The organism is Flavobacterium ajazii, from assembly GCF_010614725.1.
GTDB lineage: Bacteria > Bacteroidota > Bacteroidia > Flavobacteriales > Flavobacteriaceae > Flavobacterium > Flavobacterium ajazii.
In genome coordinates this window covers 1-57,671 of the sequence record NZ_JAAEHL010000011.1, presented here as the reverse complement: position 1 = coordinate 57,671, position 57,671 = coordinate 1, and the positions used below count along the sequence as shown (strand labels likewise).

The window sequence follows — 57,671 nt, the reverse complement described above, 5'->3', positions numbered from 1 at the left end:
TTATTGCTACATCAAAATCAAAAGTTCCTTCCTGAATACCATAATCCCCTGTAAGGTTCACATCGTTGCCTTCGTCGCTAAGCTGTACATTTGCGGCTAAAACATTAGCTGTTTTATTGTCTACTTTTATTTCTAAATCACCTACTTTTTCCCCTTTAAAAGTAAAATCATCAATTTTTAAATCCGAAGTAAAAACTGGATTTGCCATTACGTTTTCAACTACTGCGTTTCCGTTAATCAAACCTTGCATCAATAATTTGTCTTTTTTGACAATATTCATGATAGTTTCGATTTTGAAATTCACAAAATCAACCTGAATCGGAGCATCATTTTGAGTTCCCTGCGATTGAATCTTTAATTCATTTCCTGCATTTTTCAGAAAAAATTTGTTAACATACAGTTGATTTTTTCCAAATTCAACTGCATTTTCAGAATCGATATTCCACTTATCATAATTCAAAACAAAGTTTTCTGCATCGATTTTTAAGATATTTTTAGAATCTTCGGCCTTAAACTCTCCTCCAACAAAATACTGCTGTTTGTCTTTTGCATCTTTTACTTCAAGTGCATAATTCAGAACATTATTCTCTACTTTCCCGGATAAACTTGTAAACGGAATTTTTAAAGAACCGCTTTCGATTGTGGCTACAGAAATCAAATATTCTAAAGCATTTTCTTTGGCTTCGATATTTATTTTACCATCAGCAATTGTATTATCTGCATAAACGATTCTCGGAATTGTACCTTTTATTTCTAAAGAATCGGTTACATTATTGTACTTTCCGGTAATTTTAAGAGGTTCCAATCCTGTAAGCTTCGGAATCAGTTTAAACAAAATCGGATCATTATCAACTGAAATTGTGAAAGCCAGTCTTTGTTCATCAGACTCTCCATTGACTTTCGGGTTTTTCAAATCAATGTATTTGGACAATGATTTTTTTATTGTCGATGTCAAAGTTGTCAATTTATATTTTCCGTTAACTTCAGCTTTTAAAAACTGAGAAGATATTTTAATATTGTTTCGCGTATCATCTGAAAAAGCAATCACCCGAACCGAATCCAAAACAATTGGTTCTTTGTCCTGCAGGATCTGAATGTTGGACAGAAATACTTTTCCGTTCAAAAAATCGGGATTACTATTGGTTATATCTGCATCTACATTGCCCCGAAGTTTCATTGGACCAGCATGGAGATTCAGTTTTTCCAAATCGGCGATATCCAGATTCAGCTTCAATTGAATTGATGGATATTTGTCTTTTGTATTCCCGCTCGCAGTCAAATCAAAATTCAAATTTGGGTCTTTCATACCGGATTTTATAGCAAAAGATCCGTTCTCAATATTTCCTTTTAAAGCCAGATCTTTATAAGCATATCGGTTAAAAACCGCTTTTTGAACTAATCCGTCAATCGCTGCATTTGCCGTTTTTGGGTCTAAGCCCCTTCCTTTTACTTTCGCTTTAAGCGTAATTTTTCCGATTGAATCATTTTTAATTAATCTGCCTAAATCGAAATCCAGTAAATAAACTGTCGCGTCGTATTTTTCTCTTTTTTTAATACGCTGATCAAATAAAGCATCAACTTTTGCATTTCCGAAGCTGCTGTTCAAAGCCAGATTTGCTTTGAAATTCTGCACAGAACCTTTGAATTTTCCTTGTAAATTTAACTGTGAAGGAATTTGAATAGTCGCTGGAATTGTACCTGCAGGCACAAAAGCATAAATATCTTTTGAAGTACTCGAAAGCTTTTTGATATTCAAATCGTAATAAGCTTTTTGAGCATCGGGAAGCCCTTTTATTTTTCCCGAAAGAGAAACCTTTGTTGTCCCGATTCCGCTCATTTCAAACTGCGAAATATCCAAATCTTTTACTTTTCCGCTCACACGAGTATTGATTGCTAAAACCGCTTTTGGATTACTCTTAAACGGATTTGTTTTTTGCAAATCAGGGACAAAAAGTAAAATATCTTTAAAGCCAATTTTTGAATCCTTCAAATTAGCTTCAAGCGAAAGGTTTGCAATATCTTTTTGAAGCACCTCAAGTGATTTATATTCAGCTTTAATTTTATTCTGAAGAAGCGTCTGTGGTGTTTTTAAATATAAATTGTTCAGGTAAGCAGTTTTTGGTCCATAGAAAAAATCAGTTTTTAATGCCTGAATCTGCAAACCGCTTTTTTCGTTTACCGTAAGTGATTTTATGCCTCCGGAAATTGTGTCATTTGCATAGTACAATTTCTCCGCTTTAAAATTGAATTTATTCAAATCCAAATGGCTGTAATCAATTCCTTTTGAAAGTGGTTTTGACTGCATATCATCAAATTTGAAAGCAACATTTTCTATATTGGTTTCTTTTAATTTGACTTTCCAGCCCGATTGTTTAATGGCAGTTGAATCTAGATTTGGCGTTTGAATTTGTTTGTCTTTGGATCCTAATCTTAAATTCCCGCTTAAATTTTTAAGCTCGAAAGTTTCGAAATCTAATAACTGTTCATTTAAATCGATTTTGTTGATTGATAAATTCAGATTGCCCAAACGAATTCCTGAATTCAGTTTTGAATCTTTATTATCGTATAAAATATCAATTTTCGAAAGACTGATTTTTCCGAGATCCAAATTAAAATCTTTTCGCTTCGAAATTGTATCTACGGTTTTCACTGAAACTTCAGCAATTTTCTCTACAACATCCTGATTCAAAATAACTTTTAACCCATTCAGTTTTATATTCGGAATATTAAAATCCATTTTATCCAAATCGAATTTCTTAAAATTCGTATCAAAATGTGTCAGGTTTACTCGAATATCATTCTTCGAAAAATCATCTTTAAAATTGAATTTGACATTATCCAGATTGACTTTTACAACCGATATTTTGAAAGGCTTACTGTCAGGATCTTCCACTTTTGGTTCTTTGGATTCAAACGCTTTTATAATGTAATCAAAATTGAAAACACCATCTTTATTTCTGGAAATATTCGCTTTTACATTTTCAAGGGAAATCGAATTGATTTCGAGCTCACTGCTAACCAGTTTAAAAAGATCGACATCGACTTCCAGACGTTTTCCCGCAAGCAGTGTATCTTTTTTTTGATCTTCAAAATAAAAACCTTCCAGCACTACATCTTTTGGGAATTTTATCGAAATATGATCTAAAGAAACTTTGGTTTTGATTTTTTTATGTAGATAGCTTACCGCTTTGTCCTTAACAAAATTCTGAACTGACGGAATCTGAATTAAAATAATAAGAAGTAATAAAAGTGCAACCAAAGAACCCACGCACCAAAGCAGAATACGCAGCGTTTTTTTTAAATAATGGATTGTTCTTTTATTCATACGCCAATAAAACACATTAAATCAATTGCATTTCTATAAAGCAGAATTATAGATTTTACAAAAATGTAAATTTTTACGCTTTAACAATTTACATAATTATAGGCAATTATTCTAAAATTTTACTGACAATTCGTTAATTTCTTACCTGCCGAATTGATATTAAAATATAATATGAGGCAGTTTTTGTTCTAAAATATTAATTTTTTGCTGAAGTTTAGCCAGGAATTTTTGGTGCTGTTCTGATTCAGGATTGAAACTGCGATGACGAAGACTCTTCTGGATTTCATCAACTTCTTTCATTATAGATAAGCTGCTTTCAGCAATATAATTTTCGCTAAAAAGTTTCCAGATATAATCAATGGCGATTTGGTTGGGATGAAGCATGTCTTCACTATAAAAACGATAGTCGCGAAGTTCGTCCATCATTATTTCATAAGAAGGAAAATAGCTGATGATTGATGGTTGATGGTTGATGGTTTTGTGCAGAGCTGTAAATAAATGTGATTTGCTTAGTTGATTTTCTGTAAAACCGTCTTTAATATGACGAACTGGTGAAATAGTAAAAACGAAGTTTATATTTGGATTTATAGTCTGGATCAATTCAATTGTATTTTGAATGCTTTTTTGAGTTACTTCAACCGATAATAATTCTTTTGAAAATTGCTTTTGAGGTACTTTATGGCAATTGGCTACAATTTGATCAGTTTTAATATTCCTGTAAGCCCAGGAAGTTCCGTATGTGATAATTAAGTGTGTCGCTTCCTGAAGCTTTTTATAAGTTTCTGCAATGGATTTATTTAATGTTTCAAGTAATTCTTCTCTGTCAGAATTACTCAAATCCGAATGCACTTCAAAACTATGCCAGCGCTCATTGTGAAAAAAAACATCTTTTTCTTCAAATAACTTCTGCTCACAAGCTCGTCGAAATAAATTCTCAATTGAAACTGGATTAAAAATTATCCCAAACGGATTTGTTACATTTTGAAATTTAAAATAATCAAATTTGTCCGCCATATTTTCTGCAAAACACGAACCCACAGAAAGCACCTTCGAATTATAATCAATAGGATTATTACTTTTTAAAACTGGAATTTGGGTTCTGAATTGCATGGTGTTATATTAAAACACGAATTTCACCAATTTTCACCAATAAAAAAACCAAATACAAAAAGTATTTGGTTTTTAAATTTAAGTTTCAAAAAAACTAATAAGAGTACTCTTCTGTATATTCTACTGATTCACCATCACTTGCGAAGGAAGTTCTCTTTGTAGGATAACCATTATCATCATAGATATAACTTTTTAAATAGACTACAGGATTTGGATATTCTGTTTCTGTTCGAATAGTTTTAGAAATATTATTAATTGAGAATATCGTTTCATTCAGCAACAAATTAAATCCTAAAATATTTTTAAGAGGATTTTTTTTAGTATCATATTCGTACTCACGAGTGTAAATTGATGAATCTTCTATTTCTTGCTCTTTAATTAAATTACCATCTTTATATGTCAAATTCCCTTCACTGCTTTTCCTTTCTGCATTTGTATTTGCATTTACAGTGTAATATATATATGAAATAAATGTATCTGAAATATGCGTATAAACAGATTTATATATGTATTGACCTTCAGGATATGCATTTTCAAACCCTTTTCTTAGTATTCTGGTTTTTAATTTTCCATTTTCATAAGTATAAGAAATACTTGTTTTTTTTATCTGATTTCCGCTAAGGTCTACATCAAAAACTTCTTGTTTTATAATGCGATTCCCATCATAAGTAAAAACCGTTTTTGATCCTAAGCTTGCTATACTCATAATTTTATTGCCATCATAAGTAATTGTAGAAACTTTATTATCCTGAGGAAACTCCGGATTAGTAGACGAAATTGTTTTAGGCAAAATCAAATTATCTTCTGAAGATGAGTTATCATCACTTGAACATGAAGCAAGCACTAAAACCAAAACACTAAAAAAACATATAATCTTTTTCATTTTATTAATTATTTTATAGAAATCATGCCTAGAGATTCTCAAAAAACGATTTCTATTATTACACTAGAAACACTAATTACTTTAAACAATATTAATGTTTCTCAAATATTCAGAAATTAATAAAACAACTGTATTGTTTCTTCTGTTTCCTCATCAGCTTTTTCTATACTTTTTACCGGATAGCCATTTGAATTATATTCATATGTATAAGTATACTTGGGCCCATCACCTTCTTCAGAAACTACGTTGTGAAGTCTTCCGTCTGCAACTCCATCAATAGAAGAAATTTTATCATATCCTAAAACATTTTTCATCGGATTGTTTTTATCATCATAAGTAAAAATATAATTTCCTCCATAATCTGAATCATATTTTGTTAATTCTCCATTAACATAAGTTAGTTTTGCTTGTCCATTATACATAGTTTGTGTTTTGTCATCTCCTATATAATTTTTTACAGAGACTGTACCATCTGCATTATAAGTAAAAATATCTTTACGCCCCAATTCATCTATTGGCTCAGACATCACATAACTAACCACCTTATTTTCAGTATTATATTCGTAAGTTTCAAGTTGCACCAAAGTTCCATCTGGATATTTATATTCTATTTTGGTAATCAAATCACCCTTATAAGTGAAATAAAGATTCAAATCTCCATCTACCATACTTACTATTTTATTACCATTATATTTATAAGTTGTGGTTACTTTTTCTCCTTCAGAATCAGTTAAAATTGTCTTTTTCAACAATACCAAATCAGAAGAACCTGAAGATGAATCATCATCACTTGAACAAGAAGTTAGTGCAAAAGTAAGAGCACCAAAAAAGCATAAAATTTTTTTCATTTTTATTGATTTAAATAATTAATATTTCCTACAAATGAAATAAAATAAGGATTAAAAACCTAAATTGTTTTAACAATAAAAAACCGAAAATAAATAATTGAAAAGATGTGTCATACACAATAAATCATAACTTTCTAAAAAACAAACCTGTAAGCTATTCATAGCTCAAAAACATATTTAATAAATTTAAATTGGCTTTAAAAATTAACTTTTAAATACAATAAGATCCGCTAAATGATGCCTGTCTATTTTGTACTTTTGTATTCCTTCTTTTTAATTACAACTCTCTTATGAAATTACTATACTCCTATATAATCAAACATAAAATGCTTTTGTTTTTTGCTTTGATTATGGCTACTATAAACATTTGTTTCAGTTTATCAGATTCTATTATTACCGGTAAATTAATGCAGGACTGCGGTGTTGGCCTACATAAATATGACGGAAATGTGAATGGTTTTATCAAATCATTATCTTTTTGGCTTGGGCTTTCGCTTGGTGCTGCAATGATTTCGAGAATCACCAAAAACTTTCAGGATTATTTTACCAATGTGGTAATTCAAAGAACCGGTGCTCAAATGTACACAGACGGAATTAAAAAATCTCTCGATTTGCCTTATGCCGAATTTGAAGATCAGCGAAGCGGCGAAACTTTAAGCAAACTGACCAAAGTACGCTCTGATTCTGAAAAACTGATTACACTTTCGATTTCATTGATTTTCCAGACTATAATCGGATTTATCTTTGTAATTGTATATGTCGCCCGAATTGATTTTCGTATTTCACTTATCTTTTTAATTACTGCACCCATTATTGCTTTGGTAAGTTCTTATCTGGGTAGAAAGATTAAAATAGTTTCTAAAAAAATTGTGAATCAGACCAATGCTTTGGCAGGTTCTACAACCGAAAGTTTAAGAAACATCGAATTGGTAAAAAGTCTTGGTTTGACGTATCAGGAAGAAAAACGTCTGAACTTAAATACCTTTAAAATCCTGCATCTTGAATTAGAAAAAGTTCGTTACATTCGAAGTTTGAGTTTTATTCAGGGAACAACCGTTCACTTTTTAAGAACCTGCGTGGTTTTTACTTTGTATTATTTTCTATTTGGCGGAAAAATCATTGTAGGTGATTTATTGACCATGGTATTTTTTACCTTCTTTATTTTTGGCCCTTTACAGGAATTAGGAAACTTTATTATTGTAGTCAACGAGACAAAAGTTTCTATGGAAAATTTCAAAACTTTATTGAGTGCTCCAAAAGAATTTCGCCCTAAAAACCCAAAACATGTTGGCGCCATTCAGTCGTTGTTATTTTCGAATGTTAGTTTCAAACATAAAACAGCAAAATTTAAAGCGGTTGAAAATATCAATTTCGAAATCAAACAAGGGCAGACTGTTGCCTTTGTTGGTCCGTCCGGTTCAGGCAAAACAACTTTGGTTAAATTACTTGTCGGATTATATATTCCCGCAGAAGGGCAGGTTTTATATAATGATATCGATTCAGCCGAAATTGATTTATTAGATCTAAGAAAACAATTAGGTTTTGTAACTCAGGATGCCCAATTATTCTCCGGAACAATTCGCGAAAATTTATTATTTGTGAAACCTAATGCAACCGATGAGGATTTATATGATGCACTAAAAAGAGCCAGCTGTGAAAAATTACTGAGACGTGCCGAAGACGGATTGAGCACCACAATTGGTGAAGGCGGAATAAAAGTTTCAGGTGGCGAAAAACAGCGTTTATCTATCGCGAGAGCTATTTTAAGAAATCCAAATTTATTGATTTTTGATGAAGCAACTTCTGCTTTGGATTCCATTACCGAAGAAGAAATCAATGCTACGATTAGAAGTATCTCGGATCAGAACAGAATTACGGTTTTAATTGCGCATCGTTTATCGACGGTAATGCATGCTGACAGAATTTTTGTTCTTGAACAAGGTAAAATAATCGAGCAGGGAAAACATGATGATTTAATTGCAGAGAAAGGGTTGTATTATGCTATGTGGCGCCAACAGATTGGTGAGCGAAAATAACTTTTAAAATTAGCAACTCTCTTAAGTTTACTTTTTGGAAGATAAAGAGAAACCCCTTTCATCACAAATGAAAGGGGTTTCTCTTTATACTTATTGAGTAATTAATAAGTATACTCAAATGTCTCGTCTCCACTTACTGATTTAGTCAAATAGTTATCACTATTGTATGTATTCACATACGTAGTTGTTCCTTCAATAACCTCACCTGATTTTTCAATTATTTTTGTTATATTATTAGGTGTATTAGCTTCTTTATCAAAAATCTCTGACTCTAAAAGTAGTGTATATCCTAAGATACCTTTAAAAGGATTATTTTTAGTATCATACTCAATAATATTCACAGAATCACCAAACTCAGCTTTAACTATATTCCCTTTCGAATCTAAAGTCAATACACTAGACCAATCTTGTTCTTCTTCCTGAGTTGAAAGATTTAATATAAAAGTAGCCACTGAAATTGTTCCATTTGAATTATAAGTATACGTCTTTCTTTTTGTTGAAGAATCTCCTGAATCAACTTTTAAAGAAGACTTTAATTTATTGTTTTCATAGGTAAAAGTTGTCGTCTGTGTATAAGTTTCACCTTCATAACTTTCAGTATAAACTGCCTTAGTTATTAAATCTCCTGTATAGGTAAAAATGATTTGATCTCCTCCATCATAAGTAAGGCTCACAATTTTGTTTCCATCATAAGAATAAGTAACTGTATTGTTCTCTTCCGGATGAGAAGCATAAGTATATTTCTCTGTTTTAGGCAAAAGTATTTTTTCATCTGTGGTATCATCACTTGAACAAGAAGAAAGCACTAGCATTAAACTGCTAAACAGGCATAAGATTTTTTTCATTTGGGCTATATTTATTGTATTAATTATCCTTCAAATAAACCGAATTTAAAATTAAAAACCTAACTTTTTTTCACAATAAAACCCGTATAATTACTAACAATTATACGGGTTTTATTATTATTGATTTTAAATTTTACTTTAAGAAATCCACAGCTTTAGCAAGCGCATCACCAATTCCATCAACGTTTTTACCTCCTGCAGTTGCGAAGAAAGGCTGACCTCCTCCACCTCCCTGAATATATTTACCTAACTCACGAACAACCTGTCCTGCGTTTAAGTTTTTGGCTGCTACAATTTCTTTTGAAATGTAACAGGTTAACATTGGTTTCCCTTCATGAGCTGTAGCAAAAACTACAAATAAATTGTTATATGAATTCCCCAATTCGTAAGCCAGATCTTTTGCCCCTTCCGGATTCAAATCTACTTGTTTAGCTAAAAACTGAACTCCATTGATTTCCTGTAATTCTTTAGCTAAATCAGCTTTCATATTTTTAGCTTTATCTTTCAATAAAACTTCCAATTGTTTTTTCAACTGAATATTCTCGTCTTGCAATGCCTGAATCGCTTTTACAGGATCCTGAGCATTTTTAAGCGCTTCTTTAATTTCGCTTAAAGAAACAGCTTGCGATTCAAAATATTCTTTTGCAGCTTCACTTGTGATTGCCTCAATCCTTCTGATTCCGGCTGCAACTGCTCCCTCAGAAACAATTTTAAAATGCCAGATATCAGATGTATTTGCAACGTGTGTTCCTCCGCATAACTCAACAGAATCTCCAAATTTAATCGTACGAACTAAATCACCGTATTTCTCACCAAACAAAGCAATTGCTCCATCTTCAAGAGCCTGCTCTTTTGGTATAGCTCTTTTTTCAATTAATGGCAAACTCTCACGAATCCTTGCATTTACGAAGTTCTCTACTTCTAACAACTCTTCATCAGTAACTTTAGAGAAATGTGAAAAGTCAAAACGTAAAGAAGCATTTCTTACCATCGAACCTTTTTGCTCAATATGAGTTCCTAAAATCTTACGTAACCCCTGGTGCAATAAGTGCGTAGCCGAGTGATTTGATGAAGTTTTAGCTCTTTGAATAGCATCTACAACCGCATTAAAAGTTCCGGTAATATTTTCCGGTAGTGATTGTGCTAAATGTATCGTTTGGTTATTTTCTTTTTTAGTATCAATAATATAAACGATATCCCCGTTTGGAGCTTCAAGATATCCTTTATCTCCCGTTTGTCCTCCGCTTTCTCCATAAAAAGGCGTTGCATTAAAAACCAATTGAAAAATCTCACCATCTTTCACGCTTTCAACTCTTCTGTATTTAGTGATTTTTACCTGATGTGATAATCTGTCATAACCAACAAATTCCTGAATATCATCTTCAACAATTACATTCCAGTCTCCAGCTGTAACTTTAGAAGCAGCACGTGATCTTTCTTTTTGTAATTGCAATTGCTCCTGAAATCCTGCTTCATCTAATTTTAATCCTTTTTCAGAAAGAATCAAAGCTGTCAAATCGATTGGAAATCCGTAAGTATCATACAATTCAAAAGCTTTTTTACCATCGATTGTATCTCCGTTATTATTCAAAATTACAGCATCCAACAGAATTAATCCCTGATCTAATGTTCTCAAAAAAGAACTTTCTTCCTCACGGATTACATTTGAACAAAGTGCTTTTTGAGATTTAATTTCAGGGAAAGAATCTCCCATCTGCTCACTTAACGTTTCTACCAATTTGTAAATGAACGGTTCTTTAATTCCTAAGAAAGTAAATCCGTAACGAATGGCACGACGTAAAATTCTACGAATTACATAACCAGCTCCTGTGTTAGAAGGTAACTGACCATCTGCAATAGCAAAAGCCACTGCACGAACGTGATCTGCCACAACACGGATAGCAATATTTATTTTTTCTTCAGCTTCGTTTGATGCTTTTACTGTATAATTTGCAGCTGTGATAGTTTCGATTTCTCTAATTAAAGGCATAAAAACATCTGTGTCATAATTAGATGTTTTTCCTTGTAATGCCATGCACAAACGCTCAAATCCCATTCCGGTATCTACGTGCTGTGCCGGAAGTTTTTCTAGAGAACCATCAGCTTTACGGTTGAATTCCATGAATACGTTGTTCCAGATTTCAACTACCTGAGGATGATCATTGTTTACTAAACTTTTTCCAGAAACCTGAGCTTTCTCTTCTTCGGAACGTAAATCAACGTGAATTTCAGAACAAGGTCCGCATGGTCCCTGATCTCCCATTTCCCAGAAATTGTCTTTTTTATTTCCAAGAATGATCCGGTCTTCATCTATTAAAGTTTTCCAGATATCCCAGGCTTCCTGATCAAACGGAACATTATCTTCTTTACTTCCTTCAAAAACAGAAACATAAAGATTTTCTTTAGGAATTTTATATACTTCTGTCAATAGTTCCCAAGCCCAATTGATTGCTTCTTTTTTGAAATAATCTCCAAAAGACCAGTTCCCTAACATTTCAAACATCGTGTGATGATACGTATCAATACCTACTTCTTCAAGGTCATTATGTTTTCCTGAAACACGAAGACATTTTTGCGTATCGGCTATTCTTGGACTTTTTGGAGTTCCGTTTCCTAAGAAAAATTCTTTAAACTGGGCCATCCCCGAGTTATTGAACATTAAGGTTGGGTCGTCTTTAAGAACAATAGGAGCCGAAGGAACAATTGTATGTCCTTTACTCTCAAAAAAATCTAAAAATTGTTTACGTACGTCTTGTGATTTCATATTTTTTTTAATGCGATAATTTGAAAATGTATCAATGAGATAATTAATCTGAAAATGTGACAATTAGATAATTTTAATTAGAAACTTAAAATTCAAAACAATAAATTTCAGTTTAAATACATTATCTAATTATCAAACTGACACATTATCTAATTGTTTTAATTCTTGAAAAAAAGCCCCGAACAACTGAAACATTTACTAATTTTGTTCGACTCACTCATTTTACAAGCTGCAAAAATAGGGTATTTTAAAATATGGCGAAAGTAAAATATTATTACGACTCAGAAAATCTGGCTTATACAAAAATTAAAACCAGAAAAAGAATAAAATTTGGTTATGCCATGCTGTTTTTGCTGGCTTCTGCACTATTTGGTTTTTTAATTTTTGTTCTCTTAATTAATACGCCTTATTTTGAAACCCCAAAAGATAGATTACAGGCACGTGAAATTGAAAATTTAAAACTGCAATATGCCATTTTGAATAAAAAACTGGACGAAATTGATGCTGTAGCAGATGCTTTGGAAGAGCGTGACAATAATATTTACCGAATTTATTTCAATAAAGCTGAAATTCCGGACTCTACAAGAAAAGCAGGTTTCAGAAATCCTGAAAGATATAAGATTTTAGAAGGTTATAATAATTCACAATTGGTTTTGAATACCACAAAAAGAGTGGACAAACTCTCAAAACAACTGTCTATTCAATCTAAATCGTTAGATGAAATATTAAAACTTGCCAGTGCAAAAGGAAAGCTATTATTGGCTATTCCTGCCATTCAGCCAGTCCGTAATGAAAACTTAAAACATGTCGCATCCGGTTTTGGATACAGAATCGATCCTTTCACGAAAGTGCGAAAAATGCATAATGGTATGGATTTCACTGCCAGTACAGGCACTCCCGTGTATGCTACGGGTGACGGTGTTATTGCAAGAGCTGACAATTCGGCGTCAGGCTTTGGTAACCATGTAGTCATCAGGCATGGTTTTGGATACGAGAGTTTATATGCCCATTTAAGCAAATACAACTGCAGACCCGGGCAACATGTTAAACGTGGAGATGTTATTGGTTATGTAGGAAGTACAGGAAGATCTGAGGGACCACACTGTCATTATGAAGTACATAAAGATGGAAAAGTGGTAAATCCTCTTAATTTCTATTACGGAAATATTTCTGCAGCAGAATATGTTGTAATTTCACAAATGGCAAACCAGGAAAACCAGTCATTAGATTAATACTGTAAAAAGTATTATTTTTGAAATAAATTAGATACAAAAAACATGCATATTGAGCTTTCAAAAGATAAAAGATATTACAGCATTGGCGAAGTAGCCAAGGCTTTTAATGTCAATGCGTCTTTGATACGATTTTGGGACAGTGAATTTGATATCCTGAAACCTAAAAAGAATGCCAAAGGCAACCGAATGTTTACTCCTGAAGATATTACCAACTTACAGTTGATTTATCATTTGGTCAAAGAAAGAGGTTTTACGCTCGAAGGTGCCAAAATACACTTAAAAGAGGGTCAGAAGAAAACATTAGATAAATTCGAAATAATACGTAAATTAGAGACCATCAAAACACAATTAATAGATATAAAAAACGAATTGTAATTAAAAATTGAAATAAACTTAAATTAAAAAAATATGAAAAAGTGGTTAATCCCCGTAGGAATTATTGTAGCTCTTATTGCAATTATTGCATTTTGGTCAATTGGAATTAAAAACACTGCTTTGCAGCACAGTCAGGCTGTAAATAAGGAATGGGGAAATGTTCAAACGGCTTACCAAAGACGTAATGACCTTATCGGGAATTTAGTAAACACTGTAAAAGGAGCTGCTGATTTTGAAAAATCAACATTAACAGCAGTAATTGAAGCTCGCGCAAAAGCTACTTCTGTAACAATTGACCCTTCGAATGTAACTCCTGAACAACTAGCACAATTCAATCAGGCTCAAAGCGGTGTAACTTCATCATTATCAAAATTATTGGTTTCTGTTGAACAATATCCAACTTTAAAAACAAACGAAAACTTCCTGAAATTACAAGACGAATTGGCAAGTACTGAAAATCAGATTTTAACTGCAAGAACTCGTTTTAACGAATCTGTACAAGTTTATAACGGATATGTTTTAAAAATTCCAAACAACTGGTTTTTGAGCGAATACAAAGAAAAACCATATTTTGAAGCTTCTACAGGTGCAGACAAACCAGTTGAAGTAAAATTCTAAATAAAAAATTATAACTCTAAAATAATTCAAATGTCAAAAGTAGAAGATTTTTTAACCAAAGAAGAAGAGCAGGAAATTGTTGAAGCTATTCGCGTGGCTGAAAAAAATACTTCTGGCGAAATTAGAGTTCATATAGAAAAAACAACTTCTAAAGCCCATTTTGACCGGGCTTTAGAAGTTTTTCATGAATTGCGTATGGATGAAACCCAGCTTCAAAATGGTGTTTTATTCTATTTTGCAGTTGATGATAAAAACTTTGTTGTTTGCGGTGACAAAGGCATAAATGATCTGGTTGCAGATGATTTTTGGGATTGCACCAAAGACAAAATGACAGAACAATTTAAAGCCGGTAAATTCAAACAAGGTATTGTTGACGGAATTTTAAATGCCGGTGAACAGTTAAAAAAATACTTCCCTTGGTCTGAAGGCGATACAAACGAATTATCTAACGAAATCTCAAAAGGATAAATGATGAAAATTTCCAAAAACAAAATATCTAATTCCAAAGGAGTTTTTCGATTTACCTTTTTACTAATTGCTTTTTTAATCTGTACTTCAGGATTTTCACAATTTACAATTCCTGAAAAACCAAGTTTTCAGACTTCTGTTTATGATTATGCTAATATCCTAAATGCTTCTGAAAAAACACAATTAGAAGAAAAATTAGTTCGTTATTCAGATTCGACTTCTACACAGATTGTCGTTATTACCATTGAAAGTTTAAAAGGAGAAGATATTGGAATTCTTACTCCAAAATGGGCGCATCAATGGGGTATCGGACAGGCAAAAGAAGACAATGGTGTTTTGATTCTGCTTGCTAAAACCGAAAGAAAGATCTGGATTTCGCCTGGTTACGGACTCGAAGACAGACTAACAGCCGGAATTGGCGGAGAAATCACACGAAATATAATCATTCCTGAATTTAAAGCAGGAAGTTATTACCGAGGACTTGATAAAGGTGCAGATGCTCTTTTTGATGTTTTTAAAGGAAAATATAAAGGAGAAAGAAAACAAAAAGCCAAAGGAAAAGACTTTCCGATACTGCCTTTTATTGTTATTGTCGTAATTATATTAATTTTACTGGCACGAAATAAAAAAGGAGGCGGAGGAAATTCTGGCAACAATAGTGGCGGAGGTCCAAGCCTGCTTGATGTAATCATCCTTAGCAACCTCGGAAGAAGCGGAGGAGGCGGATTTGGAGGCTTCGGCGGAGGATCATCGGGAGGTGGTTTTGGCGGAGGCGGAGGTTTCGGTGGAGGATTTGGCGGAGGCGGATTCTCTGGTGGAGGTTCAGGTGGAAGCTGGTAAATTAAATTTTGTTTCAGGTTTTAAGTTTTGTTTGAAATTTCAAGTTATCTTTGAAAATATTTTTAGCTTCAAAATTTAATTCATAATTTATAATTCACAATTCATAATTAAAAATAGATGTTATCACATAAAGCAAAATACGCCCTTAAAGCCCTACTTTATTTAGCAGAACAGGACGAAAATCACATTTCTAAAACTATAGAAATTGCTGAAGGTGCTAATATTCCTAAAAAGTTTTTAGAGCAGATTTTACTGGACCTAAAACGAGGCCGTTTTGTGAGCAGCAAGCAGGGAAAATTTGGCGGCTATTACCTTATAAAATCGAAAAATGACATTACTTTGGCAGAAATTCACCGATTATTTGACGGTGCAATTGCTCTTTTGCCATGTGCTTCTTTAAATTTTTACGAGCCTTGTTCTGATTGTAAAACTGAGGAGGAATGCAGTCTGCGCCACGGTTTGATGATTATTCGTAATGAAACTTTAAAGGCAATGCAGAACATCACAATCGCTTCATTAATAAAAAAATAAAAAAATTTTACTCAAAACCCTACCAAGTAGATAGATTTTATATATATTTGCAAAAAATAATTAACAAATCATTTACAAATTTTGACCAATGAAAGAAAAATTAAGTAAGTCTTATGTATCTAAAAGTCTTTTGCAAAAAAGTAATTATAAAAACTTCACTGCTGTGAAAAACAATTCTTCTATGATGTGTATGTGCTGGTAAAAAAATTTAATCCTAAATTCTACTAATCACATATACATAATATAAAAATGAAAAATTCTATCAAAAATATATTTACAATACTTTCAATTTTAACTTTCTCTGTTTCATTCGCACAAAACATTGAAGGAACAATTACAGATTCAGAAAAAAATCCTTTAGAAGCTGCCAATGTGGTCGTAAAAGGAACAACAATAAACACAACTACTGATGCTAGCGGACACTTTAGTCTGGATACAAAAGAAAAAAAACTTCCTTTAACCGTATTAGTTCAATACGTAGGTTATAAAACTGCCGAGGTAGAAATTACTGCTTTACCAGCACCTCTTTTACAAATTGCATTAAGAGAAGAAAATGAACTTATTGAAGTTGTGGTTTCATCAAGACGCAGAATAGAAAAAGTTCAGGATATTCCGATTGCAGTTTCTGTTGTAACCGGAAAACAAGCTGAGCAAGCCGGAGCTTTTAACGTAAATCGTATAAAAGAATTGGTTCCATCAGTACAATTATATTCGTCTAACCCAAGAAATACAGGAATTAATATTCGTGGTTTAGGTTCTCCATACGGACTTACTAATGATGGTATCGATCCGGGAGTAGGTTTCTATGTAGATGGAGTTTATTATGCACGTCCCGCTGCAACTACACTAGATTTTATTGATGTTGAGCAAATTGAGGTATTACGTGGCCCACAGGGTTCATTATTCGGAAAAAATACTACTTCAGGAGCCTTTAACATCACTACACGTAAACCAAGTTTTACTTCAGGAGCTGATTTTGAAGTAAGCTACGGAAACTATGCTTTCCTTCAGGCGAAAGCGTCTGTTACAGGAGCCTTGGGTAAAAAAGTAGCCGGTCGTTTGTCCTTTTCAGGCACTCAGCGTGATGGTCTAGTTGACAACATTGCAACAGGAAGAGCAACAAATACCTTAAACAATCAGGGAATCAGAGGTCAGTTACTTTATACTCCATCAGAAAATACAAATATTATATTTGCTGCCGATATTACAACACAACGCCCTGACGGATATGCTCAGGTAGTAGCTGGTGTTGCACCAACCAAAAGAGCAGCTTATCGTCAGTTTAATGCTATCATCGCTGATTTGAACTATCAATTACCTAGTTTAAATGCTTTTGACCGAAAAATCGACCAGGATACACCTTGGCGTTCGGGACAAGATATGGGTGGATTCTCTCTTAACGTTGACACAAAAATTGGAGGTGGAACTTTAACTTCAACAACAGCATGGCGTTTTTGGAATTGGGATCCATCAAATGACAGGGATTTTACAGGGTTACAGGTTTTAGCAAAGTCACAAAACCCTACAAGACAAACACAAGTAACTCAGGAAGTTCGTTATGCAGGTCAGCTTACATCTAAAATTAGTGGTGTGGCAGGAGTTTTCTTTATCGACCAGACATCACAAACTGATGGTACGGAAGAATCTGGTGATGCTCAATGGAGATTTTCTCAAAGCACTACCAGCCCATTATGGAAAACACCTGGTCTTTTTGAAGGATACGGAATCAAAACTGATGCAAGAATCAGAGCTTCCAGTGCTGCCGTTTTTGGCCAAATCGATTGGGCAATTACAGATCGTTTCCATGTTTTACCAGGCTTAAGATATAACTTTGATAAAAAAGATGCACATTATGCCCGTAAAACTTATGGAGGTCTTCAAACTACAGATCCAGCCTTACTGGCTTTGAAAAAATCAGTTTACTCTGATCAGGCGTTTGACTCAGATACAGACAACACAGACTTTTCCGGAAATATAACACTTACCTTTAAAGCTTCAGATAAAATTAATTTTTATGGAACTTACGCTAAAAGTTACAAACCTGTCGGAGTTAACGTAGCTGGTCTTCCATCAAATTCTTCAGGACAACCAATGACTGAACTTGCAGTAATTAAGCCTGAAAAAGTAAATCATTTTGAGGTTGGAGTTAAAACATCTCCGTTTCAAAACTCAATCTTCAACTTAACGTTCTTTAACACTAATATCAAAGATTATCAAACCAACGTTCAGGCTGCTGAATTAGGTGTAAACCGTGGTTATCTGGCCAATGCTGATGAAGTACGTGTAAGAGGTGCTGAATTGGATGCCAGTTTTGTTTTCAGCAAGCATTTAACAATAAATGCAGCAGCCACTTATACAGAAGGTACATATGTTAAATTTACCAATGCACCGCTTCCATTAGAAGATACAGGACTTGTTGTTGATGGAGTTCAGGTAGCTTATAAAGATGTTTCCGGGACTGACTTGCCGGGTGTATCAAGATGGGCAGGATCTTTAGGAGGTGAGCTTTCAGATAATGCAAGATTTTTTGGAAACGCAGGAAAAATTTTCCTTGGAATAGATTCTTACGCACGTTCTGAATTCTCTTCAAGCCCTTCGGCTTCAAAATATTTAGTAGTTCCCGGATATGCTATTTTCAATGCACGTTTAGGTTTCCGTGCATCACAAGGATTATCAGTTCACTTTTGGGGACGTAATCTCTTAAACAAAGATTACTACGAGCAATTATTACCTGCCGGTGGAAACGCAGGACACTATGCAGCTGTATTGGGTGATCAAAGAACTTATGGAATTACTTTAAAATATTCGCTATAATAATATAAAGAAAGTTAGTTTGGTTAAACGGGATGTGCTTTTAAAAGGCACATCCCGTTTTTTTATAATTCATCTGAAATCACAAAATAGAATTTAAATCAAATTTAAAAAACGCATCACTCGTTATAAATCACCCTTCATTTGTATATATTCGCAGCCTGAATTTACGAGGACAAATGAAATTTTTAAAATTCATACTTTTTTTAGCGTTTTTTAGTCAGTTTTCTTTAGCGCAAAGCAAAAAAAACATTGAACACCAGACTCTGACATGGATTCGGTATTACAATATTTTCCCCCTATCTGAGAAATGGTCACTGCATTCTGAACTTGATAACAGAAGCTTTATAAATCCTGTTCATGAAAATGTATTTGTTTTCAGAACACAGGGAAGATATCGTGCGGGTCAGCATGTAGATTTAGGAGGTGGATTTGCTTATTTTAGCGTTAATACCCAGACACCGGTATCAGATCCTGAATTTTCAATACCCGAATATCGTATCCAGCAGGATATTACTTTTATAAATGATCTTGCAAAAATCACCTTCCATAACCGTTTTCAGCTCGAAGAACGATTTATACAAAAAGCAGATAAAACTTCATTATTAAATGAATTTTCTTTTGCTTTTCGATTCAGATATCGCCTGCAATCGACTTTTACACTTTGGGAAAAAGAAAAAAGAAGCCTAAAAGGAACTATCTCTGATGAAATTTTATTCAATCACGGTAAAGACAATAAGAAAAATACTTTTGACCAAAACCGTTTTTATGCTGCCCTGCGTTATCATTTTAATCCTAATATTGGTTTAGAATTAGGTTACCTGAAAAACTTTCAGAGACGGGCAAGCGGTGTTGATTTTTACGACAGGGATATTATCCGTTTTACCGTTTATCACAGAATCAACAGAAAAATAAAATCATAGAACTAAATTCCAATTATTGAAATTCCAAATTCCAATATTGTATCACTTATGAACACGCAATAAAAAACTCCAGCTTAGCCGGAGTTTATATTTTTGTTGAAGCTTTATCTTTAAGTTTAAAATTCAAAATTAATCTTCTCTTTCTCTTCCCCCACGGTCTTCTCTATAACCACCTTCACCTCGTTCTCCACGCTCTCCACCTCTTCTTTTTAAAGCTTTTTCACCAGCAAAATTTCCGATTTTATAGGCTACCGAAAACATTACATAACGTTTCAAAACGGTATTTTGTTCATCACGCACCGAAGTAGCAGAAATGCTTCTTGTAGCACTTTGGTTCTGATTGAGCACATCATACACTTTTATTTTAGCATATAATGTTTTGTTTAAAAAACCATATGATAAACTGGTATTCCACAAATAAAAATCCTTTTTAAAATCATCCGAAAGATTCGAATTATAGGTATATCCAAAATCATTTCCAAAAATTAAATTTGCTGGCCAGTATGTTGTCGTTTGCAAATTTGCCCTGTGCACAACTGTTGAAGTCGAAGTCGCAGAAGTATTTTCGTAATGTGTTTCATTAAATGACAATCCGTAAGATGGAGAAATAGTCAGCAATTCACCATATTCATAAGTGAAATATAATTTAGGTGAAATTGCTGTTGATTTAGCATTATATAAAACCGCATTTGTATATCCTTTATCAAAATTATAGCTCCCGTTTACGCCAATTCCATATCGTAAAACGTGCGCATCTCTTTTAATCGACTGATTCCAGTTTACTCCAGCAGAAAGAGAATAATTACCTGAAATATTTATATAGGTTGTTGTTCTTTTACCATTTACATCAAAGACAGAAGTCGAAACAATATCATTATTAAAATAATCTCCTTTTAGCGAAAAAGCATAACCGGAACGAGTACGGAAATCGAAATTCCTAAAATTAAAATTCATCGAATTTTTCTCAATAGGATCTAAATTTGGATTACCAACGATACTATTCAATGGATTATTCAAATTGGCGATAGGCATTAAATAATTTGCTGAAGGTATTGCATTAGAGTAATCGTATTTTAATGTCAAATTCTTAGACTTACTAAATTTATATCGCAATTGAGCCGATGCAAAAGGTAAGGCGTACTTTTTATTCAACTGTGTTTCATTGCCCATATATAACGAATAATTATCAAAATTGACAATAGAGGTTCTAGAATCCAGATTTAGTGTATAATTATTTTTTCGCAATGTTATTCCAACTTTTGGCGCTACCGAATTTTGTGAAGACATTGTATAAGTTGTTAACGAAGAATTCAAATCTATAATCTCACCAGTATCACGATCTACATCATAGGTTTGCTGGTCATTTGATGAACTTTGCCAATCAAAATCAGAACCAAAGCGTACTCTTAGAGAATCTGTAATTGGCTCTGTATATTCTAAATCTAATGAATAAGAGTCGGAAACATTTCTACCATTTGTTTTTTGGTATCGATCAACATTTTTTTCCGGTTCCTTAGTAAAAAAAGTATTTGAATCATTAAACCCATCTGAATCATTTTTGGTATTATTGTTTGAAAAAACAAAACTCATATTTCGTGCTTTTTTCTCAAAAGCTTTATTAAAATTGATTGTATTTGCAAAATTAGTTGCAGTTGTTTCTTTGTATGATTTTGCTTCACTATTATTCAAAAGCTCTCCATTTTCATCATCCAACGTAGTGGTACTCGACGAATCCGATTTTCCATTTGAACGTGTCTGCCCAACATTTGGAGTAATAACAAGACGTGTAGTTGGGTCTATTTTGCACTCCAACTCAAAGTTTGCAGTATTTCCGGTGCTTTCATTTCGAGTTTCAGAACCAGCAACTGTATAGTTATTTCCTGTAGGTAAAATACTCATTTCATTGGAGTTACTTTCGTTTTTATTAATTGTATTCGAAAAGTTGTAACTTCCGGTAGCCAGGAGTTTTTCTGTCCAGTCATCAGAATAATTAACACCCAATAAATTAGACTGAGTAATTCCCTTACCCGATCCTCCTGAGCTTCTGCCTCCTCTGGTGGTTCTGCCTCCGCCCATACTGTCAAATACCTCATCCTGAGCAAAACCGGTTGAGTTGATATTATTTGAAGACCCCAGAATACTGATTTTCTGTTTGTTATTAAAGAAATTTATAAGCAGGCTGCTTTCATAACGATCGTCAGAGCCATATCCACCCAGGATTTTTCCGAAGTAGCCTTTGTTTTTCTTTTCATCAATAGTAAGGTTGATACTCGAATAATCTGATGTAGATTCTTGTTTGGATAATTCTTCTTTTTTGGTTTTAAAATCAGAAACCTGGACTTTTTGAATAATCTCGGCAGGCAAATTTTTCAGCGCAATTGCACCATCTCTGTCAAAAAAAGGTTTTCCGTTCACCAGCAGCTGATTTACTTCTCTTCCGTTAACCATAATTTTTCCGGCATCGTCGATATCAAAACCAGGTAATTGTTTTAATAAAGTCTCTACGTTTGCATCCGGACGAACTTTATAAGAAGCAGCATTGTATTCTAAGGTATCCTGTTTCATACGGATTGGCGGAGCCTCGCTTTTAACTACGACTTCATTTAAAGTATTTACACTTTCGAGCAGATATAATTTGCCAAAATCTTTACTTTCCAAAAGACCATTTTGCTCTTCCGTATAAGTTTGATATCCTAAATAATTTATTTTAAGGAAAACCGGTTTATCAAGTTTTTTTGTATTTAATCTGAAGAATCCGTTCTTATCTGTTGTTGCGTAATCAATAACCGTGGAATCTTTAACCGTGGTAAAATAAACGGTAGCTAATTCGACCGGCAGCTGCGTATTAATATCAAGTACGGTACCTTTAAGAACAATATCATTCTGAGCATTAGCCGAATAAGCAAAAATAAAAAGCAGTAAAAAGTAATAAATTCTGGTCATAAAAATGTTTGGTTAGAACTATAAGACTTCCAAAGAAGCAAATGGTTTAATTGTGAATTCCACATTTAACCAAATATGATGCCATTTCGTAAAACCAAATCTATTTTTACTTAAAAAAAGACATAAAAAAAGTCCCAAACGGGACTTTTAAAATTTTTATTTTTCTCTGATATAAATGTCAATTGGTGCTCCTGAAAAGTCCCAATTTTCTCTAATTTTATTCTCTAAATAACGCTTATAAGGTTCTTTTACATATTGCGGCAGGTTGGCAAAAAACACAAATTGCGGTGTATCTGTTGGTAACTGCATACAATATTTAATTTTTACATACTTCCCTTTTGTCGCTGGCGGCGGGTAAGATTCAATAACCTTCAACATGTATTCATTGAATTTCGAAGTAGAAATTCTTTGTTTTCTGTTTTCAAAAACCTGAACTGAAGTTTCCAACGCTTTTAGCAAACGCTGTTTTGTTAATGCAGATACAAATAAAATTGGCACATCTGTAAATGGCAATAATTCTTTCTTAATTTTTTCGGCATAGTCACGGGAAGACATCGTATCTTTTTCTACCAAGTCCCATTTATTTACCAAAACCACTACTCCTTTTCGGTTTTTAACAGCTAGCCAAAAAATATTTTGATCCTGACTTTCAAAACCACGTGTTGCATCAATAACCAAAATACAAATATCAGCATGCTCAATAGCACGAACAGAACGCATTACTGAGTAAAACTCTAAATCTTCTTTTACTTTTGCTTTACGGCGAATTCCCGCAGTATCAACCAGATTAAATTCGAAACCAAAACGGTCAAATTTAGTATCAATTGCATCACGAGTCGTTCCTGCAATATCAGTAACCATAAAACGATCCTGACCAATAAGTGCGTTTATAAAACTGGATTTCCCTGCATTAGGACGACCTACAACTGCAAAACGAGGCAAAACGACTTCTTCTTTAACAGGCTCTGGTTTTTCCGGAAATGCTTCAATTAAAGCATCTAATAAATCTCCTGTTCCGCTTCCTGAGATACTGGCGAAAGTATAATAATCTCCTAAACCAAGATTATAAAATTCTACAGCATCTTTCTCACGCATGGCATTATCAACCTTATTTACAGCCAATAAAACCGGTTTTGTTACTTTACGAAGTAATTTAGCGACCGTTTCATCCATTGGTGTAATACCTTCTTCAACATCAACTACAAAAATAATAACATCGGCTTCGTCGATAGCAAGCTCTACCTGTTTACGGATTTCACCTTCGAAAACGTCATCAGACCCCCGAACGTATCCACCTGTATCAATGACAGAAAACTCTTTTCCGTTCCACTCGCTTTTACCATAGTTTCTATCACGGGTAACCCCAGATACTGAATCTACAATAGCTTCTCTTCTTTGTATCAGCCTATTAAACAGGGTTGATTTCCCCACATTAGGTCTTCCTACTATCGCAACAATGTTATTACTCATTTTTTTTTGAATTTTAGATTTCAGATTCACAATTTAGATTTCGTTTCTGACTAAATCACAATAAATTATAAATCTAAAATACCTTATTTAAATTTTTTGCAAAGGTAGTTAAAAAAAGTTGCTGAGATGCTAAGTTTATAAGTACCTAAGTTTTTATTCTAATTTGTATAATTTTCAGGAGCTAATCCAGCTGTCCACTATATCTTTTGTGGCGAACCCCGCCACAAAAGGATGCCGTTACCATCTGGGCTAGGGCATTCGGGAAAATTAATTTTATTCTGTACGGACAGGTCGCGACCTGTCCCCCCTGTATTCGAACAGATTACGACATATTCCCTAGATTCAGACAGGTCTCGACCTGTCCCTACGAATTATACCCGAATCTTTTCAGCATATTGGCATTGCTTCTCCAATTTTTATTCACTTTTACATACAATTCAATATGAATTTGTTTTCCGAAGAATTTCTCTAAATCGACACGGGCATCAGTTCCGACTTTCTTTAAAGCTGCCCCTTTATGACCAATGATGATTCCTTTTTGGGTATCGCGCTCCACCATAATTACCGAACGGATTCGGATAATACTTTCGGTTTCATGAAATTCTTCTGTTACGATTTCAACTGCATACGGAATCTCTTTGCTGTAGTTCAATAAGATTTTTTCACGAATGGTTTCGTTTACGAAAAAACGTTCCGGTTTGTCCGTTAATTGGTCTTTTGGATAATAAGCCGGAGACTCTGGTAACAATTCTATGATTCTTCCAAAAACTTCCGGAACGTTGAAGTTTTGCAAAGCCGATATTGGAAAAATTTCTGCATTTGGTACTTTTTCTTTCCAAAAAGTAACTTGTTGCTCTAACTGTTCCTGATTCGAATTATCGATTTTATTTAAAAGTAATAAAACCGGAATCTTAGCGTGAATGATTTTCTTGAAGAAATCTTCATCTTTAAGATCCTGCTCACCTATTTCGACCATGTAGATTAAAATGTCAGCATCTTCAAAAGCAGATTTTACGAAGTTCATCATCGATTCCTGCATTTCGTAAGCCGGTTTGATAATTCCCGGAGTATCAGACAAAACCAATTGAAAGTCTTCTCCGTTTACGATTCCTAAGATTCTATGACGTGTAGTTTGTGCTTTTGATGTAATAATGGATAATCTTTCTCCAACGAAGGCGTTCATAAGAGTTGATTTTCCAACATTTGGATTTCCGATAATGTTTACGAATCCTGCTTTATGTGACATTTGTGTATTATTTTTAGATGCAAAGGTAGTCATATCAAGTTAATACAGGAAATAAAACATTTTTTTAAGTTTTCGTTGGAAATCTAAAAAATCGACGTATCTTTGCACCCGAAACATCGCGGGATAGAGCAGTAGGCAGCTCGTCGGGCTCATAACCCGAAGGTCACAGGTTCGAGTCCTGTTCCCGCTACAAGTATAAAGCTTCAGAAAAATCTGGAGCTTTTTTTTATCATACCGGGTCTCGGGTCTCGTACCGTTTATATTCGAAATATACCTTATTAAACCAGTTAGACATGGTGCATTTTTTTTCAAGATAACTGTACATATATTTTTATTGGAAGTTTTAAGCTTTGATTATAAAATTCTACTATTTCTTAAAGTTTACATAAAGCCTTAAATACATACAAATTCGAAATAGTTCCTTTTAATCATGATTGTACAGATTAGTAATATTAGTAACCACCAGTCTTTATTTCATTTTTTCGTTTTTAGTCTTTAATTACCTTACTTATACCATTGCAAGAATTACTTTTATTTTCATGACCTAATTTGAAACACTAAGGTGTAGTAAAAGCATTTTAAAGCTTGCTAAAAGTCAAAAAAACAAAAGAGACGACCTCTTGGTCGTCTCTCAAAGATCTAAAACCTTATAAAAATTATATTCTTTTTCAATTAGTTATATTGTTATTTTTCAAAAAACACTTAATCTGAAACACTATCCAATTATTTGGATGATCTACCAATCAACATAATCGTCTTTAGCAAACTTTCATTTTCGGTACTTTAATTGTTTTTCTGGAAAGATTATCATTGAATTTTCCTTTTCAAGTGGTTCAAAATTTAGCCCCATCAATTCTGGATCATCTTCTACATTAAACGAAAGGATAAATCTCAAACTATCACATCTCATATAATATTCGTAAATAAATGCAGTTTGGTCAGTTCCGTTAATATTTTTAGTTGTAAAAAAATCTACAAATTTACCATCCTTATTTTTCCAATCGCAATTTTGTCTAATCATTTTAAGAACTGGGTCTAGCTTTTCCCTAGGAAAATATTTGATAGGGAATTTTTTTCCAATATTTGGTCTGTCAAGATTATCCATAATGTAATTTGCCTTTTCCTGCGCTAAGTCTAATTTCTGCATTTTTCGCCATCCAATAAAAATAAATGTTCCAATTATTAAAATAATAAATCCTAAAATGATTGCAATAATTTTTAATACTTTTTTCATACTTTTTAAATCTTATGCTTGTATAAGCAAAATCAATTTTAATTAATTAAAGCAAAAGTAGATTTTTAAAAATTGTTTTCGCTTAATTCCATTGAGTTGAATCTATTATTCTTTTTAAATTATGCATTCATATTGCATGCTCTATCTTGAATAAAAAGAAAAAGGAATCATACCATTAGGTTTTTGAACATAATAGACCTTATATATTTCTCCTATTTTACGACTTATAAACATGTTTTCTGAATAATGATCTTTAAAAACTCTATCTCCAACTGAAATTCCTAATTTGTCCCATTTACTAAATCTATAACTTGCAAAAGAATATTTAAGATCAAGGTTGTCATAAAATATTAAATCACCTTTAGCATCTTTTTCAATATTGCTTATAATAAAATCGTATTTCGCCGCATACTCTTGGCGTGATTTTATAAATACATTTATAAAAACATATCCAACAAATATTAATAGAAATAAAATTAACATTAAAATTCCTTTCTTCATAATTAAAATTCTTTTTTTGTTCCAAATGAAGGTGTTGAATAAGAAATACCACCATAAAATCCTTTTCCCGGAGTACCTGCTCCAACTGATGCACCCACAGTTATCCATGAAATACCAGTAGGATTAGTAGGAGTGCCATTTATACCTATTGAACCATTTAATGAAACTCTTCCTCCATGCATTGCTCCAAAAGCAGTGCCTGTAATGCCCCAACCTAACATTGCATTTGAAGCCGTGCCTGCAGGTAAAGATCGCATATCTTTTGTAGGAAAATACCCTGATCCTCCACCGACTCCAATTCCACCATTTGCTTGACCTACTGTCCCTGCCACTGTTGTTACAGCATATGGAGCAAAACTTGCATCATTGCCCCGAGTAATCCAATTTAAAGAAAAATCGGTAGATGTCCCTACATATGGATTAGCGTTGTATGAAATACTTACATATATTCTATCAGGAAAAACTGCTCTTGCAGCAGGGCTATTCCAAAAATTTGATATCGAATTAGAAATAATATCTGTAGTTGATGAAGAACTTGAACTTTTATCCCTAGTGACAACAACTTCTTTCAATTGTTCAGCTGGTAAATCTACTCCATTTGGCGAGCCATTAGGAAGACGACCTTGCATATTTCCTGTACTGGTGCCAGTTCCTGGCGCTCGAGGAGGATCAGTAGGCCCTGAAGTTCCTCCTGTGTCTTCCGTTTTTATAGAAACCGATTCACCTGCATCATTTTTAGTATCACTTACTCCCATACCATCAGGATCAACAAAACTAACAGGATTATTTATACAATAATTGTATGGCGACCATCTTCTGTAAAGTTCTGCCAACGGATCAATATTCACCCAACGTCCAAGTGAGGGTTCATAATTACGTGCACCATAGTCGTAGAAGTTAAGCCCCAGCTCGTCTTGGAGCTCCTGACCTTGGAACTTATATTTATAAGCAGCACTGGTTGAATTAACTATATTATTACCGTCCTTATGCTTTAACCCAAATGGATAATAATTGTTTTCTTCTACAATTTGTAACGAGGGTGTATTTGTTAGACTAACATCTTTATAACTCAAACGCACATTCCCCAAATGATCCTTGTATTGGTAAATATAATTAAAAGTTCCGGAATTATATGCTACATATCCCTCTGGCTGCGCTAAAAATTTAAGTACATTACTTTCATATTGATTCGTTTCATATTGAAATCCATTCGCATAATCTGTTGTAGTTCCCGTACTTATTATTTTACGTTGTTTAATTCCTGTCGCATCATAAATGTAATCAATAGTTTCTCCTGTACTAAAAGTTATTTTGACTGGGAGATTCAGATGATTATAAGTAATGCCTTCGGTTGTAGATGTACCAATTTTTTTATTTAGGTCTTTAGTCATATTTCCATTGGCATCATAGCTGTAATCATCACCTGTATTAGTTCCATCTTTAAATCCTTCAGCACCATATGTTGAGCTTTTATAGGAGTCATTTACTTTCATTAATCTATTTCCTTGGTCGTAAGTGTAAACTAAATTATCAATAGTAGTTGACCATCTTGTATCATAAGGGTTCTGCATATTACGAACTAAGTTCAAAATATTCCCATTACGATCATATTTGTCAATAATTTCATCAAACTTAGAATTTGAGACATTATTTTCGGAATATCTGGCTGTCTTAAACCTATTCAATGCATCATATACATAAGTATAGTTCTTCAAATTGATATCCATTATATTGGCACTTTTCCAAAAAGTCTGGCTGATGTTTCCATTATATAATGCTGTTCCTGTAGATGGTTTGTTGTAATTTATCTGAAAACCAAATAAATCAGCAGAACCTATGGTAATACTATTATTAATTACATCAGTATCGTTTATTCCTTTCAGCCAGCCTCGAATATTGTAACTATAATCCACCGTTTGTAAACCATTTTGGGTAGTTTTTCCACCGACCTTTTTCTGAACAAGCTGTCCAAGTTCATCATAAAAATTCTCAGTAATTACTTCTGGTGTTGCTGCCCCATTAATGGCTTGTGTTTGTTTGGTAAGTCTTCCGGCCTGATCGTATGTAAAAGTATCTTCTATGGTTGTCGTAACACCATTTCTAATATGAGTGGATGTATTTTTTAAAGTTTGTCCGATAAAATCGAGTTCTCTGTTAACCATGCTTGTGGTGCCCAAATAATCATTTTTACTATAGTTATATATTGACCTACCTTTTGTATCATAACCATTTACATTCGTTATCCAACTGGCTGTTCCTAATACCCTAACTTTATTTCCTGTAGCCAAACCTTTGGTCTCAGCCAATGGAGCAACTGGTGTACCTCCTTTTGTGTCAAAATTATAATCATCATAATAATTAATTGTATGAATTTCAATACCAGTATTTGGAAAATTAGTGTTACTGTAGTACGAACTATCATAACCTGTCCCTGTGCTCGCTTTTGACTCATACATTTTAGCAGCTACATCATTCTGGGTATCAAAATAGTTTTGCATATCAATTCTATTCACATAAGTTCCGTTTGTGTGTATTCCTGTATAAACTGCCCTACCCAATACATCATATTTTGTAAACAACCACTTTTGAGTAAGCCTTAAGTTGGCGTCCTGGGTTAAAACAGGTCTGTCTAGTTTATCATAAACAATATATTCCCAGTCTTTACCGGGTAGTTTTTTTTCTACAAGGCGGTTACGTTTGTCATATTTATATTGGTAAATAAGATCATTTAAAGCTGTTCTATCAAAAGCTACAAGAGCAGAATTAGCAAAATTGTCCGTTTGAAACCAAAATTCTCCATCTTCATTCAGATAGACTGATGCTCCGGTCGAAGAAAAATACAAATCACCATCCTGAATATAAGCTGTAGCCCCTACTACAGACTCTCCATTTGCATTTAGCACCATAATGTTACCTAATGTCATGTTAGGCAAATTGGGACTGAAATTTAAGTGAGCAATTTTACCTGACTTTAATATCGTACCAGATGTAAAACCTGATGCATAGAAACTTAATCCAAAATAATTATCAGTTTTATTGCCATAAATACTACAATAGTTACTCTCTCCGCCTATGCTTACAAAAAAGTCAGCATCAACGAATATTACTTGATCATTATAAGCCTGTGCTATTGTATTGTAAGTAGAAGCCTTAGGAGGCAGTACATAGGTCACGTTTCCATAATCATCATATACATAATAAGTATCATGCCATTTTCCTACATCAAAATTTCTTTTTAAAACAATTCTATCTTGATTATCCTTAAACTCGTGTGTAGTATGATCATCCGGATAGGTTTGATTTGTCTTCCAGTTTTCATCTTTTGTAATTGTTTTATATAATTGTGAAGGAGCATAAATACCATTATCCTCTAAATATGGATTATTCTTATTGCCTCCGGTAAAAGAGACCCCAAAACGTCTTACCTGATCTGCATCGTTATTGGTTTGGTAGTCCAATCTTATTTCATGACCATTACCAAGTTTCCAGTCTTCCCCTGGTGCTGCCTGTTTTAAAACTCTATTAAGCGGAGATGCTTCAAATTCTTTTTGAGCAAAAGGGTTTAAGGTGTTTTCGTAGGCAGCTGTATTATAAAATGCACCAACATCGGTTAGGGCTGTACTTTTATAATTGAGTGAAGCAGCTACCGTTGGAACATAAGGTAAATATTCTTTAATCTGACGTCCAAAAACATCATATTCTATTGGCACAACTATATCTTTCCCTGATCCGGATTGTTGATGAGCTACTTCCTGAATAGGACGTCCCAAACCATCAAAATAAGTTATACTTTGATTGGCTTGTGTACTCGTAGGATTAGCTATAATTGTTAGTGATTCTACTTTGTAAGTAGTAGTTTTTATATAATTTTCTGTTTGGGTCTGACTCAACAGCAAAACAGGAAACAGGATAAATAGTAATAGGCCTATATTTTTCATATATCTTTTTGATTATTTTACCGTAATGATATTTAGTGGAAATTTTACTAATTTGTAGTTTCTGCAGCTCCGAATACCGGAACACTACTAATACCTGCTGTTTTATCTGAAATTACATTAAGTGTTGCTTCATAAAAATAATAAGGCCGATCAGGTGGACAAAACGAAACGGTGATGTTTTTGCTTTGACCTGGTGATATGGTGCCATTAGTCCAGTTAACTGTAAACGGATTTTCTGTTTGTATTCCGGTGATTGTCAATGTAGTATTACCTTGATTGGTAATTGTCATAGTTCTAGAGGCACAGCCATACGGATTGCCTGGCTGGGTAAACATCCATCCAAAATCTAAATCTCCTGAAATATTAATAATTTTAGATATTACACCACTTCCGTTAACCGAAATTGTGTTTAAACCTTCTGCATCAGATAAAACTGTTATGGTCCCTGGATAACTCCCTACAATTGAAGGCGAAAAAGTAATTGTAATATCTACTGAATCGCCTGGCGCAAGAGTAGAACTGCCATTAACGATATAAGAATATCCTGTTGGAACAGTTAGCCCACTGACTGTAAAATTAAGATTACTGGAATTTGTAATTTTTATCTTTTTTGAAACAGAACTTCCGTAAGGAACGTTATCGAAACTTAAATTATGGGTTGATAAACTTATTCTTTTGAATTCTTTATAATTATATTTGTAATCTTTTACAACATTTCCTGCATAATCTTTAATAAATTTAAGTCTGTCAAAATTGTCATATTCATAGTAAGTAGTCAAACCTTTACTATCTGTTTGACTGGTAATACCTGCAAGGGGCTGATAAGTAAAAATAGAAACTTCCGCATTTGCTAAATTAGTTCTTAATGGATTTAATAGGCTTCGTGTTTCTGTATCAGTTAAAGTCAATTTACTTGGAGGTGGCCCGGGATTTATTATATATCCGTTATTCAATTTGGCTAGATTAGTAGCCCCTAAGATGTTTGTAATATCCTGATAATTTGCATTTATTACTTTAGCTATTGGATATTGGTTATTATAACCCCAAACATAACTTGTTGTTATGCCATCTGCTTGTTTTACTTCTAATGGATTTCCCTTATTATCATATTTTGAGAAAAATATCTTTTCTTTATATCTGCTGTCAAATATAAAGCCTGATGGATTAGCGGTTGAAAAATTGAAATCATTACTATTAATAAAGCTGGTAGTTTCTAATTCGAAAGTTTTTTCCAGTTTTAAGTCTTCATAATAATTCAGTTTTCCACCTGTTATATATTCTACCCCCGCTTTTACAACAGAATTGTTGATTTCTATAGGTACATTTACAACATTATTAGATACTAATGATGCAATATCGTGTATTTCATCTAAAATTGGTATTGGCGCCAAAGGTACGTTAGTATAATCAATAGGATATTTATATTTCGTTCTAATCTCAGTACCTTCAGAATTAAAGACAGATGTTGTTCTAAGTAAGTTACTATTAGCATCATAAGTATAATTAATCTCTATGTTTTTAAGCGTACCGTTCCTGAAATATTCGATGTTAGTTTTTTTCTTTAAATATGGATAAAATGTATATATAGGAAGAGCTACTATAGTATATCCACATCTATATGGGTCGTGTGCATCTTGAATAGACCTTACGTACTTATTATATCGTGAAGTTTCATTATTATATTCATTTGTAACCTCTTTTAATAAAAATTTATCTTCTGCATAATACTTTGTATTTAAAACTCGTCCCCTTTCTAAATCTAATTTGCCAAAAAGTTTTTTTTCATTTTTACTAATAGCAGAATAGTTATTAGCCTTAGCGAATGGTTCTTTGTCTAAAGAACCATTATCCTGATTAGCATAATTATAAACAATATAACCTTCACTGGATTTTTCAGTTACTTGGGAATAAGTGATGTGATTTCCATTTGTTGTGTTTAAATAAACTAAAGGATTACTACTAAATTTATAAAATTGATAACTCCAATTACTCAAATGTGTTCCAGCTTCATAGTAGACAGGTTCACCAGATAATATACCACTAGAAAGTGCACCTTCATTAAGATAATTATTAATATAAAAATATTCTTTAAGTTGAGGGACAGAAGAAAACGCATCAAATGTTTCAATTTTTTTTATTCTTAAACCGCCTGCTATTTTATTTGCTGATAATTCCTCTAATGTTATAGAAGGATTTTGTTTTACAAGTTTAGAATAATCATGAGGTTCAAAAGTAAATCTTGAATACCCCCCTGTAGGATAAACTATTTTAGTAATAATTTCGGCATCCATAAAATCTGAATTAGCTTCTCTTGACTGATAATAATCTACCATGTTTGGTAGTTGGGTAAATGTATTTCCTTGTTCACTTAAATTACCCCAATAATTAGTCCCATTATAATAACCCCAATGATCCTCAAAACCTGAGTTATAGTTTGGAAGAAGTTTATTATTATATTCAATCCTATATATAGATGCCGTTTGATCACCAGATACTGAGAGAAATTTTACTTCTTTCAGTTTAAGACGTTCGGTGCTTTTCTCTATATAGCCCAATGATATTTTTTTTGCAGTTTTATCATTTAATTTTATCTCAATACCGTCTAGTTTATGATAACGATATAAATAAGATGGCTTCATTGGAAAATAATCACCTACCATGATTTTAGATTTAAAAACCCAATTCAGTTCATTTGATATAGATTTTGAAAAGGAACATATAAGACCGTTATCAGTTTCAATTCTGTCTAGATATGCACTTTTTATTAAATACTTATTGTTTTGATTAATATCATAGTTATAGTGATAATCATCAGCTGGTCCACATAATACACCTTTTGATAATTCAGAATAAGTAACTTGTTGAAAACTAAAATCTGTTGTGTAATAAAAATAAATATGGTTTCCAGAAGGTGAGATTATTTCTGATAAGTGCCATGCTGAGGGTTGAATATTATTTTGCCAGCCTCTTTCTAATTCGACAGGATCTATATATGCTGCTGAAGTATTGTTATATGGTTCAACCCCGGACGGCATCGCAGGAGCTGAAAACTCTATAGCTGTTGATTGCCCTCCAAAAATATATTTCGTTCCATCACCAGCGGTTAAAATAAATTTTGTAAAGCTTCTAGGAATATTAGTATTACCAGACCCCAAATTAATAGAATAATTAGTTTGTATCTCATGAACCACCTTTAAGTTCATGTTTTCTTTTGATTGTACAATCCATTTTCCTTCATGATCCAACATAAATTTCCCAGAAATATTATTAACTACGAAACTAAATTCATCTGGTGAAAGATCAATGTTAGTATAGTTTAATGAAGTATTCCAATCAGCTACTGCTAATTTATTATATGAGCTATAATAACTATTAACTACTCCAAAATCTCTATCAACATGTTCATCAAATCTCCCATTAGTTACCCTTCTAATTACTCCACCCGCCTGTAAACTCCAGTTCAACCCTACCCATGTTGGATGCTGGTCAGGTCTACAACCACCTGCATCATATTGCAAATTAATAGGGACAATAATAGAGCCGTTTTTAATTTCGGTTAATGGTATGTTTATATTTGGCGCACCCGTAAATAGAGAAACTGGGATATCGCCAAATTTTCCCAAGCTGGTCGCATTTGGGCTTTGAATACTTGGTTCGCCCGCATAATTAGGCGCTTGCGAAAATATTTTTAAACTAATAAATAAAAGCTTAACAGTAATAAAAAATGATTTTGGTAACTTGTACTTCATACAATCGTAGTTTGTTTTCTTTAATAGCTGAATTTAAAAAATAAAAACCCTAAAAAAGTAAGATTTTCATTTACAAAAATAACAATCAAAATGGATTTACAAAGTATTTTTTTACTTATTAATTCTAAATAAAGTTAAAAAATATTGAATTGCTTTATAAATGCGACGTGTGACTATGAGAGAAAAAAATCTTTAAAACTATCTTAATAAAAAATATAAAAACATTAATTACGGATATAAAATTCTTAGAAATCAATTTTATCTTGAAATGGCTATAATAATTTAATTCAGACTTTATGATTTGTAAAAGATTATTAAGGCTTTCTCCTAAAAAATTATGGAAATTTTTAATATAAAATTTAAAACTCAAATTCAACAATCATGGAATAATCTTCAATAATATGGTTAGATATTTTAATGCTTCCCGTTACTAAGACAAAGCTTCAGATTTCTCTGAAGCTTTTTTTATGCTTTTTTCAGACTGTTACATTATTATTTTACAAAACGTCTAATCAGATACATTACTAAAACTATCAAAAGCAAATTATATACTGAAATTAAATTTAGAAAAAGGGCAATTTTCAAAAATCGTCATGGTGTAATAAAAACAATCCTCACCTTGGAGAAAGAAAGCTCACAACAATAAATCCTTATAGAAATATTAGTTTTTTTGTTTTCAATATCATTCTGAAACAAACCTTTATTCAACATTATCTCCATTTTTTGGACAACCCGAATAAGTTTCGTTAGGTAAATCAAATTTTCAGAAAATATCAAATCTGTAATTTATATTTTTTAATAAAACATTAAAAATGAACGTTTTATATTTTTCTTCATTAAAATTTGACGGCTTTTATAAATTCTGACGTTCACTTTTGTGTAAAAAATAAAACAAAAAACCACCTAAAAAACATAATTAACTGATAAACAATGATTTAATAAAGCAATAAAAACAAGAAAAAAGGGTGCTTTTCCCCTTTTTTCTTGTTTTTATTTTTGTCTAACTTGGATAAATAATACAAGACGTGTTAAAATTATCACAAAATGATTTTTGAAATTATTCAGATAATTACAGAAAAAGTAAACAAAAGTTATCATGTATTTTTTGAAAATTGGCGTGCAGGCACAGATTTACCAGCCAATAAAAAAAGATTTGGCAAAAGGCCAACATAAAAATTAAGGGGAAGCCGAAAACCTAATTAGTGTAGGCAGAATTTTAGATTTAAAATTATGAAAAAGCTATTATTAACAATGTTAATCGCCGGATCAACATTTTTATCCTTATTCGTTTTATCTTGTACACCCGAGAGAAAAACCGGATTGTTTTATTATGGAACAACTGAAAAAGTTACGCTTGGTGCGCCAGGAAATAAAATAATTGTAAAATTTTCGCCAAAGGCAGAAATGAAAGATACGTTCCGAAAACTTGAGCAGTTCGGTAAGGCAGACAAAGTAGATGAACAAGTATTTATTATTACTCTGCAAGACACAAAATCATTGGATAAAACTCTTGAAATCCTTAAAAAAGAAAATGACGTGATTTCGGCGAATCCGATTTATATAACAAGAGATAATCAGGAAATAGGTGTTACTGATGAAATCTGTCTTGAGTTTAATAAAGAGGTAAAAGACAATGGTAAGAAGGATTTTTTTGATAAATTCAAAGTTGTTGAAATACGGAGAACCCAAGCATGGGAAAAATATTTCACTATTATCACGGTTAGAAAAGATCAGAATGCCCTGGAAGTTGCAAACAGGATTAAAGAATCAGGTTTGGTGAAATTTGCCCATCCAAATTTCTATGCAATGACTTATAAACATAGTTTTTTTCCAAACGACCAATTTTTTCCAAATCAATTTTATCTCCATAATACGGGACAGGCAACTAATGATGGACATTTTGGAACAGCAGATGCTGATATTGATGCACCTGAAGCATGGGATATTACCAGAGGTTCTAATACCATAACAATCGCAGTTATTGATGAAGGTGTTGAGCGTACCAATAATGATCTCCCTGCGGCAAGATTAACGATTATAAATGGAAGCAATTTTGCAGCCGGGAATGCCAACGATCCTGATGCGGCCGGGGATGGTTCTCACGGAACTTGTTGTGCCGGTATTATTGGAGCAGAGCAGGATAATACTCAGGGAGTTTCTGGTATTGCTCCGTTATGCAATATAATGCCTATTAGAATACCATTTGGAATGGTGGCAGCTTCTACCTATGCAAATGCGATCAATTTTGCATGGAGTAATGGCGCTGATGTCTTATCTAACAGTTGGGGTTATGGCTCAGCGGCTGATATTCCTGCTATTACAGCTGCTATAAACAATGCCATTACAATGGGACGGTCAGGAACAGGTTCAGTTGTTGTTTGGTCTGCAGGTAATACGGCAGATCACAATGGTGGTAATGCAGGTATAGTTACTTTTCCTGGAAATGTAGGAGTTGCCAATGTTATAACCGTAGGCGCTTCCGATAGAAATGATCAACAAGCTAACTATAGCCCGACCAGCACTGCAGTTGATGTAGTAGCACCTTCGCATCGTGCATATAGTTCGCAGATTGCTGGTGAAAGCTTCGAAGTCTGGTCAACAGATATTATCGGAACCGCAGGATATAATTCGACAAAGAGTACAGATGGTGGGGCACTTCCGATTGTAGGTGCCTTTCTTCCTGCTGCCGGTACTAATTTCCAGGACTATACCGGGAGAATGGGGGGAACATCTGCAGCCTGTCCGGAAGTAGCAGGCGTAGCCGCATTAATATTATCTGTAAATCCGACATTCACCCCTGCACAGGTATTCACTAATATTACCAACAGTGCGGATAAAGTTGGCGGATTTGCTTATACTGGCGGCAGGTGCAACGAAATGGGATTCGGAAGACTGAATGCTTTCAATGCATTGTCCGCTCAATTATGGATGAAAGACACACCTAACGACCCGGGTACCGAACCCAATCCCACAAGCGACCCAATGTATGTAAGTGACGATATATGGGTTAGAAAAACCAATGATGGAATTCAAATACATGAAGACGCAGAATATAAAACCAGTTCACCAAACTCAGTCTATGTCAGGGTAAGAAATTCTGGTGCTGTAGCTGGCAGTGCAACATTAAAACTATACTGGGCAAAAGCTTCTTCTGGTTTATCCTGGATGGCACCATGGGATGGTTCAGTAGTGGCACCAGCACTTATGGGAGGATTAATTGGTTCTAAACCAACTGGTATGGTTACGGCAAATGGAGAAACAATAGTTCAATTTGACTGGTCTCCACCTGATCCGTCATTATATGCATCATTTGGCTCCGATCAATTCCACTTCTGTTTGCTTGCAAGAATTGAAACAAGTGCAACTGCTCCGTATGGTATGACTTTCCCTGAGGTGATTGGAAATTTGTGGGGTAATGTGCAGAACAATAACAATATTGTCTGGAAAAACATGATAGTGAGAGATGATGTATTAGGAAATGCCGGTTTATCCGGAATGCTCGTAGCCAATTATTCACGCAAAGAAGAATTGACAAAAATAGTTTTTACCATTCCTAAATCTGATAAAAAAATAAATCTTTATCAGTATGGCGATTTGACAATTATCCTTTCTGACAGGCTTTACAGAAAATGGAAAGAAATGGGAGGCAAATCCGAGGGAGTTGAAATTAGAGGTAACGAATTCAAAATAACTTCACCAAGGGCATGGATTGGAGATTTTATGATGAAGCCGAACGAAATATACGGTTTGCAAGTTCGTTATAAATTAAACAAAGAACCAAATGTAAAAAATCTCAAAGATTTTGCTTTCAATTTTGATTTACAGCAGATGGGCTTAGTTAAAGATAAATGGATGATTAGAGGCGGACAACGCTTACAGTACTTTCCATTGAAAAGAGAGAGAAAATAAAAAGTGTAATAATTTTAACCGGGTTAGATTTTTCTGACCCGGCTAATTTTATTATAAATCCAATATGACAAATCTTGTCGATAAAGGAAGATGAAAACGAAAGTATTAGCCTTCATCACCTCCTTCAGAGAATTAAAAAAAGAATGTGCGAAAGAAGGAAAAATGATGTAACCGAAGTTCCACTCTTTCAAAAGGATAAACTATTCCGGATTTGGATATAATAGCTGACAGGAAAGATATTTACAGGATATTTTTTTATCTTTGAAATTCATACTTTTTAATGCAGATGGCTTTATCTTTGAGCCTTTAGAAAACTAACATTCATTATGGAACAGAAAATACATCAGGGAAGAAACGTAAAACGTTTTAGAGAAATGCTTAACATCAAGCAGGAAGCATTGGCTTATGATCTGGGTGAAGACTGGAACCAAAAGAAGATTTCTATGCTGGAGCAAAAAGATGTAATTGAAGACAATCTACTGAAACAAATCTCAGCTGTATTGAAAATCCCTGTTGAAGCTTTTCAGAATTTTGATGAAGAACAGGCGATAAATATTATTTCTAATACTTTTGATAATGGAGCTTTCTTAAATACGGGTCATAGTGCAACATTTAATGTTAATCCGATCGAAAAACTTATCCAACTTCATGAAGAAAAAATTGCTTTATATGAGCGTATGCTGAAGGAGAAAGATGAAATGATGATGAGGCTGGAGAAATTGATTGGTAAATAATTATTTGTAAAATATTAATTGTAGAAAGAGACTTTTTGAGTCTCTTTTTTTGTTTCAACATTTTTTACGTATCACTGATATCTTGAAAAATTTAATATAAACACCCGTTTACGTTGATTGAGAATCATCAATATTTTTTTTCTCTTCATCAAGTATATCTAAAACTTTTTTAACAAAATCATTTGATTTGAGATTGTTTAAATCTATTTTATCTGCAATTAGAGTATCTAAATAACCCACATTTAAAATATTATAATCTTTCTCAATTCTTGAACTTAATTCTTTATTTCTTTGATCCTCATAATCGTACACCCCATTTGAGTTCTTCAACATTACCCTCCTGAAAGTTTCAGAATTTAAGTCCATCATCAGAATTTTATCATAGTCATTTTCTTTGACTTCTTGAAAGTGTCTCTCCACTCTGTTTTTAATGTTTTGCAAATTTTCATCAATAATTTCTAATAATGCTGACAGTCTATGAAAATCTCTGCTAATAACATTTGGAATATTTTCTTCTCTTTTATAAAATAAAACATGTGAAGTTTCAGCCCAAATATGCTCAGAAATCGTTCGGATCTGAATTTCAATTCTTTTTAAAGAATGATTTTCGAAATTTAATAATTTAGCCCATTCCTCTTTAATACCTAAAATCAAATGGACAGAATTATAGCCAAACTTATCAACTTAACCTTGCTTCTGCATTCTATCAATAAATTGAAATTTATCACATAGCAAATCAATTACTTTCTCTTTAAATTATGGAAAAAGTAAAACAATGCGAATACCTACTAAATCATTAAGTTCAGTAATACTTTTTTTAATCGTAAATCTTTTTGCAAACAACTTCTCCTCTATTGACTCTAAAGTTTTAGTTCTGCCTAGAATATCAAAGGCAATTGGAATATTGTTCGTCTTAAGTAATTTTTCAACAATCCTTTTTATTTCAATTAAGAAATCGTCATATTCTTCTTTTAAATTTTGATATTCACTCTTAACATCCATAAGATACTATTTTGAATTTTTATAACTTAAAGAGACACATAGAAATATACTCGGTTATGCTAATACATGTTTTTTTTAAATCTAAAATGATTATTCTAAATCTATTTGAAAAAACATCAAAAAAGCCAATTTTATTTTATAGAACTAGAGAAGTATGTATAACATATTTTAGCTCCTTAAAAAGCTCCCCCGATCACGCGGATTTGTAATCCGTATTCGAAAAGTATATTTTAATAGATAAAAAAAAAAGAAAATCCAGTTTTTAACTAAATCCTTTACAACAACTTTTATTAATATATAGGAACGTGCACGGAAAGAATTTTCGCGCTATCGTTTCTTAATCAAGCTCGAAAAAACTATTTCATTCAAATCTATTTTTAATTTAAAAGTTTTGGTGTAAATTTACACCAATCCATAATTTATATTATTATGACACGACAAAGTATATCCTTAACTGCCCCTAATGAGGAGTGGTTGAAAAATCAGGTTAATACAGAAGAGTTTAGCAGTAAAAGTGAAGCTATTAACTATTTGATTAAGCAGGCTCGCTCACAAGAAGAATATTTTGAATTTGTGAGAGCTAAAATAGATAAGGGAGAAAAAAGCGGTTTCACAAAAAAACAAACGAGAGAAGAAATGTTAGCCGAATTTAAAAAAGATCTGCCTAATGTATAGCTACTATTTAAGTAGTGAAGCCAAAGAAGATTTAAAAAGAATCTATTATTATGGTGTTAGTAAGTTTGGTATTAATCAGGCTGACAGCTATTTTAATATGTTTTATGATTGTTTTGAAAAAATAGAGGAAAATCCTTTTTTATTTCCATCTGCAGATCACATTAAAAAAGGATATCGTTATTGTGTTTGTGGTATTGATACTATTTACTACCAAATTAAAGGAGATAAAAGGGTAGAGATTATTACCATTATTGGAAGACAAGACTTTTGAAACAGTTCAATTACCAAAAGAGTTTCAGGGCAATCGAGGATTTAAAATGCATATAATCTAAACATTTGAACAACTTTTCATAAGGAATACTTCGGAGAGCAGTTGATTTACTTGTATTTATAAAAAAGTAATTTAAACTTTTTCAATTAGTCTGTGATTAATTTGAATTTTACAGGCTGAAAAAATATATTGGAATTTTTCTCAAAATAAATTCCATTTTCTTTTTTATCTAATTTTACCTGGTAATTATGAATTATGGTAGTTTGTGTAATCACATTTACCTGGTAAGTATCTCCAATTTTATTTTCTTTTGCTATATCCTGAATAATACCATTAATCACGATCGATTTAGGAACAACAGCAGCGTCATTTAATTTAAAACTAACTACATATCCTCTCTCACTATTCCTGTTATAACTTTTATACGTTTGGTTTTTAACATCTAAAAGTTGTCGGGAACAGGAAAAAAGAAAAAAAAATCCGAAAGAAAATAATAAAAAGACGGCTTTTGGAATACTATTTCTCATACTTTTGGCGTTTTATATCCACAAATTTAACGATTGAAAAAATAATGAAATTAAAATATATTGTTAAAACACTACTTATAGGGTTGATTTTTACAGCTTGCAGCAAGGATTCTGATTCTAATGAAACTACAACTACCGAGCCTGACGAGATTAACAACTTTGTTTGGAAAGCTATGAATTCCTGGTACTACTGGCAACCCAACGTTGCTGATTTGTCTGACAGCAAAATCACTTCTACCACAGCATATAACAAATTTATTAACGGAAAAACTCCCGATGCGCTTTTTTATTCACTCCTGTATCAAAGAGGAACTATCGATAGATTCTCCTGGATTGAAAACAGTAATGAAATAGTGAATGTTTCAAAAATTGCAGAAGTCGAAAAAAAAGGTGGCTTTAGTTATGCAATTTATCCTAAAGACGCATCCGGTACAAATATGGTGGCTTTAATTAACTACATTGTACCCGGCTCACCAGCAGCTCTAGCAGGATTAAAAAGAGGCGACGTTATTACAAAAATAAATGGAAGCCAGCTTACTGCAAGTAATTATGACCAGCTAGAAAATACACAAGTTACCATTACTCTGGCAGCAAGTGTGCTATTAACAAGTAGTAGTTTAGTAACCACAGATAAAACAGGAACTGTAACTGTAACAAAAGCTGATATTGATGAAAACCCGGTTGCTTATTACGAAAAGAAAGTATATGGCAGCAAAAATATTGGTTATTTGGTGTATAATGGTTTCAAATCCGATTATAATGACGAACTCAATGCGGCTTTCGCTAAAATGCAATCGGATGGAATTAACGAATTGGTTTTGGATTTAAGATACAATGGAGGAGGATCATTAGAAACAGCAGTTGCTCTGGCACAAATGATTAACGGAAGTTTTACCAACAAACCCTATATTTACTTAGACTTCAATAATAAACACAATAGTGAAGACGGCTATGAAAATCTTTCCGAAAAAGTAAACATTTTTAACCTGGTTGATAACGAACCAACTTTTCAGAGAGAAGAAAGTATAAACAGCCTTGCTTTGACAAAAATATATGTGCTGGTAAGTTTTCAAACCGCTTCTGCCAGCGAACTCACCATTCAATGTCTAAAAAAATACATTAACGTAATCACAATAGGTGAAGAAACGGTTGGCAAATTTGTAGGATCCAACACGCTATACGATTCTCCTGCTTATAATTATATCTCTTATACCAATCGAAGTACTAAACACAAATGGCAACTGCAACCCATTACATTTTCATATTATAACAAAGACAAAGACGCAAATCCAACGAAAATTACACCTGATTACGAAATTAATCCATATAGCACTTTCTTAAATCTGGTTGAATTTGGAAACGTAAAAGATCCTTATTTAAAGAAAGCTCTCGAATTAATTACAGGCCAAACCCTGCGAACTACAGCTAAAACCACCGATACTTCTTTGTCTCTAAGAATTGACAACCTTGCTGCATTCAACCCTACAAATACTGCCAAAGGTTTATATATTGAGAATTTTAAAAGGTTGAAAAAAGAATAAGTAGCACGAAATTAAATTTAGAAATTAAAATCATCAATCCGAACTCTCTCCGAAATGTTCCTTTCTAACGCAGATTTTCATAAGGAACACTTCGGGGGAGCGACAGGAATTTGACGAAACAAATGTGATTCTTATACTTCTATTTTTGCTCCAATTGCCTGACTATTTACCATTTTATATTACGATCAATAAATTCAATTAGCTGTTTTGACATTGCTTCCTGTTCTTTTCTATCAGGATGGTTTCCTCTTTCTTTATAGGGAAAAACCAAGGTATATATTTTTTTATCGTTTAATTGATCAACGGCCTTTTGGATATAGCCAGGCCATTCAGAACCAGATCTGGTAGCATCCATATTGCCTAAAGCACAAATTATACTCGCCGACGGATATTTATTTCTAACTGAACGAACAAAATCAGCATAAGATTGAATTATAAAGGTTTCTGATGGTTTCTCTGTACCAAATCTTCGTTTAAACTGTTCATGTTCCGGCCTGTTTACAATCCAGGAATCATTCTGAAAAAGATTAACTACTACAATATCCGGCGTGTACTTTGTAAAATCCCATTTACTTAAAGGATCCAGCGGTGCAGTACGATTGTATGTCTCAGGCATAATTTCAGGAAACCAGCTTACCGTAATTCCTATTCCGCTTCGGGCAATAATAAATGGTTTCGCATTATAATGTCTCGCTGTTAGAGCAGCATAGGTATAATAATTATTGAAATATTCCGGAGCTCCCGAGTCTCTTCCCCCTTCGGGGACATCTACACCATGCCCGGCTGTAATTGAATTTCCATAGAATTCAATTTTCCTGATACGATGGTCAGCATTCTTCAATAATTTTGTCTGACCATAAAGTTCAAATCCATAAAATACATTAACTGATGTAGAATTTGATAGTTTATATATTTCTAATGTATGGGTACCCGAACCAAGATTTTTAGCTATATCAATCGTTCTAAGGGTATTATCTGTCTCAAACTTAAAAGGTTTTTTATCGTCTTTGTCGATTATGGCGTAAAAAAATGCTTTCTCTTTAAAAGACTTCATTTTTACTGAAACACCCGAGCCTTTAAAGGTTATCCCGGCTGTAGTACCAGGCCAGTAAAACATAGTAGAATCTGTCGAAACATCTACTCTCCCCGTGTAATTGATTCTTTTATTATCCGGCTTGACAAACTGCTGTGCGTAACCGCATGAAATGAAAGCAAATAAAACTAACACTTGTAGTTTTTTGAAATTGATCATAATTATATAATTAATTTAGAAAAATGTAAAGTTATTATTTAATCTATTCATTCCGCTCTTCAAAGTATTCATCAAACATATAATCACACTATGTTATCCTAAAAAACTTTCGGAGCCTACTTTGCAACTACCTATTCAAGTCTTCATGAGAAAATGAAACCATTTATAAGTCTCTGCCCTTAAAACAACATCTTAATATTGACAATGCTGTTATAAAAAATTTCTTCTGTATAACTTTTATCTTAAGAAATATACTTCTCTATTAAATTAATTATAAAGAAGAAATCGTTGGATATATAAATACTATAGAATAAAACTAAACCTAAAAGGAATGAGCCCGATACAATATCGAGCTCACCATTATTAAATTTAATTATAAATTAGTCTAAGCTTTTGGGTGCAGTCTACTGACTTTTTCACAGCTTTTCATTAGAATACTTAGTCGTGTCAGGGTATTTACCAAATTGTTATCCTGTCTTTCTTCGGTAAAAACATTTTATCTCCGGGTTTTACATTAAATGCATCGTAAAAAGGTGTTGTATTCATTAAAGGGCCATTCACACGCCAATTTGGTGGAGAATGTGGATTATTGTTAATCCACAAACGCAGAAACTCATCTTTCATTTTTACTCTCCATATTTTGGCTATAGAAATAAAGAAGCGCTGGTCAGGAGTAAAACCGTCAATTTTTGTATTTCCTTGTCCTTGCTGAGTCATTTTAAAAGCATCATAGGCAACAGCTATTCCGGCAATATCTGCTGTATTTTCACCCACTGTCATCGCACCATTAATGTGCAGATCACCTAAAACAGTATAGGTACTATACAAATTGATAACCTGTTGTATTCTTGATTTAAACTGCGCATAATCCTCTTTTGTCCACCAGTTTTTTAAGTTGCCATCCTTGTCATATTGAGCTCCCTGATCATCAAAAGTATGGGTTATTTCGTGACCTATAACCATTCCAATTCCTCCATAGTTAAGCGCATCATCTGCATTATTATCAAAATATGGGGGTTGTAAAATACCCGCCGGAAAAACTATTTCATTTGCTGTAGGGTTATTATATGCCGTAACTGTTGGAGGTGTAGTATACCATTCTGATTTATCGACTGGCTTACCCAATTTTTCCAACTGAAATTGATATGCAGCTGTTGAGGCCGAAACCATATTTTCAAAATAGGTATCTCTTGCGATATGTACACTACTATAGTCTCTCCATTTATCCGGATATCCTATTTTCTTTGTAATGGCAAACAATTTTTCTTTAGCTTTTTGTTTTGTAACAGGGCTCATCCATTCTAATTTATCAATTCTTTCGCCATACGCTTTTTGCAGATTATTTACGAGGATTAACATACGTTTTTTGGCATCTTCTGAAAAATATTTCTTTACATACAATTCACCTAATGCTTCGCCTAAGTAATTGTCTACGACATTTGCCATTTTTTCGCCACGTGATTTTTGAACAGCCTGACCAGAAAGCGCTTTGGTATATTCAAATGAAGCATCGACAAAAGGCTTGCTTAAATCATCTGCATATCTTTCTATAGAATTTGCTTTCAGGTAAATTTTCCAATCATTAATCGGGATAGTTTTTAAAAGCTTATTTAGAGCATCATAATAGGCAGGTTGTCCTACATTGATGAAATCAGTTTTAGCACCCAAATTATTTAAAAAAGTAGTCCAGCCTATATTAGGATGTTTTTTTACAAGATCTGCCACAGCCGTTTTATTATAATTTGCCTGCACATCGCGAAGTTCTACTTTTGTTTTATGCGAAATGGCGAGTTGTTTGTCAATACTGTAAACCAAATTGGCACTCTTTTTAGCCTCTTCGGGATTGCTACCCGTTTGTTGAAACAATGTAACAAGGTATTTTTTATATGCTTCCTGTATGGCAACAGTTGACGAATCTGATTTGAAATAATAATCCCTGTCGGGCAAGCCGATGCCGGTCTGATAAAGTTGAGCAATGTTCATGCTGCTATTTTTTTCATCGGGTGACACTCCAAAACCTATAATAGAAGGATTGCCTGCTTTTACTTCGTTAACTACAAAGTTCATTAATGAAGGTAAATCGCTAATGGCTTCAATTTTGGCAAGCAGCGGTTTGATTGGTTGATAACCACGTTTGTCAATCGTTACAGTATCCATACCTGATGCGTAAAAATCCCCTACCTTTTGCGCTATACTTCCTGCCGGATTCTCGCTTTTCGAAACACTGTCCAATATTCCCTGCAGGCGCATTCGTTGCGGGAAATTCATAAACATATAGGCACCCACTCCGGCTTGAGAGGCTGGTATTGATACCGAATCATACCATTTACCATTTACATATCTAAAAAAATCATTCCCAGGCCGCAATGTGGAATCTATTCCAGTGATTGCAATATTTTTTTTCCCCTGATGTTTTGAGCACGCTGTAAAAGCTAAGCATACAATGAAGAGCATTAATGTTTTTTTCATAATCTGGACTATTTCTATTAAAATGAACTAAAAACCATCTGAAGGCAACTGTTTTAAAATGTATATGCCCTGCATATTTGATTTTAGTACAACAATATACGAATTCAGCTTCAAATTCTAAAGTTTATATCCCTTAATTATTATAGTTGCGAAAGTCTTCTTTGCGCTACTTTCTAAAATTTTTTAAATATTTTAAGTTATAACCTGTATTACTATTCATATCTGTACTGTTTGCTAGTTTTTAGACATCAATATTAGTTTTATCAGTAGTCCTCATTAAAATCATAGAATCAAAACAAACATCTATTAATTAGTCAATTAACATTCTTCCGGTTTTTAATTTCATTCATTTTCTTTTGTCATAATGTAAATTTTATCTTATTTTTATCACAAGAGTAGTCTGTAAGAATTGTCAATAGTAAATCTTAAACTATGAAAATTAGAACCATAAATATTGACTTTACAGAAGCAAATTAATTGTGCACAAATCCTCTTTATAATCAAATTATCATCTGTCTTCATGAATAATAAAAGTCTGATATCAATTTCTACCATCTTATTATTTTTTCTGTCGTTTAAAATTCAGGCACAAAGTCCTGATAAAAACATAAAAGACAGCTTACTGCTGTACAACAAAATGCTTTCGGAAAAACAGATACATGAGGATCTTAAAGTGCTCCTTGCCATACGTAAAAAATCAAATTCCGGCTTGTACCAATATCGTTCTAAAAAACAAATAGACAGTATCTACAACAGTACTATTAAAAGCATTAAAAAACCTATGAGTGTTATCGAATTTTACAAAATAATACTCCGCCTGACCGATTATGAAGGAAGTGTACATAACTACACCATTCCTAACCTCGATTTAATAAATTTCCTAAACAGACAAAAATCATTTTTCCCTTATCCTCTTCTCTATATTAACGGACAAATAATTTTCGATGGACAATCATCGGATATACCGCCCGGTGCGAGAATAAAAAGCATTAATGGGGTAAATGATGTACAATTGATGCAATCTTTTTATAAATATTATACAGCAGATGGTTATACTATTACAGAAAAGTTATCGGCCAGTGTAAACAAATCGTTTGGAATAAACTATCTGCTGGAATATGGTCTTCATGATGAATTTGTTATAGAATATATCTCACCAAAATCTGAATCTCCCAAAAAAAAGGTACTTCCTGCGGTAACGCTGCATGAAAGAGAAACAAACATTAAAAACAGATTTAGTGCCCCTGTTACTGAATTGACCGATTTCAGGCAACAACCTGCTTATAGCTTTCGCATGCTTAATCCGGCTATAGGTTTGTTAAACCTAAGATCGTTTGGCATGGCATCGGGATCAGACGATCCTAAGTTTAAACCGTATGTGCAATTCCTTGACAGCATTTTTAACACTCTTGACAAAAACAAAGTTTCCAATCTGATCATTGATGTTAGAAATAATCCCGGAGGCAGTGACCCTAACTTTGAACAGCCTGTAATGTATCTCACAGATAAATCATTCAAAGAAAATGTAAAGGCTACTATAATATTTGACCCTAATTTTTTACCTTACGAAAAATATTTCTGGGGCGTTTCAACATCAGAGCGGCTGGATAGTGTTTCCAGGAAAATGGGTAAAGCATATCTGAAAGATGTTTATCCGGTTTTCAAAAATAATATAAGTATACAAAACCAAAAATACAATCCGGTTTATTATCCTAAATCGCCCTTCTTTAGAGGCAAACTTTATCTTTTGATTAATGAAAATGTGGCATCAGCTGCTTCTCATTTTGCTTCTCTTGTAAAAGGGTATGTTCAAAATGTTACTATCGTTGGTGTTGAGACTGTGGGCGGTTACTATCGTCATAATGGACATACTCCACTGGTTTATGAGCTTCCGAATTCAAAGATCAAAACACAATTTTCGATTGTAAATCTGGTACAGGATGCTCCCAAGAAGGATAACCAACCGGAAGGTCACGGTATTATACCAGACTATGAAGTATGGCCTACTTTAAATGATTTTTTCCAACAAAAAGATACACAAATGGAATTTATACTTAAACTTATAAAAACAAAATAATTTCGTGTTTTGTACTTCCAAAAACCGACAAAAAGCTCCAGATTTCTCTGGAGCTTTTTGTTTAAGATAAAACGTAAATAGCGAGAAGGCGGCTGTTATAAAATTTACACATTACAAGAAAAAAGACACAAAACAAGATTGTGCAATACAAAAAAATAGTGTTTTTGATCGGGAGAAATGAAAATCTCTTATTCTGCAACATAAAAACAGGTAGAATTACTCGTGAAAATTCGGATTTTACTGATTTTATTTGTTACAGAATTTGATTCACAAAAAGAATAAACCAATAATTAAACCACCTAATCATGGAAAACTATTTACACGGCTTACTCGACGAAGACAACGACCCAATTATACAGCAATACTTAAAATACATCGACGAAGGAATTCCTCGTACGAATAAACCAAAAGATGTATTAATCATTGGTGCCGGAATGGCCGGAATGGTAGCCGCAGCTTTATTAAAACAAGCTGGGCATAAAGTTACGATTGTCGAGTCAAATACCCGTGTTGGCGGCAGGATTAAAACTTTTAGAAATTCTAAGGAGAAAAAATATTTTGAAGACGACAGTGTTTATGGCGAAGCCGGTGCGATGCGTATCCCGACCATACACCAAATGGTTTTAAAATACATTGATAAACTCGGACTTAAAACAGAACCTTTTTATTATCTCTCTGTAGATAAGGAACAGGCAATTGCGCATCAGGCCGATTCTTCTAAACCAGAGCCTGAAGTTACCAGAAATTCTATTTTCTATGTTAACCGCAAACGTGTTGTGCAGAATCAATATATCCCAAAAGATAAAACTACAAAGGTTGATGTAAACAAATTACTGGACTTTCATCTCGGCAGCAGTGAAAACATGCGTGCCGACCTGTTAATGGCCAATCTCATTAATCCGCTTAAGGCTTTTATTGCTGAAGACCCAGAAAAAAACTGGCCAATATTAATCGAGCGTTACGGAGAATATTCGATGCGTCGTTTTTTAAAGGAAAATTCGATGTATTCAGAAAATGCCATCGAAATGATTGGTGTAATGCAAAATCTGGAGTCCAGAATGGCCTATGATTTTATCCAGAGTTTTATTGAGCAAAATATCATCAAAGATTCTACCCGTTTTTTGGAAATTGTGGGCGGAAGCGACATGCTGCCAAATGCATTCTTTAAAGCCCATCATCTTGAAGAAAACACCTATTTTGACTGCAGAATGACCAAAATGATGCTCGTTAACAACAAAGTAAAAATAGAAGTGGATATTGAAGTTCAGCGTGATTTTCAATATTATGAAGACGCTGGGTTCAAAGCATTAAAAACGCCAGTTAGCGATCTGGAATTTGATGAAATAATTGTCACCATCCCTTTTTCTGCATTAAGACATGTGTATGTAACACCTCAATTCGATCAGCTTAAAAGAAAAGCAATACGTGAACTGCACTACGATTCTGCTACTAAAATATTACTTGAATTTCGTGAAAAATGGTGGCAAGAAGCACCCTATAATATTGTGGGCGGTGGTACAATTACTGACTTTTCGAACCGTTTTACCTACTACCCTAGCAATGATTTAGGAAGTAAAGGACATGGCGTCATGCTGGCCTCTTATTGCTGGTCTGACGAAGCAAGCCGCTGGGATTCTATGGACGACGACGACCGATATTTTTATGCACTTAAAAATCTGGCCATCATGCACTCTGATGACGAGAAGGAACAACAGCGTATCATTGACCTTGCCGTAGTGAGTTCGAGTATCAAAAATCGTAAGGACAAAGCTGGGAAATTAATTGGTGGTGCAACACAAAGCTGGATGCGCGATCCATATGCTTATGGTGAAGCGGCAATATTTAATCCGGGACAGCTACACTTGTTACAGCAACATATCATTTCAACCGAATGGGAAGGAAAAGCACATTTTGCAGGAGAGCATACTTCTTTGAAACATGCATGGATTGAAGGTGCGATCGAGTCAGGAATCCGTACGGCACTTGAAGTTAACGAAAATACTGGTAACCTGAATAATCCTATTTAAGATGTCACAGAATAAAATCACCGTTGCAAAATACCTGCAAATACGTCTGGAACAATTAGGACTTACGCATTTATTTGGAATTGCAGGCAATTATACTGCACCGTTTTTAAATACTATCCACGAAGACAAAAAAGCAAAAATTAAAATCGTTAACGACACAAATGAAATAAATGCCGGACATTGTACAGACGCTTACGCACGTCAAAATGGTTTTGCTGCAGTAGCGGTAACATATGGCGTGGGAGCATTTACATTGCTTAATTCGGTTGCAGGTTCTTATGTAGAGCATTGCCCTGTACTTGTCATTAATGGAGCTCCAACCAACAAAGATCAGCAGCGAAGCCTCGTTCAGGGCATGCTGGCATCACATATGACAGGTGATATGTACAGTAACATCAATGTATTTCGAAATGTTACCGTTGCAGCCGAACAAGTAACAGGTTCATCAGATGCTCCCTATAAAATTGATGCGGTACTAAATGCCTGTATTTTATACGGAAGACCTGTTTATCTTGAAGTTTTTGAAGATGCATGGCGAATGGAATGCGATCCGCCTGCTGTTCCATTAACAGAAAAAGAAACTTCTAAATGCAAAAACAGTGCACGCAAGGCAGCTCAAAGAGTCGCTGCAATGGCAAGTGGAAAAGAAATTATTTTCTGGGGCGGTATTGAAATCCAGCGCTACGGTATTCAAAAGGAATTTCTGAATTTGATCGAAACTACCAATACTGAGTTTGTAACCTCTATACTCGGGAAATCAATCGTGTCCGAAAATCATCCTAAGTTCAAAGGTGTTTTTAATGGTAAGGCATCGCCAAAAGATGTCAAGGAACAATTCGAAAAAGCCCAGCTGAAAATTGGTCTTGGTGTATGGACTACCGGCAAAAACCTGGGCGGTTTTGATGTCTGGAAAGAAGATACTGTACTTGCCAATCACAGCGGTGTAAGGATTGGTGCTTCTTATATAGCAAATGTATCGCTAAGAGATTTTATTATATTCCTGAAAGAGGAACTTATAAAAGTTACCTTTAGCGCTTACGAAATGTATGGTTCTAAGAAGCTACCCGAATCCTTTTTTTTAGCTGATAACAGAATCACGAAAAAAGGGAAACCGGCGCTTACTTATGATACATTTTTCAAGCGAATCAATAGTTTTATAGACGAAAGACATATAGTCGTTGCCGATGCGGGCTTCCCTTTATTGGGTGCTCAGGGCATCCGTATTGCAGAACCTAACGGATTCATAGCACAGGCATCATGGCTTTCGATAGGATATTCTGTTCCTGCAGCAACGGGAATAAAATGCGCCAGACCTGATAAAAGACCGGTAGTATTTGTTGGAGACGGTGCTTTTCAGGAAACCTGTCAGGCTATATCTACACAGAGCAAACTTAAACACGATACCATTGTTTTTGTTTTGGATAATGGTATTTATGGAATCGAACAAATGCTTGTTAATCCTAATCCATTTCGTGGTGCAAACAAGGTAGAATACAGCGTTCCCGATTTAAACGAAGTTTACAATTACAACGAAATGCATCGTTGGAAATATTCAAAACTCGTTGATGTATTTGGAGGCAAAGGTTTTGAAATTAGCAGCCTTGAGGAACTTGAGGAAGTTTTGACACAGCTTGAAGGGATTAAGGAAAATACCATTATACATGTAAACATACCAAAAACGTCTATTCCGGAAGCCATTGCTTATAAAACAGAGGAACCCGGAGAAGATGAATTTCTGGATAAAGATTGGAGCTTATGCTAGCTTTAAAACAAGTTAACTTTTAAAACATTAAGTCAGCATAAATAAAAGCCGGCTCAGTTTTTATTTCTGAGGCGGCTCTTTTAATTAATCTGTGTTTACTTTTTTTTTACTTTATCATTTTTACACTTTTTACGGCTGCTCTTTATCAATATAAACAACTACATACTAATAACTTAATCCCAAATCAACAAATATACCTAAACTTGATTCTCAAGTTTAGAAAACCTCAAAACTGCACAATTCTGTGTCAGTAATGAGGCCCGCTAAAAACTATATGTTAGTCGATTCATATTGTTTAAGATCTCTGGTGTTTTTTTGCACTGCAAGAGCAGAAAACAGTCCTAATACAAAAGACATTCCGAAGAATCCTTTTTCGCTGAGCAGTAAATCGGCATTCCACAGACCAATTATTAGTAATACTACAGCAGCAACGGTACTAAACCAACTTAGACCGTAATATAAATCGGTTACAGGGATGCCCTCCAGCCTGTCTCTTACGCTTTTTTGCACTGATATTGCAGAAAAAAGCCCAAAAAGAAGAATTGTAAAATAGTATCCTTTTTCGTTATAAGCCATATCCGAATTGTTAAGACCAATACAATAGGAAGCAATCCCTATAATTAATGTCATCCAGGATGCCCCCACAAAGGCTGCACTTGGCTTAAAAGGGATATATCCATTATTAAATCCTGCATTTTTTAATTCTGAAATGTTGTTTGATTCGTTTGATTTTAGCGGTTCCATAATTTTTTATGTTTTATAATTATGAGGCAAATGTCAGCATGAAACAGAAGTTGTGAAAATCAATTTATTTACAAAACTGATGATATAAAATTAATTTTATTATTTTTATCCTAATAAAACTATCCGTATGAATGCACTTCAGGAAATAGCCAACATGATGAATGAAACAGAAAAAAAGGCATTCAAACAGTATCTCTCAAAAAAGAATAAGCGTAAAGACACAGGCAATATAGCTTTATTCGATTCTTTAAAAACTGATGATATAAAACATAAAAAAAGTGTTTTAAAAAACAAAAAAAATATTGACGCTTATCATGCACTTCGAAAAAGGCTCTATGATAACATGATCGATTTTATGGCGAACCGAAGTTTTGAAAATGATAATTCGCAAGAAAATGCAACACTTCGTCTTATTGTTGTAAGCCGTTTGTTTTTTGAACATAAATTGATAAAAACAGCTTTTAAATGCCTGGCAAAAGCCGAAGAGACTGCATTGAACATTGAACATTTCAGCCTCCTCAATGAAATCTATCTGACACAAATACAATTTGCCCATTTCAATCTTTCAGACCCCATCGAAAAAACAATAGAGAAGTTTAAAATCAATAAAAAACAGCTCGAATATGAGGAACAGCTGAATTTAGGTTATGCTGTTTTACGACGTGAACTTGCCGGTATTTATCATGAAGGCCGGATTGTAGATTTTCAGGCTGTTATAAAAAACACTATTGAAACACATGGCATATCATTAAAACAGGGATTGACCTTTAAATCGCTGTATCAAATCTTATTTATTGCCAACGAATATGCCTCCATAAACAACAATTATTCTCTTATACAGTCTTTTGTTATTAAAAGCTATCGGTTCATTAGCAAAAAAACAGATTTGAAAGACCGTCATTTATACTATCATATTTACATCTTGTATTTTATAGCCAACTTCTATTTTCGCAATGGTCACTTTACGAAATCCATGAATTATCTTGATTTAATGTTCACTGAACTTCAAAAACAATCCGGAAAGTATTATCAGCGATTCTGCCTGAGATATTTTCTGTTATTGGCTTTCAATGAAAATTATCTCGGTCATTCACAAAAAGCAATAGAAATTGCCGAAAAAGCTCTTTCTTCAAACAAAAAAGCAGATCCTAATGACAGTAATGATATCCGTCTTATGCTGATTGTTTTTTACATACAGCAAGACGCAGGACGTAATGCTGTAAAAGAAATGATAAAATTAAACCATACCGACAGCTGGTACGAAAAAAAGATGGGCATGGACTGGACCATAAAAAAATGTCTTGTCGAAATCCTTCTGCATACACAGCAAGAAAACACAGAACTGGCTTTATCACGAATCAAAAGTTTTAAACGACGCTATAAAAAATACCTTTTGACAGTAAATGAAGAACGCGTTATGCAATACCTTTTGTTTATCGAGCAATATGTAATGAAGCCCGAAATCATTCAAACACAAAAATTCCAACAAGAAATAGAAGATTTTATAATTAATGCACAAAATGGCCCGAAAGATATTTTAATTATGAGTTTCCTGTCCTGGTTACTTGCAAAAGTGAGGCGAAAAGGAATTTATGAAACAACCTTAAATCTTTTAACCACCTATTTTCCTGCTACAAATTCTAATGATAGTACTTTATTTACCAAGAGCCAAGATCTTCAATAACCGGCCATAGCTTTTCATATAATTCTTCATTATCCTCATTTTGCTCCTGTAAAATAGACATTTCGATACATTCATCTGTAAATTATCCTAATAAAAAAGTACTCAATGCTGGTATATTATAAAAAGTAAGATCTAAATTACAGGTCAATGATGCGCATATATTTTGCTTTTTTTACTTTCAATCTAATATCCCAAAACAGAATCCCGTTTTCAACTGAGTCCCAAGGTTCATAGTCTGTTATTTTGCATTCTGCTATCTTCCAAATAGCTCATCCAGTTTTTGTAAAGTCTGTCATGGAAGATGTTTTAAAATTAGCTTAAACAATAATCCTAAGTTTTTTACCTAACAGTAATGCATAGAAATACACTTTTTAACAAGAAATAGATTGTTGTTTCTTTAATTTGATATAGTTTTATAGAGCCGAGCGTAAACTTAATAAGCTACATTTAATTATAATATTTGCACTGCGTAAAAAACAACTGGAATAAGGATAAGTTTAATTTTATTTTATAAACATATAGATTTTCCATTTTTACTCCACAATAAATACTATACCACCTACTAAAAACAACTTTTTTTTAAACATTTTTTAAAATTTATGTTTTGTTTAAATTTCACTAAACCTCTTGATGGATCAAAAACTCAACACGCTTTGTATTCATAAAAAAAACAAATACTTAAAAATAAAAAGAGGCTGTCTCACAAGACATTTGAGCAGCTTTTCATAAAGAACTCTTCGGAGAGCTGGGAGCTGGGGAAACTAAACGACCAAAAAAAATCGCTCGTTAAAGAGTTTCTGGATGCTTTCATTCTAAAAGCTAATTTGCAACAGCAACTTTCTTAACAACAAAAAACCGAGCAATTGCTCGGTTTCTTTTTTCTAATCTTTGTCGATTCTCTTTGCGGGCACGGTTTACAAAACCGCACCATCGTTCACGACTTTATTACGGCATTTCCGAGCCTTCAGGTTTCTTGAGCGGGGTAAATTACCTCATTTATAAGTTGTACCATCACATTCATAAGGAAATGACAAGATTTTACCCTTCTTATGAATACTAAAAGTAGTTTTCCCTTTAATTTTTATTATTGTATCTCCCACTTCAAAATCTACATAATGCCACGCAAACCAAGTGTTTTCTTCACAATACATTTCATCTCTATTATTTAAATTATTTTTTATTTTAAAATTAACTTCTCTGCCGTGATTTAATGGTTTTTTGTCAAGAATAACGAAATTCATATCCATTTGTCTATAATAATCTACAGATTTACTACAATCAACTTTGCCACAATTGGATAATAAAATTGATGTTAATATTAATAATATTTTTTTTGCCATTTTAATTTAGAGAGTTTTAATTGGTAAGGTTATTATAAATTTCTGTAAATGTCCAATTTCTTGCCCTTCCTGCCTGTGCATTTATTCCAAATCCCAAGCCTATACTTTTTGTTTCAATTCCATAATCCGCTTTTTGTTGTGTATTTGGGTCTAAAGAATAAGAATATCCACCAGTAAGTCCAAGACCTCCATTGTATCTTTGACTTTCACCACCTAAATTGCCAAGTACACCTCCAGGAATTGAATTTGCAAGAACTGAACCATCATTTCCATTATAACTATCGTGAAAATCAATACTTGCTCCAAAAGTTATTTTAGGAATACCTAAACTTCCATTATATCCAATATCTCCATATCCGCCAACAAATCCTTCTACATTATTATGAACGTCAATGGCACCACCAATATTTCCACCAAAGCTTCCAAAAATGCCTGTATTTACACTAACTGTTAAACTTATTCCTACTGCATCTGGTATGTATGGACCATATTCCCCCGAACCTTTATTATCTTTATCAAAGTAAGTGCCTTCATTAGAGTCATACTCAACAACAACATCATCTAGTTGAACTCTATTACTTATATTTTTAGCTCCAAACATTCCATACCAAGTTGCATCTTCTTTGGAATATATCCAACTTCCGTCTTTATCCTTATAAATAGTTGCATCTTCTGCCTCGAATCCAACAGGTGGTTCAGCCAACATTCCATCTGGGTCAATAAAATAAACAGGATTATTAAGTGCGTAAGTGTAAGGAGAAAAACGTCTTGATAATTCAGCCAGCGGGTCAATGTTCATCCATCTGCCTAATGAAGGGTCATAATTACGTGCTCCATAGTCGTACATATTAAGTCCCAATTCGTCTTGCAGTTCTTTTCCATTGTATTTATATTTTAAAGCCGGATTAGTTGATGTAGAAACAGTATTATATCCTTTATGCTTCATCCCAAAAGGGTAATAATT

Annotated in this window: 40 protein-coding genes, 1 tRNA gene and 1 pseudogene (1 of these 42 running past the window's edge); 21 read left to right on the top strand and 21 right to left on the bottom strand. The window is 33.5% G+C overall.

The window, feature by feature from the left end:
- From GWR14_RS18430 to GWR14_RS18415, 4 genes are all read right to left on the bottom strand, one after another.
- A protein-coding gene (locus tag GWR14_RS18430; RefSeq protein ID WP_163410572.1) for a translocation/assembly module TamB domain-containing protein crosses the window boundary here: on the bottom strand, positions 1 to 3,325 show its 5' portion. 1,778 nt of this gene lie to the left of the window's left edge; 3,325 of the gene's 5,103 nt are visible here — the first part of the coding sequence; its start codon is at positions 3,323 to 3,325; its stop codon lies off the left edge, out of view.
- A 159-nt stretch (positions 3,326 to 3,484) separates the two neighbouring features.
- The gene (locus tag GWR14_RS18425) at positions 3,485 to 4,435 is read right to left on the bottom strand and encodes a GSCFA domain-containing protein (RefSeq protein ID WP_163410571.1); all 951 of its coding nucleotides are present in this window, start codon (positions 4,433 to 4,435) and stop codon (positions 3,485 to 3,487) included.
- A gap of 94 nt (positions 4,436 to 4,529) precedes the next feature.
- A complete protein-coding gene (locus tag GWR14_RS18420; RefSeq protein WP_163410569.1) occupies positions 4,530 to 5,318 on the bottom strand; it encodes a hypothetical protein in 789 nt (262 codons plus the stop codon).
- Between the two features lie 116 nt (positions 5,319 to 5,434).
- A complete protein-coding gene (locus tag GWR14_RS18415) occupies positions 5,435 to 6,166 on the bottom strand; it encodes a hypothetical protein (RefSeq protein ID WP_163410568.1) in 732 nt (243 codons plus the stop codon).
- A gap of 290 nt (positions 6,167 to 6,456) precedes the next feature.
- Between GWR14_RS18415 and GWR14_RS18410 the strand changes: the two genes are divergently transcribed.
- Entirely contained in the window at positions 6,457 to 8,202 is a 1,746-nt protein-coding gene (locus GWR14_RS18410) for an ABC transporter ATP-binding protein (RefSeq protein ID WP_163410567.1), read from the top strand.
- 101 nt (positions 8,203 to 8,303) lie between these two features.
- Here GWR14_RS18410 and GWR14_RS18405 read toward each other — a convergent pair whose 3' ends face one another.
- Positions 8,304 to 9,047: a hypothetical protein gene (locus tag GWR14_RS18405; protein ID WP_163410566.1), complete on the bottom strand. Its 744-nt coding sequence runs from the start codon at positions 9,045 to 9,047 to the stop codon at positions 8,304 to 8,306.
- A 133-nt stretch (positions 9,048 to 9,180) separates the two neighbouring features.
- The gene (gene alaS / locus GWR14_RS18400; RefSeq protein ID WP_163410564.1) at positions 9,181 to 11,811 is read right to left on the bottom strand and encodes an alanine--tRNA ligase; all 2,631 of its coding nucleotides are present in this window, start codon (positions 11,809 to 11,811) and stop codon (positions 9,181 to 9,183) included.
- Positions 11,812 to 12,065: 254 nt separating this feature from the next.
- On the opposite strand from alaS, the gene GWR14_RS18395 reads away from it, so the two are divergent.
- The 8 genes from GWR14_RS18395 (at position 12,066) to GWR14_RS18360 (ending at position 19,612) form a co-directional block, all read left to right on the top strand.
- A complete protein-coding gene (locus GWR14_RS18395; RefSeq protein WP_163410563.1) occupies positions 12,066 to 13,043 on the top strand; it encodes a peptidoglycan DD-metalloendopeptidase family protein in 978 nt (325 codons plus the stop codon).
- A 45-nt stretch (positions 13,044 to 13,088) separates the two neighbouring features.
- Positions 13,089 to 13,421 carry a MerR family transcriptional regulator gene (locus tag GWR14_RS18390; protein WP_163410561.1) on the top strand — a complete coding sequence of 111 codons (333 nt, stop codon included), beginning with the start codon at positions 13,089 to 13,091 and terminating at the stop codon, positions 13,419 to 13,421.
- Positions 13,422 to 13,454: 33 nt separating this feature from the next.
- A complete protein-coding gene (locus GWR14_RS18385) occupies positions 13,455 to 14,039 on the top strand; it encodes a LemA family protein (RefSeq protein WP_163410559.1) in 585 nt (194 codons plus the stop codon).
- A gap of 30 nt (positions 14,040 to 14,069) precedes the next feature.
- A complete protein-coding gene (locus tag GWR14_RS18380) occupies positions 14,070 to 14,507 on the top strand; it encodes a TPM domain-containing protein (RefSeq protein ID WP_163410557.1) in 438 nt (145 codons plus the stop codon).
- Between the two features lie 3 nt (positions 14,508 to 14,510).
- Positions 14,511 to 15,347, top strand: coding sequence for a TPM domain-containing protein (locus tag GWR14_RS18375; RefSeq protein WP_163410556.1), 837 nt, complete (start codon positions 14,511 to 14,513; stop codon positions 15,345 to 15,347).
- 117 nt (positions 15,348 to 15,464) lie between these two features.
- The gene (locus GWR14_RS18370; RefSeq protein WP_163410554.1) at positions 15,465 to 15,878 is read left to right on the top strand and encodes an RrF2 family transcriptional regulator; all 414 of its coding nucleotides are present in this window, start codon (positions 15,465 to 15,467) and stop codon (positions 15,876 to 15,878) included.
- Between the two features lie 249 nt (positions 15,879 to 16,127).
- Positions 16,128 to 18,692, top strand: a complete 2,565-nt coding sequence (locus GWR14_RS18365; protein WP_163410553.1) for a TonB-dependent receptor — start codon at positions 16,128 to 16,130, stop codon at positions 18,690 to 18,692.
- 176 nt (positions 18,693 to 18,868) lie between these two features.
- Entirely contained in the window at positions 18,869 to 19,612 is a 744-nt protein-coding gene (locus GWR14_RS18360; protein WP_163410551.1) for a DUF2490 domain-containing protein, read from the top strand.
- A 129-nt stretch (positions 19,613 to 19,741) separates the two neighbouring features.
- Here the strand turns inward: GWR14_RS18360 and GWR14_RS18355 are convergent, their stop codons facing one another.
- From GWR14_RS18355 to era, 3 genes are all read right to left on the bottom strand, one after another.
- A complete protein-coding gene (locus GWR14_RS18355; protein WP_163410550.1) occupies positions 19,742 to 22,555 on the bottom strand; it encodes an outer membrane beta-barrel protein in 2,814 nt (937 codons plus the stop codon).
- 156 nt (positions 22,556 to 22,711) lie between these two features.
- Complete coding sequence (gene der / locus GWR14_RS18350; protein ID WP_163410548.1) at positions 22,712 to 24,025, bottom strand: ribosome biogenesis GTPase Der; 1,314 nt, start codon at positions 24,023 to 24,025, stop codon at positions 22,712 to 22,714.
- A gap of 364 nt (positions 24,026 to 24,389) precedes the next feature.
- Positions 24,390 to 25,271 (bottom strand): GTPase Era, encoded by an 882-nt coding sequence (gene era, locus GWR14_RS18345; protein WP_163410545.1) that lies wholly within the window; start codon positions 25,269 to 25,271, stop codon positions 24,390 to 24,392.
- 117 nt (positions 25,272 to 25,388) lie between these two features.
- Here era and GWR14_RS18340 point away from each other — a divergent pair.
- A tRNA-Met gene (locus GWR14_RS18340) sits at positions 25,389 to 25,461 on the top strand.
- Between the two features lie 579 nt (positions 25,462 to 26,040).
- On the opposite strand, the gene GWR14_RS18335 is transcribed toward GWR14_RS18340, so the two are convergent.
- The 4 genes from GWR14_RS18335 to GWR14_RS18320 all read right to left on the bottom strand — a co-directional run bounded on the left by GWR14_RS18335 (position 26,041) and on the right by GWR14_RS18320 (position 34,693).
- On the bottom strand, positions 26,041 to 26,505 hold the full coding sequence (locus GWR14_RS18335) for a hypothetical protein (RefSeq protein ID WP_163410544.1): 465 nt from the start codon (positions 26,503 to 26,505) through the stop codon (positions 26,041 to 26,043).
- Positions 26,506 to 26,646: 141 nt separating this feature from the next.
- The gene (locus GWR14_RS18330; protein ID WP_163410542.1) at positions 26,647 to 27,006 is read right to left on the bottom strand and encodes a hypothetical protein; all 360 of its coding nucleotides are present in this window, start codon (positions 27,004 to 27,006) and stop codon (positions 26,647 to 26,649) included.
- Positions 27,007 to 27,008: 2 nt separating this feature from the next.
- On the bottom strand, positions 27,009 to 30,944 hold the full coding sequence (locus GWR14_RS18325) for a DUF6443 domain-containing protein (RefSeq protein WP_163410540.1): 3,936 nt from the start codon (positions 30,942 to 30,944) through the stop codon (positions 27,009 to 27,011).
- 47 nt (positions 30,945 to 30,991) lie between these two features.
- Positions 30,992 to 34,693 carry a choice-of-anchor D domain-containing protein gene (locus GWR14_RS18320; RefSeq protein ID WP_163410539.1) on the bottom strand — a complete coding sequence of 1,234 codons (3,702 nt, stop codon included), beginning with the start codon at positions 34,691 to 34,693 and terminating at the stop codon, positions 30,992 to 30,994.
- A gap of 1,044 nt (positions 34,694 to 35,737) precedes the next feature.
- Between GWR14_RS18320 and GWR14_RS24035 the strand changes: the two genes are divergently transcribed.
- From GWR14_RS24035 to GWR14_RS18310, 3 genes are all read left to right on the top strand, one after another.
- The gene (locus tag GWR14_RS24035; protein WP_262888221.1) at positions 35,738 to 35,866 is read left to right on the top strand and encodes a hypothetical protein; all 129 of its coding nucleotides are present in this window, start codon (positions 35,738 to 35,740) and stop codon (positions 35,864 to 35,866) included.
- Positions 35,867 to 35,923: 57 nt separating this feature from the next.
- Positions 35,924 to 38,602: a S8 family serine peptidase gene (locus GWR14_RS18315; protein ID WP_163410537.1), complete on the top strand. Its 2,679-nt coding sequence runs from the start codon at positions 35,924 to 35,926 to the stop codon at positions 38,600 to 38,602.
- A 326-nt stretch (positions 38,603 to 38,928) separates the two neighbouring features.
- Positions 38,929 to 39,336, top strand: a complete 408-nt coding sequence (locus tag GWR14_RS18310) for a helix-turn-helix domain-containing protein (RefSeq protein WP_163410535.1) — start codon at positions 38,929 to 38,931, stop codon at positions 39,334 to 39,336.
- A gap of 108 nt (positions 39,337 to 39,444) precedes the next feature.
- Here the strand turns inward: GWR14_RS18310 and GWR14_RS24075 are convergent.
- Both GWR14_RS24075 and GWR14_RS24070 read right to left on the bottom strand, forming a co-directional pair.
- A pseudogene (locus GWR14_RS24075) lies at positions 39,445 to 40,002 on the bottom strand (hypothetical protein); the annotation flags it as partial.
- Between the two features lie 90 nt (positions 40,003 to 40,092).
- Entirely contained in the window at positions 40,093 to 40,338 is a 246-nt protein-coding gene (locus GWR14_RS24070) for a hypothetical protein (protein WP_163410532.1), read from the bottom strand.
- Positions 40,339 to 40,767: 429 nt separating this feature from the next.
- Between GWR14_RS24070 and GWR14_RS18295 the strand changes: the two genes are divergently transcribed.
- Positions 40,768 to 41,013, top strand: coding sequence for a ribbon-helix-helix domain-containing protein (locus GWR14_RS18295; protein WP_163410531.1), 246 nt, complete (start codon positions 40,768 to 40,770; stop codon positions 41,011 to 41,013).
- On the top strand, positions 41,006 to 41,284 hold the full coding sequence (locus tag GWR14_RS18290) for a type II toxin-antitoxin system RelE/ParE family toxin (RefSeq protein ID WP_163410529.1): 279 nt from the start codon (positions 41,006 to 41,008) through the stop codon (positions 41,282 to 41,284). Before GWR14_RS18295 ends, GWR14_RS18290 begins: the two co-directional genes overlap by 8 nt.
- A gap of 146 nt (positions 41,285 to 41,430) precedes the next feature.
- Here the strand turns inward: GWR14_RS18290 and GWR14_RS18285 are convergent, their stop codons facing one another.
- Complete coding sequence (locus GWR14_RS18285) at positions 41,431 to 41,811, bottom strand: hypothetical protein (RefSeq protein ID WP_163410528.1); 381 nt, start codon at positions 41,809 to 41,811, stop codon at positions 41,431 to 41,433.
- A 44-nt stretch (positions 41,812 to 41,855) separates the two neighbouring features.
- Here GWR14_RS18285 and GWR14_RS18280 point away from each other — a divergent pair, with 44 nt between their 5' ends.
- Complete coding sequence (locus tag GWR14_RS18280) at positions 41,856 to 43,352, top strand: S41 family peptidase (RefSeq protein ID WP_163410527.1); 1,497 nt, start codon at positions 41,856 to 41,858, stop codon at positions 43,350 to 43,352.
- A gap of 166 nt (positions 43,353 to 43,518) precedes the next feature.
- Here GWR14_RS18280 and GWR14_RS18275 read toward each other — a convergent pair whose 3' ends face one another.
- Positions 43,519 to 44,604 carry an SGNH/GDSL hydrolase family protein gene (locus tag GWR14_RS18275; protein ID WP_163410526.1) on the bottom strand — a complete coding sequence of 362 codons (1,086 nt, stop codon included), beginning with the start codon at positions 44,602 to 44,604 and terminating at the stop codon, positions 43,519 to 43,521.
- Positions 44,605 to 44,896: 292 nt separating this feature from the next.
- On the opposite strand from GWR14_RS18275, the gene GWR14_RS24130 reads away from it, so the two are divergent.
- Positions 44,897 to 44,971 (top strand): IS3 family transposase, encoded by a 75-nt coding sequence (locus GWR14_RS24130; protein ID WP_394367939.1) that lies wholly within the window; start codon positions 44,897 to 44,899, stop codon positions 44,969 to 44,971.
- Positions 44,972 to 45,060: 89 nt separating this feature from the next.
- On the opposite strand, the gene GWR14_RS18270 is transcribed toward GWR14_RS24130, so the two are convergent.
- Positions 45,061 to 47,073: a M13 family metallopeptidase gene (locus GWR14_RS18270; RefSeq protein ID WP_163410525.1), complete on the bottom strand. Its 2,013-nt coding sequence runs from the start codon at positions 47,071 to 47,073 to the stop codon at positions 45,061 to 45,063.
- Between the two features lie 520 nt (positions 47,074 to 47,593).
- On the opposite strand from GWR14_RS18270, the gene GWR14_RS18265 reads away from it, so the two are divergent.
- The 3 genes from GWR14_RS18265 (at position 47,594) to GWR14_RS18255 (ending at position 52,939) form a co-directional block, all read left to right on the top strand.
- Positions 47,594 to 49,150 carry a S41 family peptidase gene (locus GWR14_RS18265; RefSeq protein ID WP_163410524.1) on the top strand — a complete coding sequence of 519 codons (1,557 nt, stop codon included), beginning with the start codon at positions 47,594 to 47,596 and terminating at the stop codon, positions 49,148 to 49,150.
- Between the two features lie 305 nt (positions 49,151 to 49,455).
- Positions 49,456 to 51,177 (top strand): flavin monoamine oxidase family protein, encoded by a 1,722-nt coding sequence (locus tag GWR14_RS18260; RefSeq protein ID WP_163410523.1) that lies wholly within the window; start codon positions 49,456 to 49,458, stop codon positions 51,175 to 51,177.
- A gap of 1 nt (position 51,178) precedes the next feature.
- Positions 51,179 to 52,939 (top strand): alpha-keto acid decarboxylase family protein, encoded by a 1,761-nt coding sequence (locus GWR14_RS18255; RefSeq protein ID WP_163410522.1) that lies wholly within the window; start codon positions 51,179 to 51,181, stop codon positions 52,937 to 52,939.
- A 270-nt stretch (positions 52,940 to 53,209) separates the two neighbouring features.
- Here the strand turns inward: GWR14_RS18255 and yiaA are convergent, their stop codons facing one another.
- Entirely contained in the window at positions 53,210 to 53,683 is a 474-nt protein-coding gene (yiaA, locus tag GWR14_RS18250; protein ID WP_163410521.1) for an inner membrane protein YiaA, read from the bottom strand.
- 127 nt (positions 53,684 to 53,810) lie between these two features.
- Here yiaA and GWR14_RS18245 point away from each other — a divergent pair, with 127 nt between their 5' ends.
- Positions 53,811 to 55,367 carry a hypothetical protein gene (locus GWR14_RS18245; RefSeq protein WP_163410520.1) on the top strand — a complete coding sequence of 519 codons (1,557 nt, stop codon included), beginning with the start codon at positions 53,811 to 53,813 and terminating at the stop codon, positions 55,365 to 55,367.
- Between the two features lie 992 nt (positions 55,368 to 56,359).
- On the opposite strand, the gene GWR14_RS18240 is transcribed toward GWR14_RS18245, so the two are convergent.
- Positions 56,360 to 56,707, bottom strand: coding sequence for a hypothetical protein (locus GWR14_RS18240; RefSeq protein ID WP_163410519.1), 348 nt, complete (start codon positions 56,705 to 56,707; stop codon positions 56,360 to 56,362).
- 16 nt (positions 56,708 to 56,723) lie between these two features.
- A partial coding sequence (locus GWR14_RS18235) for an RHS repeat-associated core domain-containing protein (RefSeq protein ID WP_317165167.1) occupies positions 56,724 to 57,671 on the bottom strand: 948 nt, incomplete at its 5' end.

Coding starts and splice junctions, on each gene's coding strand:
- der (WP_163410548.1), bottom strand. CDS start 24,025: ATGAGTAATAACATTGTTGCGATAGTAGGAAGACCTAATGTGGGGAAA.
- GWR14_RS24070 (WP_163410532.1), bottom strand. CDS start 40,338: ATGGATGTTAAGAGTGAATATCAAAATTTAAAAGAAGAATATGACGAT.
- GWR14_RS18255 (WP_163410522.1), top strand. CDS start 51,179: ATGTCACAGAATAAAATCACCGTTGCAAAATACCTGCAAATACGTCTG.
- GWR14_RS18405 (WP_163410566.1), bottom strand. CDS start 9,047: ATGAAAAAAATCTTATGCCTGTTTAGCAGTTTAATGCTAGTGCTTTCT.
- GWR14_RS18330 (WP_163410542.1), bottom strand. CDS start 27,006: ATGAAGAAAGGAATTTTAATGTTAATTTTATTTCTATTAATATTTGTT.
- GWR14_RS18370 (WP_163410554.1), top strand. CDS start 15,465: ATGTTATCACATAAAGCAAAATACGCCCTTAAAGCCCTACTTTATTTA.
- GWR14_RS18270 (WP_163410525.1), bottom strand. CDS start 47,073: ATGAAAAAAACATTAATGCTCTTCATTGTATGCTTAGCTTTTACAGCG.
- GWR14_RS18285 (WP_163410528.1), bottom strand. CDS start 41,811: ATGAGAAATAGTATTCCAAAAGCCGTCTTTTTATTATTTTCTTTCGGA.
- GWR14_RS18420 (WP_163410569.1), bottom strand. CDS start 5,318: ATGAAAAAGATTATATGTTTTTTTAGTGTTTTGGTTTTAGTGCTTGCT.
- GWR14_RS18415 (WP_163410568.1), bottom strand. CDS start 6,166: ATGAAAAAAATTTTATGCTTTTTTGGTGCTCTTACTTTTGCACTAACT.
- GWR14_RS18275 (WP_163410526.1), bottom strand. CDS start 44,604: ATGATCAATTTCAAAAAACTACAAGTGTTAGTTTTATTTGCTTTCATT.
- GWR14_RS18385 (WP_163410559.1), top strand. CDS start 13,455: ATGAAAAAGTGGTTAATCCCCGTAGGAATTATTGTAGCTCTTATTGCA.
- GWR14_RS18395 (WP_163410563.1), top strand. CDS start 12,066: ATGGCGAAAGTAAAATATTATTACGACTCAGAAAATCTGGCTTATACA.
- GWR14_RS18265 (WP_163410524.1), top strand. CDS start 47,594: ATGAATAATAAAAGTCTGATATCAATTTCTACCATCTTATTATTTTTT.
- yiaA (WP_163410521.1), bottom strand. CDS start 53,683: ATGGAACCGCTAAAATCAAACGAATCAAACAACATTTCAGAATTAAAA.
- GWR14_RS18280 (WP_163410527.1), top strand. CDS start 41,856: ATGAAATTAAAATATATTGTTAAAACACTACTTATAGGGTTGATTTTT.
- GWR14_RS18425 (WP_163410571.1), bottom strand. CDS start 4,435: ATGCAATTCAGAACCCAAATTCCAGTTTTAAAAAGTAATAATCCTATT.
- GWR14_RS18390 (WP_163410561.1), top strand. CDS start 13,089: ATGCATATTGAGCTTTCAAAAGATAAAAGATATTACAGCATTGGCGAA.
- GWR14_RS18375 (WP_163410556.1), top strand. CDS start 14,511: ATGAAAATTTCCAAAAACAAAATATCTAATTCCAAAGGAGTTTTTCGA.
- GWR14_RS18355 (WP_163410550.1), bottom strand. CDS start 22,555: ATGACCAGAATTTATTACTTTTTACTGCTTTTTATTTTTGCTTATTCG.
- alaS (WP_163410564.1), bottom strand. CDS start 11,811: ATGAAATCACAAGACGTACGTAAACAATTTTTAGATTTTTTTGAGAGT.
- GWR14_RS18410 (WP_163410567.1), top strand. CDS start 6,457: ATGAAATTACTATACTCCTATATAATCAAACATAAAATGCTTTTGTTT.
- GWR14_RS18380 (WP_163410557.1), top strand. CDS start 14,070: ATGTCAAAAGTAGAAGATTTTTTAACCAAAGAAGAAGAGCAGGAAATT.
- GWR14_RS18310 (WP_163410535.1), top strand. CDS start 38,929: ATGGAACAGAAAATACATCAGGGAAGAAACGTAAAACGTTTTAGAGAA.
- GWR14_RS18245 (WP_163410520.1), top strand. CDS start 53,811: ATGAATGCACTTCAGGAAATAGCCAACATGATGAATGAAACAGAAAAA.
- GWR14_RS24035 (WP_262888221.1), top strand. CDS start 35,738: ATGATTTTTGAAATTATTCAGATAATTACAGAAAAAGTAAACAAAAGT.
- GWR14_RS18290 (WP_163410529.1), top strand. CDS start 41,006: ATGTATAGCTACTATTTAAGTAGTGAAGCCAAAGAAGATTTAAAAAGA.
- GWR14_RS18295 (WP_163410531.1), top strand. CDS start 40,768: ATGACACGACAAAGTATATCCTTAACTGCCCCTAATGAGGAGTGGTTG.
- GWR14_RS18365 (WP_163410553.1), top strand. CDS start 16,128: ATGAAAAATTCTATCAAAAATATATTTACAATACTTTCAATTTTAACT.
- GWR14_RS18335 (WP_163410544.1), bottom strand. CDS start 26,505: ATGAAAAAAGTATTAAAAATTATTGCAATCATTTTAGGATTTATTATT.
- GWR14_RS18360 (WP_163410551.1), top strand. CDS start 18,869: ATGAAATTTTTAAAATTCATACTTTTTTTAGCGTTTTTTAGTCAGTTT.
- era (WP_163410545.1), bottom strand. CDS start 25,271: ATGTCACATAAAGCAGGATTCGTAAACATTATCGGAAATCCAAATGTT.
- GWR14_RS18240 (WP_163410519.1), bottom strand. CDS start 56,707: ATGGCAAAAAAAATATTATTAATATTAACATCAATTTTATTATCCAAT.
- GWR14_RS18260 (WP_163410523.1), top strand. CDS start 49,456: ATGGAAAACTATTTACACGGCTTACTCGACGAAGACAACGACCCAATT.
- GWR14_RS18325 (WP_163410540.1), bottom strand. CDS start 30,944: ATGAAAAATATAGGCCTATTACTATTTATCCTGTTTCCTGTTTTGCTG.
- GWR14_RS18320 (WP_163410539.1), bottom strand. CDS start 34,693: ATGAAGTACAAGTTACCAAAATCATTTTTTATTACTGTTAAGCTTTTA.
- GWR14_RS18315 (WP_163410537.1), top strand. CDS start 35,924: ATGAAAAAGCTATTATTAACAATGTTAATCGCCGGATCAACATTTTTA.